Below are 57671 nucleotides of genomic sequence, written 5' to 3'. Positions count from 1 at the left end.
TTCCGGTTGGCGGTGGCCTCGCAGGCGCGACAGTACATCCCTTGCTGCGGGTGTCACTTCAATGCACACCATTGCCAGCTCCGATGCCCAGGGCTACCTCGATCTCGGAATGCTCCGGCGAGTCGACCAGTAGCTGCAGCAGCTTTCGGCGGCCTACGGCAGTGGATGTTCGGACGCGGGGCCATCTTCAGCGATGGTCGCCGGCCCGCTGATCTCCATCCGGCGACGGCATCTATGGCGTGGTGCTGGGCGCTCGTGCGGGGTGTCCTGAAAAGGGTCTGAAATCAGGGAAACGAAGAGGTACACCGCCGCTCTGACCGGAGGCAGCAATGCCGGATCTCTGCCTCGCGTCACAACCGCGGTTGAGGATGATCGCGTGAGTAGGCCTGCGATCTCTGCCGCCGCATTCGATTGCAGTCGTTGAAAGGGTACCTATGGCGTCTGGATCGGCCATGAGCGCGCCAAGCACCTTCACGCTCCGGTTGTTCAGCAGCAGTGGGAAGAGATGGAGCAGACGCACTACATGTGGACCAGCGGTGGTGATCGAACCGCTCGCAGCCGTCTCCGTCCGTCCCCCATTCTCCTGCCGCTCTCGGCAATGTCGGACGGGGGCTTATTGCCTCCCCACTGGCATCGACCAGGCGGCGCGCTGTGGAGACTGCTCGGAGCGGGACGCTGTACGAGGGATCATCCTCAGCCTGGGCATGGTGGCATGCGATACGTCGGCGGAGGACAAGTACCAGCGAGCTGCCGCCGGCCGGCTGCCAGGTTGCAGGATGGGTGTGTCGGTGTTCTGTTGAGAGGAGAACCCGCTGCAGCTGCCCTGACCCTGTTTCACGTGAAACGCGTTCTCGGACGGAGAGAGGCGGACGGCTCAGTATCGAGGCCGAGGAACAACAGTCAGGTCCTGCGAGACATCCAAGCCTCTGATCGAGGACATATTCCCCGCACCTCCCTTGTCGGACGTGGATTACACGGTACGTACCAATGAAAAGGGCCCGCCGCAGATGCGGCGGGCCCTCTTCTAAAACGCGATCAGTTGATGAAGGCTGCGAATTCCTGCTCGAGTACCTGCTTCGGCTTCGCGCCGATCGACGTCGCGGCCACTTCCCCGCCTTGGAACACGTACACGGCGGGAATCGAGGTGATGCCGTATTTCGCGGCGATGGCCGGGTTGTCATCCACGTTCACCTTCACCACGTCGACCTTCTCGGCATGCTCGGCAGCGATGTCGTCGAGGATGGGCGAGAGCATGCGGCAGGGGCCGCACCATTCAGCCCAGAAATCGACGATGACCGGCTTGCTGGCCTGCAGGACGTCGGCGTCGAATGACGCGTCGGTCACATCCTTTGCGTTGCTCATTGCGATACTCCTAGTGATTGATCGATCAGAGTGAAGCTGATTCGGAGACTGCTTCTGCCGGCGGGGTGGGTACCCGGGCGGCAGTCTGCGCCATGCTGACGGTATCCGCCAGGTAGTGCTCGACGTCGAGGGCAGCAACACAGCCGCTGCCGGATGCCGTGATGGCCTGGCGGTAGGTCGGGTCGATGACGTCACCCGCAGCGAAGACGCCCGGCAGCGAGGTCTTCGACGTCCGGCCCTGCACGGCGATGGTGCCCTCGCTGGTCAGTTCGAGCTGATCCTTCACGAGGTCCACCCGTGGATCGTTACCGATCGCGACGAAGATGCCGGTGACAGCGAGATCGCTCGTGGTGCCGTCGACCGTGCTGGCCACCTTGACGCCGGTCACCTTGTCGGCGCCGTGGATACCGACGACCTCGGAGTTCCAGAGGAAATCGATCTTCTCGTGCGCGAAAGCGCGGTCCTGCATGATCTTGGACGCGCGCAACGTGTCACGGCGGTGGATGACGGTGACGGAGCGGGCGAACTTCGTGAGGAAGAGAGCCTCCTCCATGGCGGAGTCGCCGCCGCCGACGACGGCGATGTCCTGGTCGCGGAAGAAGAACCCGTCGCAGGTCGCACACCAGCTGACGCCGTGCCCCGACAGGCGCTTCTCGTCGTCCAGCCCGATCTCGCGGTATTCGGAACCGGTCGAGATGATGACGGCACGCGCGAGGAATTCCTCACCCGTCGCGATGGTCAGCTTCTTGATGTCACCTGAGAGGTCTGCGGACACGACGTCCTCGAAGAGGATCTCGGTGCCGAACCTGCGTGCCTGCTTCTCGAACTGTTCCATCAGCTCCGGCCCCATGACGCCCTCCGGGAAGCCCGGGAAGTTCTCGACGTCGGTGGTGTTCATCAGCTCACCACCGGCCTTGACCGAACTCGCGATCATGACCGGCTTCAGGTTGGCGCGTGCGGTGTAGACCGCTGCGGTGTAGCCCGAAGGACCCGATCCGACGATGATGACGTCGTGGATCTTCGGCTCGCTGCCTGAGCTGTCTGCGGTGGGCGTGTCCAGCTGGACATCGGTTTGCGTTGTCACGTTCTCGAAAGACCTTTCTGTCTTCTCGTGCGCTGATCCGGCCGGACCGGCCTCATCTGCGGACACTTCCCTCAACGGAACCCTCCGGACGATTATTCCACCGCGGGAGCACGGTGTGGCACCGCCGACAGCGCCCTCCGGGCATTCGGGTCCGGCCCGAGTCAGCGGACGCTGATCTCCGCGATCCGCAGTCCGAAGGGGTACTGCGCCTGGATGTTGGAGAGCCTCGGCAGCCGGGTGAAGTTGATGATCGCGTAGCTCGCCGTCCGTGGTCCGTCCGCACCGTCCGGGATCGGAAGGGTCACGGTCGGCGCGGTGAAGCTGCCCTGGGCGATCTGCTCGGCACCATCCAGCGTCGGCTGGTCGTTCACGAGGACGGAGAAACTGCCACCCGCTCCGTTGAGCTGTGCGATGGACACCTCGGAGATGGTCGATTCCTGCTCGAGCTGCACCACCAGCGCGAGGCTCGTGGCGAGGCCACCGAAGGAGTCACTCGCGTACACCTGGTTGCCCCAGAAGGTCGCAGGATTATCGTCGATGATCAACGGCAGGGTGGCGTCGTTCGCCGCATCGAGTGCCTGGTTGTCCGGGACCACACGGGTGATGCCGGTGATGACGGGCGCGACGGCCTCCTGCGTGGGTTCGGCGGTGGCAGTCGGCGTCTCCACGGGATCGTCGGAGGCGGGGACGCTCGTCGCCTGGTCGGTCGGATCGTCCGCGACGTCGGTCCCGCCGGAGATCGATCCGAGCTGGGTGACCGCGAGGACGACAGCGACCACCAGGACGACCGCGAGGACCACCCCGACGAGGACGCGGGTGAACCTGCGTCCGCCCCCGTCGTTGTCGTCGTCATCGGTTCCGTCGCCGTCGGTCCCCTCGGGGCCGTCGATGTCGTCGTCGTCGAAGGCGGACAACGGGAAGCGCGACGCGGCCCGCCCGGACTGCGGGGACGCCGCAGCGGCGGCCGCCCCCGCTGCACCGACCCCTATGGCACCGGCCGCGGCACCGGCTGCAGCCCCCGCCCGCTGCGGGCCGGTGTTGTCGCGATCATCGCGCGGCTCGTCCCGGACCCCGGAGGGCGCTGCCGACGCACCCGTAGGACGCTGGGTGGGCGGCGGAGGGACGAGGTGGGAGGTGGCCTGCCGCTCAGGAGCAGGTTCGGCGGCGTCGGAAGGCTGGTCCGATGCGTCGTCGTACGACGCATCATCGGCGCCCTGCCGCCCGAAGCGCCGGGTCAGCCCCGAGAGGCGCGACTTCCGTTGCTGCCGGACGTCGTCGTAGTCCTCGTAGTGGTCGTCGTCGTCGTCGGTCTCCGGCTCGCTGGACCGCGGCCCGCCGAAGATCTCCGAACCGAGCGTGTCGGTGAAGAACGGCTCGACGTAGGGTGCTTCCTGCGCGGGAGCGTCCTGCTGCACGATCAGGTCCAGCATGTCGGGCGCCGAGGCGCGGTTCGTCACCAGATAGGTGCCGGACTCGGTGATGCCGAGGTCGAGCACCTGGATGTTGTCGTTCCTGTCGCCGGACGCCAGCTCACGGGCACTCGTGGCGACCTGGGACGCGTTGCCGGCCGACGCGACGAGGATGCTGACCGGTCGGTTGAGCACCTGGTCGACGCCGTCGAGCACGAGGTCCTTCTCGGCGGATGCCAGCACGTAGGCCGTCACCTTGTAGCGGCCGCCCAGCACTGAACCGACGTCGACTGCTTCTGGCACGTGTTCCTCCCGGCAAGACCCTGGCTGATTTCTCACCATGCTACCGGTCTGCCAGGCCATTCCCGGGCTGCCGCGTCAGGCGCCGCTCCGGCGGAACCGCGCCAGCAGCGGCCCCAGGATCTGGCTGAGTTCGGTGATCCGGAGCAGCCTGAGCATGGCCAGATAGACCACGGACAGGACGATCCCACCCATCGCGAGCACGACGACGGCGTTCAGTTTCGACTGCCAGACGAATCCGCCGGCGTCGTACCCGCCGAACGCCCAGGACACGGCCGTGCCCGCCAGCGCGGCGACGATCCCGGCGATCACGAGGCGCACGTGCACATCGAAGACATGTCCGGCGCCGTACGACCCGATCGCCCGGGTCAGGAAGACATGACTGACCACGACGGCCATCGCGTTGCCGAGCGAGTAGGCGACGGCGAGCATGGGCACGATGAGGCGGGGATCGAACATGCCCGCCGCCAGGGCGAGCACGACGCCGACGACGGACAGGATCAGCTGGATCTTGAGCGGCGTCCGAACGTCCTCGCTCGCGTAGAACACCCGGTTGAGGAAGAAGTTGGCGCTGAGGAACGGGGCCCCCACGGCGAGGAGCGCGATGATGACGCCGTTGGTGGCGGCGCTCTCCGCCGACTCGCTGAACAGCATCCCGAGGGGTCCTGCGAACGCGAGCAGTGCTGCGGCACCGAAGACGGTCGCGACGCCGATGATGCGCAGCCCCTGGGACAGGGTGGCGCGGACGGCGGCCAGGTTGTTGTCGGCATGCGCCGAGGACAGCTGGTTGAACATGACCGTCGCCAGGGACAGCGCGATGACGGAGTGCGGCAGCTGGTACACCATCGCGCCGAACTCGAGGTTGGTCAGGCCGGCGATCTGCACGGGTGGATCCTGTGCGAGGAGCCGCGGGCGTGCTTCGGAGGCGATGGTCGCGACGCGCTGGTTCACGAGGTAGAGCCCGTTCCCCACGAGCATCGTGATGATGGTGACCGACGCGAGCCTGCCCGTCCGGCCGAGACCCGTTCCGCGGATGCCGAACTTCGGGCGCAGGCCGAGCCGAAGGCGTTTCAGGGGCAGGAAGAGCACGAGGGCCTGGATGACGATGCCGAGCGTCGTCCCACCGGCGAGCAGCAGCGTCTGCGCCGAGGTCCACGTGTCGGGGCTGTGCCGTTCCGACTGCTCGCTCCCCATCAGCACGATGAAGACCGCGAGGAAGGCGATGGAGACCACATTGTTGACGACGGGCGCCCACATGTAGGGACCGAAGGACCCGTTGGCGTTGAGGATCTGCCCGGTCACCGCGTACATGCCGTAGAAGAAGATCTGCGGCAGGCACCAGTAGGCGAAGGCCGTGGTGAGGGCGAGATTGGCGCCCGTGACGCTCGTCGTCAGACCGACGATGACCGGTGCCGCGAGCGTGACGAGCACCGTGAGCACGAGCAGCGCTGCCGCGGCGAGGGTGAGCAGCCGGCTGACGTAGTCCGCGCCCCGATCCGGCTGCCTGCTGGCACGGATGATCTGCGGCACCAGGACGGCATTGAACACGCCGCCGGCGAGCATCAGGTAGATGAAGTTCGGCAGGTTGTTGGCCGAGGTGAAGAGGTCCGACACTTGGCCGGATGCACCGATCGCCGTGGCGAGGAGCGCAACGCGGACGAGGCCGAGGATCCGCGAGACGAGGGTCCCGGCAGCCATGATCGCGCTCGAGCGGGCCATGGAGCCGCTCCGGGGGGCCGAGGGGTCGTCGCGGGCGGGCTGCCCGGCGTCCTGCAGGGGGATCGAGGCTGTGTTCGTTTCAGACATCGTTCCCATCGTCTCACCGATGGGAGGACGACGGCGCGCGCCGCAGCGGAGAGCGGACGCTCAGAGGTGCTCGGGGAGTACCTCGCGGGCGAGGTCGGCGATGCGCCGCTCGTTCGGGAAGGAGAGGCGACGGCCGAGCTCCTGCAGGGGGACCCACGCGACGTCGACGGCCTCGTGGTCGGGGTCGTTCTCGATGGTCAGGTAGCCGCCCGTGGCGATCAGCAGGAAGTGGTGGACCGTCTTGTGCACGCGGTGCCCGCTGACCGTGAACCAGTAGTCGATGCTCCCGAGGGCGGAGACGATCCTGCCCTCGATGCCGGTCTCCTCCGCGATCTCCCGCACGGCGGCCTCTTCACTGTTCTCCAGGCCCTCCGGGTGGCCCTTCGGGAGGCACCACTCGAGCCGGCCTCCGCGGTTCAGCCGGGCGATGATGGCGACGTCGAGCGATTCCTTCGTGGTGTCGACGACGATCCCGCCGGCGGACACCTCCTCCACCGTCGGCAGCTGGTGCTGCACGGCAGGCATACCCGTGGTTCCCATTGACACAGTCAGCGGGGTGCGCTTGGGAGCACTTGGAACGGGTCGGTCCATGCAGACCACTCTAACGATCTTTAAGGAGCCTCGATGACGGCGCGACGCGTTGCGCGCCCGCCCGTACAGCATCGGTACGGGTCGGTGCGAGGTGTGGGAAACGGGGGCTGATCTGGCACCCTTAAGGGACTATGGCGCACCTGCTGGACACCTCGACCCTCACCGCACCCCTCCCTCCCGTGGTCCTCGAGGTCGGCGAACTCTTCGAGGCCGCGGGCCATGAACTCTCACTGGTCGGCGGCCCGGTGCGGGACCTGTTCCTCGGGAGGGCGTCGCCCGACCTCGACTTCACCACGAGCGCCGACCCCGACGAGACCCTCGCCGTGATCAAGCGGTGGGCCGACGCCTACTGGGAGATCGGCCGCGCCTTCGGCACGATCGGACTGCGCAGGGGCGGCTACCAGATCGAGATCACCACGTACCGCGCGGAGGCCTACGACCCCTCGTCCCGGAACCCGTCGGTGGCCTTCGGTACGAGCCTCGAGGACGACCTGCTGCGCCGCGACTTCACGATCAATGCTATGGCCCTGAGGCTGCCGTCCCTCGAACTCGTCGATCCGTTCGGCGGCGTCCGGGACCTGCACGCGGGCCTGCTGCGCACTCCCGGCACGCCGTCGTCGTCGTTCTCGGACGATCCCCTGCGCATGATGCGCGCCGCGCGCTTCGTCTCCCAGCTGGGCGTCAGCGTGGCCCCCGAGGTGTCCGAGGCGATGGGGTCCATGGCCGAACGGATCTCGATCATCTCCGCCGAGCGCGTGCGCGATGAACTGGTCAAGCTCATGCAGGGCAAGACGCCGGACGCCGGGATCGACCTGATGGTGGACTCGGGGCTTGCCGACCACGTGCTGCCGGAGGTCTCCGCGCTCCGCCTCGAGACGGACGAACACCACCGCCACAAGGACGTCTACCAGCACTCGCTGACGGTGCTGCGGCAGGCCTGCGCCCTCGAGACGGGCGACGACGGGCCCGTGCCGGCACCGGACGTCGTGCTGCGCTTCGCCGCGCTCCTCCACGACATCGGGAAGCCCGCGACGCGGAAGTTCGAACCCGGAGGGGCGGTGAGTTTCCGTCATCACGACGCCGTCGGCGCGAAGCTCGCCTCCAAGAGGCTCAGAGCACTGAGGTTCGACAACGACACGATCAAGGCCGTCGCCCGCCTGGTGGAGCTGCACATGCGCTTCTACGGCTACGGGGAAGCGGGCTGGAGCGACTCCGCTGTACGGCGGTACGTGAGCGATGCCGGCCCCCTCCTCGAGCGGTTGCACCGCCTGACCCGCTCCGACGTCACCACGCGGAACCGGCGCAAGGCCGAGCGGCTCGCGTTCGCCTACGACGATCTCGAGACCAGGATCGCCGCGCTCGCCGAGCAGGAGGAACTGGCGTCGATCAGGCCGGACCTCGACGGCGAACAGATCATGGCACTCCTGGGCATCCGCCCGGGGCCCGTCGTGGGCCGCGCCTACCGGTTCCTCCTCGAGGAGCGGATGGAGCACGGACCCCACGACCCGGCAGCAGCCGAAGCCAAGCTCCGCCAGTGGTGGAGCGAGCAGCCCGAATCCCAGGAGAGCGAAGTATGAAGCCCATGACAGGCGCGGCAGCACCGGACCTGACTCCGGCGGGAACCCCCCTCCCCAGGTTGTGGCTGCTGCGGCACGGCGAGACGGAGTGGTCCAGGGACGGCCGGTACACGGGCCTGACCGACCTCCCGCTGACGCCGCACGGCGAGGAACAGGCGCTCGCCGCGCGCGAACACCTCCAGGGCATCGACTTCGATCTCGTGGTGACGTCACCCCTGCAACGGGCCGTCCGGACGGCGGAGCTGGCCGGCTTCCCGGACGCGGAAGTCCTGCCCTTCGCCCACGAGTGGGACTACGGCGACAACGAGGGGCGGAACAGTGCGGTGGTCCGCGAGGAGAACCCCGGCTACCTGATCTGGAACGACGGCGTCCCCAACGGGGAGACGCTCGACCAGGTGTCCGAGCGGGCCGACAGCGTCATCGCCAGGGTCCAGGCAGGCTGCGGGACCCCGGCGGACAGGGAGCCCGCGGCGAAGCCCGTCGAGAACGCGCTGCTCGTGGCACACGGTCACTTCCTGCGGATCGTCGCGGCCCGATGGCTGCAGTTCGGCGGTATCGAGGGACGGCACTTCGTCCTGGGGACCGCCGCGGTCTGTGCGCTCGGCTGGGACAAGCGCACACCCGCGATCGTGCACTGGAATCTCTAGCCCCCAGCGACCCGCGGACGCCATCGGAACGCCCCTTCTCCCACCTTTTCGTGAATTGTCCGATCAATTCACGAAAAGGTCTATGCCGCAGTGCATTTCATGGGGTAACTTTACTCACGTGCCATTGGGCCTTCCCGACTCGATCGACGAGGGACGCCCGGGCCACACGACCGTCAATGCACTGGATGAAATGGAGGTGGAGATTGTGAACACCATGCTCAGCGGAGCCTTTGCCCGCAGCGCCAATCCCGCCTTCGTTCGCCGTACGCACTAGGAAGTCGGCGCACCGGCAGTAGCCGGCTGGTCCAGCATCATCCCCGCGCCCGTGCGCGGCTTCCTCGTGTCTTCTTTCCCGGCAGCGCCCTTTATCGGCAATTCCCTGCCCCTTTCACCTATCGAAGGTCCGTCATGCCCAATTCACCGCTACCCCCTGCCCATTCACCCGATACGAACGCAATACCCGGACCCGGAGCAACAATTCGTCCCGGCCGGGGCGAATTCATTCTGAGCGGATCACTGACGCCGCTGGCCTGTCCGGAGCTGCCGGGTACGACTGCCGATCCTGTGCCCGGCTTCCAGCGGAGGAAGGAGGTGCGACGCATGCTGAGGAGATGGCGGAACAGGACCTCGCTCTGGGGGCGGATCTGGCCGGACCGGTCGGGCGGAGCCTGGGACTCCTCCCACCGCCTCACGCTGCCCCAGCACACCATGTACATCAAGTGACCGGCGGTGGACAGCCGGTCGGAAGCGATGCCCTGCCGGCGGTCACCACAGCGATCCCGGCGTGCTGCCAGTGCTTCGGCCGTCCGAACCCGGCCGTCCGAACCCTGCCGTCCGAACCCTGCCGTCCGAACCCTGCCGTCCGAACCCTGCCGTCCCGAGGAGACAGGACCTTCGGAGTGTCTCTCCCGAGCGGAGGCGGAAGCCCGCACTGTCCAGCGTGGGCTTCCGCCTCCTCCATCCCGTATCCGCAGTGTGCCGGAGGGCGGCGCGAGCGGAATGGGGCGCGCTGACAGGGCGTTATAGGGTCGTGAGGGTCACTCGACCGGTCCTTCCCCACAACCGGTCGGAAAGGAGAGGGTGTGTCCGGCGTCCGGCGCGTGGCCATGCTGTCCCTGCACACCTCCCCGCTCGAGCAACCCGGCGCGGGCGACGCGGGCGGTATGAACGTCTATGTCCGCAGCACGGCGCTCGAACTCGCCAGGGTAGGCATCGAGGTCGAGATCTTCACGCGGGAAGCCGGTGAGGGGCGGCCGCGCCGCGAGATCCTCGGAGACGGCGTGGTGGTGCACCACCTCGATGCCGGTCCACGCCACCGCATCCCCAAGGAGGCACTGCCAGGGCTGAAGACCACGTTCGCCGATGCGATCACGGATGTCGCCGGGCTGCTCGCCGACGGCCACTTCGACGTCCTGCACTCCCACTACTGGGTCTCCGGAACCGTGGGACTCACGCTCAGCAGGGAGATGAACCTGCCGCTCGTGCACAGCATGCACACCATGGCCAAGGTCAAGAACCTGCACATGAAGGCGATCAGCTCACCGGAGCCGGCCGAGCGGATCGCCGGGGAACAGGACATCGTCACCGGCGCCGCCCGGCTCATCGCCAACACGAGGACCGAGGCCGCCGAACTGGTCTCCCTGTACGGCGCCACCCGCGACCGGGTCGACGTCGTCGCCCCCGGCGTCGATCTGTCGACCTTCCACCCTGGCGACCGGGACGCTGCGCGCACGGCCCTCGCCTTCCCGCCGGATCAGTTCCACGTGGTCTTCGCAGGGCGGATCCAGAAACTCAAGGGACCCCAGGTCCTGGTGGCGGCAGCCGCCGAACTCCGCCGTCGGCGGCCGGACATCCCCCTGGCGGTGAGCATCCTCGGCTCGGGCAGCGGCTCCGAAGCCCTCAAGCTCCAGCCCCTCATCGACGGCGCCGGCCTCACCGATGACATCCGCCTCTACCCGCCCGTGACGGCAGCCCACCTCGCCCAGTGGTTCCGGTCCGCGGATGCCGTGGTGATGCCGTCCTTCAGCGAGTCCTTCGGACTCGTGGCGCTCGAGGCCCAGGCGTGCGGTACCCCGGTGGTCGCCGCCAATGTCGGCGGCCTGCCCCAGGCCGTCAGCGACGGCCGGAGCGGCCTCCTCGTCGACGGGCACTCCGCGACCGCGTGGGCGGCCGCCCTGGAACGCCTGCACGACGACGCGGAGCTGCGCGCGACGCTCGGACGCGGAGCCGCCATGCACGCCCTCGCCTTCGGCTGGCAGCGCACGGCGCTGCTGACGGCACAGAGCTACCGCACCGCCGTCGAGCGTTTCCCCGCGGCCACCGCGCGCTGAAGCACGCCTCCCGCGGCGCCTAGGATGGACGGGTGAACCCCACCGAACTCGCCGAATACCTCGATTCCGTTCGTATCACCGGCAAGGTGGCCACTCCGCGGCAGGACAACCTGAAGCACATGCGCCTCTTCCTCGAGGGGAACGAGCACCTCGAGTTCGGCGTCACCCGCACGCGGCCCTGGTCGTTCGACGAGGTCTTCGACCTCATGCACGAGCGCGTCGGCACGAGCGGGGATCCAGCCCACACCGAAGGCCAGGACACCATCGATGCCGCCAGATGCGTCGCGGCGCTCGACCGGTTCGCGGACCGCCTCGGTTCCTCCGCGCACCGCGGCGAACGGATCCTCTTCGCCACCGGCCACCCCGCAGGCCTGCTGCCCGTCCACGCGGCCTTCGCCCGTTCCGCCGCGGCGGCCGGTGCCACGGTGGTCCGCGTACCGGAGGGGCGACGCTTCGGAGCCGGGGACATCCGCCAGGTCTTCGGCGTCCTCGTCTGGCATCAGCACGGCGGACTCATGCACACGCACTTCCCGGAACCCATGCGGCTGAGCCTCGATACGCTCGCCACGGAGGGGCTCGAGCCGCCGGACCTCGTGGTGGCCGATCACGGGTGGGCGGGACACGCCGCCAGTGCGGGGCTGCCGACCATCGGATTCGCCGACTGCAACGACCCCGCGCTCTTCGTCTCGGAAGCCCAGGGCCAGGTGGAGGTCGCCGTCCCGCTCGACGACAACGTATGGCCCGGGTTGTACGAACCACTCATCGCCTACGTCCTGGAACGTGCCGGGTTGCCCCCGGCCTGATCCGCAACCGCTGATAGGTTTTCCCCATGACCGATCTTGAGATCGCCCGGGCTGCCTCGATCCGGCCCATCGAGGACATCGCGGATGCCGCCGGGATCCCGCGGGAGGCGCTCGAATTCCACGGCCGCTACAAGGCCAAGATCGATCCGCGCCTGCTGCCGGACGACGGTCGTACACCCGGCAGGGTGGTCCTGGTCAGTGCCATGAGCCCCACGCCTGCCGGCGAGGGCAAATCCACCTGTACCGTGGGCCTCGCGGACTCCCTCGCCCGTGCCGGGCAGCGCGTGATGATCGCCCTGCGGGAGCCGTCCCTCGGTCCGGTGCTCGGCATGAAGGGCGGAGCCACGGGAGGCGGGTACTCCCAGGTGCTGCCGATGGACGAGATCAACCTGCACTTCACCGGCGACTTCCACGCGATCACCTCGGCGAACAACGCGCTCGCCGCGCTGATCGACAACCACATCCACCAGGGCAACGAACTCGGCATCGATCCCCGGCGCATCACCTTCAAGCGCGTCCTGGACGTCAACGACAGGGCGCTCCGGGAGGTGGTCATCGGCCTCGGCGGGCCCGCCCAGGGCACGCCGCGTCAGGACGGCTTCGACATCACGGTGGCCTCGGAGATCATGGCCGTCTTCTGCCTGGCCAGGGACCTCGAGGACCTGAAGGAGAGACTCGGCAACATCACCTTCGGCTACACCTACGACCGTATGCCGCTGACCGTCCGCGAGCTGCAAGTGGAGGGCGCGCTGGCGCTGCTGCTGAAGGACGCCATCAAGCCGAACCTCGTCCAGACCATCGCGGGAACGCCGGCATTCGTCCACGGCGGTCCGTTCGCGAACATAGCCCACGGCTGCAATTCCGTCATCGCCACGCGGACGGCCCGGCGCCTGGCGGACATCGTCGTGACGGAGGCCGGCTTCGGCGCCGATCTCGGCGCCGAGAAGTTCCTGGACATCAAGGCGCGTGCGGCCGACCTGGCCCCCGACGCCGTCGTGATCGTCGCGACGATCCGCGCGCTCAAGATGCACGGCGGGGTCGCGAAGGAGGACCTCGGGGAGCCGGACGTGGATGCCCTCCAGGCGGGCACCGCGAATCTCCTCCGGCACGTCCGCAACATCGAGAAGTTCGGCATCCCGCCCGTCGTGGCGGTCAACAGGTTCGCCACCGACGCCCAGGAGGAGCTCGACTGGCTGCTGGCATGGTGTGCGGGCGAGGGCATCGAGGCCGCCGTCGCGGACGTGTGGGGGCAGGGCGGCGGCGGGCCCGGCGGCGACGAGCTCGCGGCCAAGGTCCTCGATGCGCTCCGACGTCCCGTGAGCTTCTCGCACCTGTACCCCCTCGAACTCTCCGTCGAGGACAAGATCCGCACGATCGTGCAGGAGATCTACGGGGGCGACGGCGTCGACTTCTCGGTCCCGGCGCTACGGCGCCTCAAGGAGATCGAGGCCAACGGCTGGTCCGGTCTGCCGGTGTGCATGGCGAAGACCCAGTACTCGTTCTCCGACGACGTGAGCCTCCTCGGAGCACCGAAGGGCTTCACCGTGCATGTCCGGGATCTCATCCCCAAGACGGGAGCCGGCTTCATCGTCGCCCTGACGGGGTCCGTCATGACCATGCCCGGGCTGCCGAGGGAGCCGGCCGCGCTGCGGATGGACGTGGACGGCGAGGGGAACGCCGTCGGCCTGTTCTAGGACGGGACACGGACGCGCCCGACACGGAGCGCGGGGCGACGCCGTCGCGGCCTCACGGCGAGGTACAGGGCCGCCACGCTGCCGGCCACGAACGCGGCGACCAGCCACGCGGTCGACGGATCGCCGACCAGCAGGCGGGGGATCGCCCGGGACGGGACAGTGGCCGCGAAGACGAACGCGACGAGCAGGCCGAAGTAGCTGCCCACCATGTTCAGCAGGTGCCCCAGGATGTTGCCCCTCACCGCCGCGGCGATGCCCAGGCTGACCGTCACCGTGGTGAGGGCGGAGAGTCCGTGCAGCCAGCTGAAGTGCCCGTCGGACACGATCCCGAAGCTGCTGATGCCCGCCACCATCAAGTTCTACCTCCGGTCGGGGCTCCTCGAGGCAGGGGAGGCCATCAACCCCACGCGGGCCGACTACGGGGAGAGGCACGTCCGCCGGCTGCAGCTGATCCAGGGGCTGCGCTCCACGGTCGGGTTGGGGCTCGAGGACATCCGGCGGATCCTGGGCGCCGCAGCCGGGGCGGGCGCCTCGGACACGCAGCGCCTGGCGCTGCTCTCAACAGTGCAGTCGGTGGTCCTGGGCCTCGGCGGCCGGCGGGGCGAGCGATCACCGAAGGTCGACGCCCTCGTGCGCGCGATGGGCTGGCCGCACGAACAGAGCGACGCCCGTCTCGCCGTCGACGAGCACGTCGCCGCCATGGATGCCGTGGGTCTCGGCCCCGACGTCGACGCGCTGGCAGCGTACGGGCGTGCGGCGGATGGCATCGCCGATGCCCAGCTGTCGTTCACCGCGGCGCAGGACGACCTGGAGGGCATGATCCTGACGGCAGCCATCGGCATGCACATGCATCACCAGCTCATCCTGGAACTGGTCGCCCTGGCGCAGGCGAGCCATGCGATCCGGCGGTACCTGCCGCAGGAAGGGCCCGACAGGTAGGGCCGGATGAGCAGGGCCGGATGAGCAGGGCCGGGACGCCGACGGCGTCCCGGCCCTGCTCAGTGTCCTGCCTAGCGGTCGAGGTCGCCGCGGATGAAGGCTTCGACCTTCTCGTGGGCGATGTCGTCGGCGTACTGCTCCGGCGGCGACTTCATGAAGTAGCTGGACGCGGAGAGGATCGGACCTCCGATGCCGCGGTCCAGGGCGATCTTCGCAGCGCGGATGGCGTCGATGATGACACCGGCCGAGTTCGGGGAGTCCCAGACCTCGAGCTTGTACTCGAGGGACACAGGGGCATCGCCGAAGTTACGGCCTTCGAGGCGGACGAACGCCCACTTGCGGTCGTCGAGCCAGGCGACGTAGTCGGACGGGCCGATGTGGACGTCGTCCGCGTGCAGTTCGGCCTTGACGTTGGAGGTGACGGCCTGGGTCTTGGAGATCTTCTTGGACTCGAGGCGGTCGCGTTCGAGCATGTTCTTGAAGTCCATGTTGCCGCCGACGTTCAGCTGGTACGTGCGGTCCAGGGTGACGCCGCGGTCCTCGAAGAGCTTCGCCATGACACGGTGCGTGATCGTGGCGCCGATCTGGCTCTTGATGTCGTCGCCCACGATGGGGATCCCGGCATCGGTGAACTTGTCGGCCCATTCCTTGGTGCCGGCGATGAACACGGGCAGGGCGTTGACGAACGCGACGCCGGCGTCGATGGCACACTGCGCGTAGTACTTCGCGGCGTGCTCGGAGCCCACGGGCAGGTAGCAGACCAGGACATCGGCCTTCGAGGCCTTGAGCTGGGCGACGATGTCGACGGGTTCCTCGTCGGACTCGACGATCGTCTCGCGGTAGTACTTGCCCAGGCCGTCGAGGGTGTGACCGCGCTGGACGATCACGCCGGTGGGGGGTACGTCGGCGATCTTGATGGTGTTGTTCTCGCTGGCGCCGATGGCCTCGGCGAGGTCGTGGCCGACCTTCTTGCCGTCGACGTCGAACGCCGCCACGAACTGCACGTCCCCCACGTGGTACTTGCCGAACTCGACATGCATCAGGCCGGGAATCGTTCCCGCCGGATCCGCGTCGCGGTAGTAGTGCACTCCCTGCACCAGTGACGCGGCACAGTTGCCGACTCCAATGATTGCCACGCGAATGGGGTTCTGTCCCACAGTTCTCCTCGAAAGCCAGTTGAATATGCCCCGACCGTCATCGCTCCGGGCGCGGTCGGCAGGAAATGCCAGTCTACGTTCAGTATCCAACTCCGCCGCGTGCTCCTCCATTCCTTGCCTTCCCGGACGGGGCGCGTCAAGCTGCGTCCCGTCCGCACCGGGGTGCGCCGGCCTGCCGCTAGGCTCGGTGGATGACGTCGGGGACGGGGACACGCGGACCGTACCGCATCAGCGTCCCCACCCGTTCGGACCCCGTCCTCGGGCCACTGGTCGAGGGAGTCGGCGGGCCCCTGGGACGGCACGCCGATCCGGGCCGGATCGCTCCCCGATGGTTCACGGTCGAGCGGGTCCTCATCCTCCTCACGGTCGCCGCGGCCGTACTGGCCGTGGTGGTCAAGAATCCGTGTCGGCTCCAGGGGTGGTCCTCGCCCGACTACTTCTACCGGGCGTGCTACTCGGACTGGGCGGAGCTCTACCAGAGCCGCGGCCTCGGCGAGGGGATCCTGCCCTTCATCACACCGGGGGTGCTCTTCGAGTACCCGGTGCTGCTCGGCCTGCTGGCCTCGGGCACCGCCGTCCTCGTGGATCTCCTGGCGGGCGGCGCCGCGCCCGGTACGAAGTCGCTCCTCTACTTCGACCTGAACGCGGTGCTCCTCACCGGCATATGGATCCTGACGGTGCTCGCCACGCTCCGGCTGGCGAACCGAAGGCCGTGGGATGCCGTCGTCGTCGCGACCGCACCCGTCATCATCCTGTCCGGCACCATCAACTGGGACCTGTGGGCCGTGTTGCTCGCGACGGCCGGGATGCTGGCCTTCGCCCGAGACCGCCCGGTCCTCGCGGGCGCTCTCTGGGGCCTCGGCGCTGCCGTGAAGCTGTACCCCGTGCTGCTGCTCGGTGCCGTCCTGGTCCTCGCGCTCCGGTCGGGGCGGATCCGGCCGTTCCTCTCCGCCTCCCTGGGCGCGGTGGCGTCCTGGGCCGCGGTGAATGTGCCCTTCCTGCTCCGCGACCCGGAAGGGTGGGCGTACTTCCTGACGTTCTCGGAGTCGCGCGACGCCGGCTTCTCCTCGGGCTGGTACGTCTACAACGCCCTTGCCGATCGGGCCGGCGCGGCGACGCTGTCTCCCGCAGCCATCACGGCGGGCGCGATGATCCTCTTCGCCCTCGCCTGTGCCGGGATCGCAGTGCTGGCCCTGCGATCCGTACGGCGCCCGCGCCTGGCTCAGCTCGCCCTGCTGGTCGTTGGCGCGTTCATCCTCTGCAACAAGGTCTATTCACCCCAGTACGCGCTCTGGCTGGTGCCCCTGATCGCCCTCGCCGTACCCCGCTGGCGCGTGGTCCTCGCCTGGCAGCTCGTCGAAGTGCTCCACTGGATCGCCGTCTGGCTGTACCTCGGGGGTCGGACGAGCGGTGGCGCCCCCGAACACAACCTCGGGCTCGGTATGTACTCCTGGGCGGTCCTCGCTCATATTCTCGCTACTGCATACGTCCTGGCTGTCGTCGTCGGGGAGATCCTGGCACCCGAGCGGGACGTCGTGCGGCGTGTCGGCATCGACGACCCCCAGGGCGGCCCCTTCGACGGGGCCGTCGACCGCTTCGTCCTGCGGCCCGGCACGGTGTCGACCGGAGCCGCCGGGCGCGGGCGCGGGCGGGCGGTCCCGGCGGCTCCGGTCGGGACGGCACGGAGGAACTCCGCCCGCGCTGCTCCGATAGGCTGGCAGGACCGCGGGGAAGCCGTTCCCGTGCCGGCGGATCTCGGTCCCGGGCCGGCACTGGAGCGCACATCGGCCGCCCGCGCGCCATCATCAGGACCAGTGGAAGACCATCAGTGACTGCAGCACCCCTGAACTACAGCAAGCTCGACGGGACCGCCTTCGCCGCGATCGCCGACGCCCATCCGCACGTCGTCATCCCCATCGAGCAGACGCCCGACTGGGTCGAGTTCGAACGCGCGCTCGGGCGCTCGCCCCTGGGGATCTGGTCCTATCGGGACGAGGCCGGGACCCTGGTGGCGACCGCCAGCTACGTGCACATCGTGCGTCGCTTCAGGGAGTCGGTGGTGGTCGTCAACGGTCCGGTGTGGTTCGCCGAGCGGACCCCGGCCGCGGAACGGGTCCTGATGGAGACGGTGCGCCGGCAGTTCCGCGACTCCGCCGACGTCCATCCCCTGTACGTCCGCATGCAGGTGTCCACCCTGCAGGCGCCGGCCACGGGTCCCATCGAGCACGGCTGGTACGAGCGCGAGATCGTCGTGGACCTGACGCCGTCGGAAGCGGACCTGCTGAGAAGTTTCCGGCCGAATGCCCGCAACAGCATCCGTCGGGCCCAGCGCAACGGCGTCGAGGTGCGTTCCATTCCCCGAAAGGAATGGAAAGAGGTCTTCGCGGCGCAGCTGTTCCCGATCATGCAGGAGACCGCGGAGCGGGACGGGTTCCAGTCCTTCGACTCGGCCTACTACGAGACGCTGCTGACGGTCCTGGGGGACCATCTGCGGCTCCTGGTCGCCTACCGGGACGGTGCACCCCTGAGCTGGCTGATCACCACCGAGTACCGCGGATACTCCGTCTACTACTTCGCCGGAAGCACGCACGAGGCGCGCAGCACCTTCGCGCCGTACCTGCTGCTGTGGGAGGCGTTCAGGGTGCTCAGGGCCGCGGGCAACACGGCGTGTGGCCTGACGGGCATCGTGAGCGAGAACTACCCGGGCCTCGCGAACGTCACCACTTTCAAGCGGAACTTCTCCAAGAACGTCGTGGTGGTTCCCACGACCTACGACATCCCGCTGGACCCCAGAAGATATGCCGTCGTCGCGTCGCTGCTCGCCGCGCGCCGGACGGGCCCGAGTACCCTGCGGGGTGCCGTCCGGCGTGCCGCGGGCCTCGTGCGGCGGTTCCGGACGGGGCAGAATGCTCCCGGTACACCCACCGCGGAGACCTAGCGTCGGGCGGGGTGGTCCCGCACGGCAGGAGAGGAAGTGCCATGCCAGATGTCGAGGTTGTCGGTGCGGGCCCGAACGGTCTCGCGGCCGCGGTCGTCATGGCACGGGCGGGACTGTCCGTCCGGGTCCACGAAGCATCTGCGACGCTGGGGGGCGGTTCGCGTTCCATCGAGCTGATGCAGGAGGGGCACCTCCACGACTTCTGCTCGGCGGTCCATCCGATGGCACTCGCCTCCCCCTTCTTCCGCGACTTCGAGCTGAGCCGTCGCATCGGCTTCGCGGTCCCCGAGGTGTCGTTCGCCCATCCGCTCGACGGCGGCCGCGCGGGTATCGCGTACCGCAGCTTGGACAGGACGGTGGAGGGCCTCGGGGAGGACGGCGAAGCCTACCGCCGGTTGATGCAGCCCCTGAGCGAGCGCGAGCGGGCCATCCTCGCCTTCACGCTGAACCACGTGGTGCGCATCCCGAAGAGCCCCCTGGCCGCGCTGCGCTTCGGGCTCGCGACCCTCGAGCAGGGCCTGCCGTCCTGGAACCGCCGCTTCCGAACGGACGAGGCCAGGGCCCTGGTCACCGGCGTGATGGCGCATCCCGTGGGAACGCTGCCGTCGCTCGCCGGTGCGGGTGCCGGCCTGACGCTGAACCTCCTCGCCCACACGGTGGGCTGGCCGATCCCGGTCGGCGGCTCGCAGTCCATCGCGGACGCCCTCGCCCTCGATCTACGCCGCCACGGGGGTGAGGTCGTCACGGACAGCAGGATCGAGACGCTCGCCGAGGTGTCGGACGCGCGCGTGGTGCTCCTCGACGTCGCGCCGAAGACCTTCCGCGCGATGTCGCGCGGCCGGCTCCCGGCCGTGTACGAAGCCGCCCTCTCCGCCTTCACCTACGGCAACGCGGCCTGCAAGGTGGATTTCATCCTGTCCGCCCCCGTGCCGTGGACGCATCCCGAACTGCACCGCGCCGGCACCGCCCACCTCGGCGGGACCCGGGAGGAGATCGCCGCAGGGGAGAAGCAGGTCAACCAGGGCAGGCATCCCGAGCGTCCGTACGTCCTGCTGTCCCAGCCGTCGTCGTTCGATCCGACCAGGGCGCCGGAGGGCCGGCACACCCTCTGGACCTACTGCCACGTGCCACGGGGGTCCACGAGGGACATGGCGGAGGCGATCACCGCGCAGATCGAGCGGTTCGCCCCCGGGTTCCGTGACGTCGTGGTGCAGAGCCATACGACGACGGCGAGCGAGCTGGAGGTGTACAACGCCAACTACGTGGGCGGGGACTTCAGCAGCGGCGCGGTGAACCTGCGCCAGATCGTCGCCCGACCGGTACCGTCCCTCCAGCCCTGGGCGACGCCGCTCAAGGGGGTCTACCTCTGCTCGCAGTCGACCCCGCCGGGCCCGGGCGTGCACGGGATGGCCGGACTGAATGCGGCGAAGCTCGCGCTCCGGCGCGAGTTCGGGTTGCCGGTCCCCGCGTTGGGGCTGTGAGCCGGTAGCAGGCGCTCGACGGACCGGAGGTTAGGCTATGCTTACCTTGCCTCGCTGACAGGGGCTTCCCCTGCAAGAAAGCCGTTCCATGTTCGCCAACTACCTGATCGGCCTGCGTGAGGGCCTCGAAGCCGCGCTGGTCGTCGTCATCCTCGTGGCGTACCTCGTGAAGATCCAGCGCAGGGACCTGCTGCCCGGCATCTGGCTCGGGGTGGCGCTCGCGGCAGTGCTCTCGCTCGGTTTCGGGGCACTGCTCACCTACGGGACGCACGGACTCACCTTCGAGGCCCAGGAGGCGATCGGCGGCTCGCTGTCCATCGTCGCGGTCGGCCTCGTCACCTGGATGGTCTTCTGGATGGCACGGACGGCGAAGAACCTGCGCGGCGAGCTGCACGGGCAGGTGGACCGCCGTCTCGCCGCCGGGGGCACAGGCCTCGTGGTCGTCGCGTTCCTCGCCGTCGGCCGCGAAGGTCTCGAGACCGCCCTGTTCCTCTGGTCCGCCGTCCAGGCGACGGGCCAGACCACGCAACCCCTCCTCGGCGCCGCGCTGGGGCTCGCCTCCGCCGTCGTCCTCGGCTGGATGTTCTACCGCGGGATGCTGCGCATCGACCTCTCGAGGTTCTTCACCTGGACCGGCGGCATGCTGATCATCGTGGCGGCCGGGGTCCTCTCCTACGGCATGCACGACCTTCAGGAGGCGGGCATCCTGCCCGGCCTCAACACCCTGCTGTTCGACGTCAGCGCAGCCGTTCCGCCGTCGAGCTGGTACGGCACGCTGCTGAAGGGCACCGTGAACTTCTCGCCGGCCACCACCTGGCTCGAGGCGATCGCCTGGCTGGCGTACACCATCCCCACCATGACCCTGTTCATCCGGCGAAGCGCGCGGCGGATGCCCGCTCCCGCCGCGACGATCCCCGTTCCCCAAGGAGCCAAGTGACCACCGCCCGCCTTTCGAAGCCTGCCGCGGCCGTCGCCGCCTGCGGCGTCCTCCTCGCGACCGCCTGCACGCCGAACGCCTCCGCCGGGACAGCCGACGGCGCGTCGGGGGGGCTGAGCGTCACCAGCACCGCCGAGGACTGCTCGGTCTCGGCCGCCACCGCGGAGAGCGGTCCGCTGACCTTCAGCATCACCAATGCCGGGGACCAGGTGACCGAGTTCTACCTCCTCGCCGAGGACGGACTGCGCATCGTGTCCGAGGTCGAGAACATCGGACCGGGCATCAGCCGTGACCTGGTGGTGAACGCCAGGCCGGGCTCCTACTACACCGTCTGCAAGCCGGGCATGGTGGGCGACGGCGTGGGCCGCGCTTCGTTCACCGTGACCGACTCCGGGACCGCCGTCGAGCCGACGGGCGACGAGCGAACGCAGATCGACGCCGCCGTGGTCAACTACAAGGCCTACGTCAAGGACCAGGTGGACCAGCTCCTGACGGGCACCGAGGACTTCGTGGCCGCCTACGTCGCCGGTGACGACGACGCGGCCCGCCGCCTCTACCCGACCACCCGGATGCACTTCGAGCGGGTGGAGCCCGTGGCCGAGAGCTTCGGCGACCTCGACCCGAAGCTCGACAACCGCGAGGCGGACCTCGCCGAGGGGGAGGAGTGGACCGGCTGGCACCGCATCGAGAAGGACCTGTGGCCGCCGGCCGACGCCGCGTACACTCCGCTGACGCAGGCGGAGCGGGAGGCGGTGGCCGCGCGACTCGTCGAGGACACCACCACGCTGCACGCCGCCGTGCAGGAGATCGACCTGTCCCTCGACCAGCTGGCCAACGGGGCGATCGCCCTTCTCGACGAGGTGGCGAACGGGAAGGTCACGGGTGAGGAGGAGATCTGGTCCGGGACGGACCTCTGGGACTTCCAGGGCAATGTCGAGGGGGCGCGGGTCCTCGTCGACGGCCTGGAGGACCTCCTCGAGGACAAGGATCCCGAACTCGTCGCGACCCTCGAGTCGGACTTCATGGACCTCTCCGCCGAACTCGACAGGCACCGCACGAGCGCGCCTGGTGCCGCGCAGCGCGACATCGCCTACGTCTCCTACGGCGACCTGTCCCAGGCGGACGTGAAGGCGCTGTCCGATCGCGTCAACGCACTCGGGGAACCGCTCTCGCGGATCACCGCGGTGCTCCTGGGCTAGCGGCCATGGCACCGGGTACGTTCCGGATCTCACGGCGGCGGGCCCTGTCCCTCGCCGGGGCAAGCGCTGCCGCGGGTGTCGGTGCCGGCGTCGTCGCGGGCCGGGCCGTACCCGACGCCTCCGCAGGTGCCTCCGATCCCGGGTCGCTGGCGTACCCGTTCCACGGCGACCACCAGGCGGGTATCACGACGCCCGCCCAGGACCGGCTGCACTTCGCGGTGTTCGACGTCGGAGACGTCTCCCGCGAGGACCTCGTCGGCCTCCTGAAGGAGTGGACCACCGCTGCCGCGCGCATGAGCCAGGGTGGCAGTGCCGGGGAATTCGCGCCCGACGCCGGGCCGTACGAGGCGCCCCCCGAGGACACGGGCGAGGCGATGGACCTGGGCCCCGCCGGCCTCACCATCACGTTCGGATTCGGTCCCACCCTCTTCACCACGGCAGGGGGCGTCGATCGATTCGGTATCGCGGCGCTGAGGCCCCGCGCCCTGGCACCACTGCCCGCCTTCTCCGGCGACATGCTCGAGGAGCGCATCAGCGGAGGCGACCTCTGCATCCAGGCATGCGCCGACGATCCGCAGGTGGCCGTCCACGCCATCCGCAACCTGTCCCGGATCGCCTTCGGTCGGGCGTCGCTGCGCTACTCACAGCTGGGCTTCGGTCGTACCTCGAGCACCAGCACCACCCAGGTGACGCCCCGCAACCTCTTCGGGTTCAAGGACGGCACGGCCAACGTCAAGGCCGAGGACCGTGCAGCCGTGGACGAGCACGTATGGGTCGCGGAGGGCGACGACCAGGCGTGGATGGCGGGCGGCTCGTACCTGGTGTCACGCAAGGTGCGCATGAACGTCGAGCCGTGGGACCGTACGCGCCTCTCCGAGCAGGAGCGGTCGATCGGACGGACGAAGGGCAAGGGCGCGCCACTGTCCGGTGGTGACGAGTTCACGCCCCCCGACTTCTCCGCAGGGGGCAGCGGCGGGGAACCCCTGATCGCCGGACAGTCGCACATGCGGCTGGCGCATCCCGACACCAACGGCGGCGCCCGCATGCTGCGGCGCGGCTACAACTTCGTGGACGGCAACGACGAGCTCGGCCGCCTCGACGCGGGCCTGTTCTTCCTCTGCTTCCAGCGCGACCCCGAGCGGGCCTTCATCCCGGTGCAGACACGGCTCGCGGGGTCGGATCTGCTCAACGAGTACATCCGGCACGTGGGATCCGGCATCTTCGCGGTGCCGGGCGGGGCGTCCGAGGGCGGCTACGTGGGAGCGCGGCTCTTCGAATCGTGACCCGCCGCGCGGTCATCGCACGACGGCGGCTCCATCCTGCCGCTGCAGGACGCGGCGGGCCGCTTCGACCGCCGCGGCGCGGTGCGCGGAGAGCGGTGTTCCGGGTGCGTTCTCGTGGGCGATCAGCGGGGCCTGCACCCAGGCCTGCGCGATGCCGAAGAGGATCGGCAGGAGCTCCTCCGGCACCCAGGAGGGATCGACCTCACCGCTCTCCTGCGCCTCGCCGAGGGCCAGGAGCTTGCGGTCCGGTTCCGCGCCTCCCGGGAGGTCGTAGTCGACGCCCTCGAGCCGCGCCCAGGTCAGCATCCGGAGGATGTCCGGGTGCTCATGGGCATGGTCGAAGATCCTGCCGACGAAGGCCGGTACGTCCGCGGGGTCGAGGACCACGGCACGGTGGAATTCCGCGGCGTTCACGTCGAGGACCGCCTGGAACAGGGCTGCCTTGTCCGTGAAGTGCGCGTACAGGCGCTCCTTGCTGGCGCTGGCGGCCTTCGCGATCCGGTCGATGCGCGCTCCCGCCAGCCCGTATGCGGCGAACTCGCCCCGGGCGGCCAGGAGGATGCGTGAGCGGACGTCCGTCGTCGAGGGCATCCCACGAGTATACCCAAACGAACTAGTTCGTTTGACTCGGGTGATGCGACACCCCTACCCTCGGAACGACATCATTTCTGAGGAGAACCATGACCACCCACCCTTCGGGTCCTTCCGCCGCGCCCACCGGGGACGCTCCGGCGAAGCCCCCCGCGAACCGCTGGCTCGTGCTGGCGATCGTCGCACTCGCCCAACTGACCGTCGTGCTCGACGGGACCATCGTGAACATCGCCCTGCCACAGGCCCAGGCGGAACTCGGCATGTCCGACAGCGACCGCAGCTGGGTCGTCACGCTCTACGCCCTGACGTTCGGCGCGCTCCTCCTGCTGGGCGGACGCATCGCCGACTTCTGGGGCCGGAAGCGTTCGTTCCTCGTCGGCATGGGCGGCTTCGCACTCGCCTCGGCCATCGGGGGGATCGCGACCTCCGGCGAGATGCTCCTGCTGGCGCGCGGGCTGCAGGGTGTCTTCGCCGCGCTGCTGGCCCCGGCCGCGCTCGCCATCCTCTCCGTGACCTTCCCCGGCGGCAAGGACCGTGTGCGCGCCTTCGCCGTCTACGGAACGATCGCGGGCGGCGGCGCCGCCGTCGGACTCCTGCTCGGCGGCGTCCTGACCGAGTACTTCAGCTGGCACTGGTGCCTGCTCGTCAACGTGCCGATCGCCGTCGTCGCGATCGCCGTGGGCCTGCCCGTCCTGCGCGAGAGCCGCGCCGAGGGAAGCACGCGCTACGACGTCCCGGGTGCCGTGCTCGTGAGCCTCGGCCTCGCGTCCGTGGTCTACGGGTTCTCGCGCGCCGAGGCCGGCTGGGCCCGCGCCGACACCCTCGGGTTCCTCGCGCTCGGCGTCGTGCTGCTGGCCCTGTTCGTCCTCGTCGAGGCACGCTCGCAGCACCCCCTGCTGCCGCTGCGCATCATCACCGATCACGCACGGGCCGGCGCCTACCTGTCGTCCATCGCCGTCGGCGCCGCCCTGCTCGGCGCCCTGCTCTTCCTGACGCTGCACTTCCAGATCGTGCTCGGGATGAGCCCCCTGATGTCGGGGCTGGCATCCCTGCCCATGACCTTCGCCATCATCGTGTGCGCCGGTGTGGTCTCACGCCTCCTGCCCACGGTGGGCCCCCGCATCCTCATGACGGTCGGCCCCCTGATCGCCGCGGCGGGACTGCTGCTGCTCAGCCGGATCACGGTGGGCGGGTCCTACGTCCTCGAGGTGCTGCCCTCGCAGATCCTGCTGGGCATGGGGCTCGCGCTGATCTTCGTCCCGCTGCAGAACGTGGCACTGCTCGGTATCGCACCCCGCGATTCCGGAGTGGCCAGCGCGGCCGTCACGGCCACGCAGCAGATCGGTGGCTCCATCGGAACCGCGGTCTTCACGGCCCTGTACACGGTCGGTGCGGGAACCGGGACCGCGGAGGGTGCGGCCGGCGGCCTGCAGTCGCTCGTGGACGGATACTCCGTGGTGTTCCTTGCCGCGGCCGTCGCGCTCGCACTGGCCGCGCCGATCTCGTGGTTCATGATCCGGGTCGCGAGGAACGAGTTCACCACCTCCGGGGAGGCCGTGCACCTCGGGTAGGAGCCCCGGCGCCGGTCCTGCCACCCCGCCCCGCGACCACCGACGATGCGGAGCAGGGGGCGGCGGTCCGGACGGCCGGTCCCGCACCCGAAGCCAAGTATTTCGGCAGGGTATGGGTGCCCTCGGCAGAAGACGGCGGTCGGCGGTGTCCCGGCGTCCTATGCTTCTGGTTCCACGACCGAAGCGAAACGAGGGACTGAATGCGGCGCGATGATGCGCGCACGGCTGATCCGGACCGCACATCGCGCCTGCACCACAGGCACGTGCTGACCGCCGGGATGGTCCTGTTGCTGGTCGCCTACACCGCCGGCCTCCTCGTCGGGGATCCGGCGACGTTCGATCCGTTCCTCGATGGCTGGCTGTGCGTGGTCACCGAACTCGCCGCCGTCGCCCTGTGCGTCAGCGCGGCGGTACGGACGCGATGCGCGGAACCGCAGATCGTCCTGGGAGCCGGGGCGGTCATCGCCTATGCCGCGGGCGATGCCTACTACGCCGCATCCCTGGACGGGGAGACGGCGCTGAGCTACGCCTCCCTGGCCGATGTCGGCTACTTCGCCTTCTATCCGCTGATGCTCGGATCGCTGGCGGTCGTGGCGGTGCGGAAGCTGAAGGGGCTGCTCTGGCCGCTGCTGCTGGACAGCATCGTCGGGGCGCTGGGTGCGGCTTCCCTCATGGCACTGGTGCTCGCGCCCGTCCTGCGCAACGCGACGACGGGCGGCAGCACCTTCGAGGTGGTCGTCGCCGTCGCCTATCCCCTCCTCGACCTCCTGCTGATCACGGCGGTGGGCGGCGTACTCGCGTCCCGCGGGCTCGACATCGGTCCGCGCTGGCCGTTCCTCATCGCGGGGCTGATCGTCTTCTCCGCCGCCGACGTGGCCTACGCGTTCGGCATGCAGGAATACGCCGTCGGTTCGGTGATCGACTTCGGCTGGGTCGCCGGCCTCGCAGGGATCGCCACCTGGGTGGACGGCGCCGCCGACCGGACCACGCCACGCGACGGCAGGAGCCAGGGTGTCCCCGAGTTCGCCGCGCCCGTCGTGTCCGCGGCGTCCTCGCTCGCCGTCCTCGTGATCGGCTGCCAGTTGCGGATACCCCTGCTCTCGGTGGTCTTCGCCGCCTCGACGCTCGCCCTTGCCTCCGTTCCCCTCGCGTTCCGCAACCGCATGCTCGTCACCCTGGCCAGGACGGACGAGCTGACGGGGCTGCCCAATCGCCGGGCGCTGCTGACGGACGTCCCCGACCGGTTGGGCAGGGGGCGCACAGGAGCGCTGTTCCTGCTGGACCTCGACCGCTTCAAGCACGTGAACGATGCGCTCGGGCATGATGTCGGGGACGCGCTCCTGGTCCAGGTCGGTGAGCGTTTCAGCCGCCAGCTGCGGGCGGGAGACGTCCTCGCCCGCCTGGGCGGCGACGAGTTCGCCGTGTTCCTGGACGGCGTCGGTCCGGTCGAGGCCGTCGCAGCCGCGCAGCGACTGGAAGCGGCGCTGGCGGCCCCCGTGGAGGTGGGCACGGCCGACCTGCAGGTCAGCGCAAGCATCGGTATCGCCCTGATCCCGCAGCACGGGACGGACATGGGGCTGCTCATGCGCAAGGCGGACATCGCGATGTTCCGGGCGAAGTCGGAGCGCATCGGCCACCACGTGTACGACCTGACGGACGACGACGACGGCGAACTGCGGCTGCGGACCATCCAGGAACTCCGTACCGCCCTCGCCCGGGACGAGTTCGAACTGCACTACCAGCCGAAGCTCCGCCTCGCGGACCACCGCGTGACGGGTGTCGAAGCCCTCGTCCGGTGGAACCACCCCACCCGGGGCCGGCTCCAGCCGGCCGCCTTCCTGCCCCTCGCCGAGGAGGCCGGGCTGATGCCGGCACTGTCCTCGCTGGTGCTCCGGCGCGCAGTACGGAGGGCGGCCCGGTGGCGCGCCGACGGACTGGACATCGCCGTCGCCGTCAACCTGTCCGCTTCCTGCATCCTGCCGTGCCTTCCGCAGGAGATCGCCGTCCTGCTCGAGCAGTACCAGGTGCCGCCCTCGTGCATCATGCTCGAGATCACCGAGGACGTGCTCATGTCGACCCCGTCGGGAAGCGCCGGGATCCTCGCCCGCCTCCGCGCGGAGGGGATCCAGGTCTCGCTCGACGATTTCGGGACCGGGTACAGTTCGCTGGCCTACCTGCGCGATCTCCCCGTGGACGAGCTCAAGCTCGATCGCTCCTTCATCATCGCCATGCGGGACGACGAGCGCGCGAGCGCCCTCGTGGGTTCGATCATCGACCTCGCCCACAGCCTGGGCCTCAGGGTCGTCGCGGAAGGCGTCGGCGACGAGGAGACGAGGGAGGCGTTGCGGGAGCGCGGGTGCGATTTCGCGCAGGGATTCCACCTGGCCGCTCCGCTGGCGGCGGTCGAGGTCTCACCCTGGATCGCCGGTCGGACCGTGGGGGCACGGGCATGATGCGCGCCGCGCCGACCGGTCAGGCCAGAAAAACGGGAGCACCGGTCCGATGCGCTCGGTCGGAGTGCCAACGTCTGGCAGTGTGTAATCCATGACAACCGACCCCGATGCGCGCGTCGCGCTCATCATCGAAGACGACGCCGATGTGCGGCAACTGCTGGTCATGACGCTGGGCATGAACGGGTTCGTCACGATAGAGGCCGAGAACGGGCGCCAGGGCGTCGCCCTGGTGCGCGACCGCCAGCCGGACCTCGTGACCCTCGACCTCAATTTGCCGGACATCGACGGCGTGGAGGTGTGCCGGCAGATCCGGCCCATCACCGACGCCTACGTCATCATGATCACCGCGCGCCAGGACGAGATCGACCGCCTGATCGGCCTCGAGATCGGCGCGGACGACTTCGTCGTCAAGCCGTTCAGCCCGCGCGAGGTCGGCGCCCGCGTGAACGCCATGTTCCGACGTCCCAGGACCACCGTCCGCAGCGTGTCGCAGCCACTGCTCGCTCCCGGCGGGCACACGGCGGAGGTTTTGCAGCCTGTTGCAGCGCCGGCGGTCGCGGCCCCCGAACCCGTCGAAGGGCTCCTGACCCACGGTCCGATCAGTATCGACACCGAGGGTCGGATCGCGATGCTCGACGGCGTCGAACTCCCGCTGACGCGGATCGAGTTCGACCTCCTGGCCACGCTCGTGTCCGGGCCGCGCCGGGTATGGCAGCGGGAGACGCTGCTGTCGCGGATCTGGGGCGACGGCTGGGTCAACGACCAGCACCTCGTCGAGGTGCACATCCGGAACCTGCGGAAGAAGCTGGGGGAGGACACCAAGGCGCCCCGGTTCATCCGGACGGTGCGCGGCGTCGGCTACCGGATGATGCCGGCCAGCTCGGACTGAAATTCCGTGCCGAGGCCCTGGAGCCGCGCGAGGAGTGCGGGGTGGGTCGACGGCCGGTCGACGAGTTGGAGCCCTGCCGAGGACACGTCCTCGAGCCGGCGTGCTCCCACCATCGAGGCGCTCACCGTGAGGCTGAGGAGTGCGACGACGGCGGCGTCCGCGTCCCGCGCGGCGAACGCGGCCTGGACGGCCCCGATCCGCTGGGGGAGCATCCGACCGAATATCCCGGCGAACTGCAGCGCGCCCTCCTGGTTGGAGAGCTCCACGCCCAGGTTGTCGAGGATCCGCCGGTCGAGCACGGGAAGATGGGACACGTCGGTCCTGTCGGTCGCGGGGCGGGAGGTGCCGGGAGCGCCGGCGGAAGCAGGGTCGGCGCCGTCCGTGGCGTCGGCCCGCGTGCCCGCCGGGATGGCCGGGATGGCCGGGAGGTCGATCGTCGCCACGCCTGCTCCTCTTCCTGCCGCCGGTTCCTGCGCTCCCCCGGGTCGGTGCCCCGGGGGAAGCTACCCGCCGGCTCCGGTGGACGGCCCGGAACCGGCGGGAAGATCAGGGAGTGCTGCACTCCTGGTTCCCACTCTGGCCCGCGTCACTCAATGGCGGCGTGGCGGAAGGGCGAAAGAAAACCGAAGAAAAGGCGAAGGCTAGGGTCGCGTGTCGGCTCCGGACCCTGCCGGCCGGGTGCCGAGGAGCAGATTCGCACCCCAGCCGAGTGGGGTCAGCACGACGACGGCTGCCGCCATGACTCCGAAGTGGGCCGGTGTGTGGAGGATGCCGAGGCTCACGATCAGGGTGGTCGCCCCGGCCGGTGGATGGGGGAGCCCGACCCGGGTCAGGACGAGGGTCGTCAGGGCCACGGAGACCGCCCCCGCCGCCACGTGGTAGCCGGTCACGCCGCCCACGGGCGCCGGTGGAAAGGCTCCGATGTGGAACCCGTAGAAGCAGATGACCCCTGCGGCGAGGCCGACGCCGTGGCCCACGAGGGCGTTGACGGGCCGGGACGCGGGCTGCTCGGGTGACTCGAAGAACAGCATCACAGTCGGCCCGAGGCTCGGGAACAGCCACGGGAGGTGGGTGAGCAGGCCCAGCAGCCCGAGGACGGACAGCGTGACCAGGCTCAGGGCCGCGGCGTACAGGCCGGCTCCCAGATCACCGCGGGCCTTCCGCAGACGGGTGAGCACCGATGTCCTGCCGCTCACCGCGCCACCAGCAGGGCCTGCGGGGCTGACTGCTTCATCCGGGTCCGGAGCCAGCGGCTCTGGAGATCGGCGTCCTGTTCGCAGCGCTCCACGATGTCGAGCAGCTGCCTGTCCCGGCTGCCTGCCGCCGCCTGGCCCACCATGGTCCACATGATGTCCAGGTGGTGGACGAGGACGTACAGGTCCTGGAGGTCGAGCAGCAGTCCCAGGGGGCCGGCACGCACCTCGACGACGCCGTCGGCCGTCACCCGGTGCTCCTCCTCGCCCTCGACGTCGGAGCCGAAGCGTCCGATCACCGGTTGCAGCCGTTCGACGTGCCGGTCGCACTGCTCGGCGAGCGTCCGCACGATGAAGTGCACATCGGGTTCGTCCGAGTGGCCCTCCGCGACCACCCTGAACGAGCGGGCCAGGATCTGCTCGGCCTCCGCCAGGAGGCCGAGGTAGACGGGCAGCTTCACGGCTGCTCCTCCCGGGAGGCCACGGCCGGGGGTGCGACGTCGGGGAAGGTCTCCGTCGCCTCTCCCGACCGACCCCCCGCGGTCGGCGGGACGCCGCCGCGGGCCGGCCTGGACGCACCCGTGGTCGGTGCGGGCGCCGGACCGCTCGCGTTCCGGAGCTTCTCGACCCGTACGGCGGCGTTCTTGAAGACCGGCTGCTTGGACACGGGATCCCACTCGGTCATGGTGAGCTCGTTGGCCGCGTGGTGGCCTCCCGCCGACCGCCCCCCGCCGTCGTCGTCCCAGTAGCCGTAGTGGAAGGGGGCGAAGACCGTGCCCTCACGGAGGTCGCCGATCCGCACCGGGACCTCCAGGTGGCCGCGCCTCGATCGGACGGAGACGACATCGCCCTCGGCCAGGCCGAGCCGGCGCGCGTCGGGGACCGACACCTCCAGCCATGCCCCGGGCGCGGCGCGGTCCAGGGCGCGGCTGCGCCCGGTCTTGGTCCGGGTGTGGAACTGGTAGACCGTCCGCCCTGTGGTGTACCGCAGCGGGTACTCGTCATCGGGTTCCTCGTGCGGTGGGCGGTAGTCCTCGCTCTTGAGCCAGGCCTTCCCCGGTTCGACGGTCGCCCGGTACAGGACCGGGCCCGTGGCCGCGCCCGTGAGGAGATCGTGCCCGTAGGACTCGCAGTGGTCCGGGTCGGTCGGGAAGTCCCCGTCCGGATAGAGCCGGACCGTCCCGTCGGGGTGCTCGTCGTTGCAGGGCCACGGGATGCCGCTGCCCCCGCGCAACCGTCCGTAGCTGATGCCCGTGTAGTCGCAGGGCCTGCCACGGCTGCACTCCTGCCACGCCCGGAACCCGTCCTCCGGGCCCGCCCAGTCCAGCAGCGGCCTGCCGCTGCGGGTGCGGAAGTCCATCCGCCGCGAATAGTCGAGGAACACATCGAGATCGCTCTTCGCCTCGCCGGGCGGCTCCACGGCCTTGTCCGACAGGTGCACCGTGCGGTTCACGTTCGTGAAGGTGCCGGTCTTCTCCCCCCAGGCTGCGCAGGGGAGCACCACGTCGGCGTATCGTGCGGTTTCCGTGAGGTACAGGTCCTGCACCACGAGGAACAGTCCTTCGGAGCCGAGGATCCGGCGGATCCTCTCGAGCTGCGGCATGGACACGGCGGGATTGGTCGCGGAGATCCACAGGAACTCGATGGAGCCGGCCTCCGCGTAGCGGAAGATCTGCATTGCATGGGTCGGCGGGGCCCAGTGCGGGATGATGTCGGGGTCCACGTCCCACAGGCTGGCCAGCTCCTGGACGTGCTGCGGATTCTCCCAGTTCCGGAAGCCCGGGAGGTCGCCGTCGGCCCCGCACTCGCGGTTGTTCTGCGCCGTCGGTTGCCCGTTCATCTGCAGGATCCCGCTGCCCTCCTTCCCGAGCATGCCGCGCAGCAGGTGCAGGTTGTTGACCTGGCAGGACGCGGCGGTCGCCTGTGCCGACTGGTAGAACCCCTGCAGCACGGTGGAGAGCACGCGCTCGCTGGTGCCGAAGATCTCGGCCGCCCTCCGGACGTCCTCGGCGTCGACACCGCAGGTCTCGGCGACCGCCTCGGGCGTCCACCGCTCGACCGTGGAGCGCAACCGGTCGATGTTCAGGGTATGGTCGGCGATGTACCGCTCGTCGATCCAGCCGCGGTGGAGCAGTTCCCGCACCAGGCCGTTCATCAGGGCGAGGTTGGTGCCGGGCCGGACGGCGAGATGGACCTCGGCGACCCTGGCCACCTCCGTCCCACGGGGATCCACGCAGACGACGCGCGGCGGATTGGGCCCCGCGAGCCGGTCCAGCACCCGCATCCAGAGGACGGTCTGCGTCTCGGCCATGTTGTGCCCGAAGAGGAACATGGCGTCGCACTCGTCGATGTCGACGTAGCTGCCCGGTTGGCCGTCGGAGCCGAAGCTCTCCTTCATGGCCGTGGCCGCCGTCGCCGTGCACAGGCGCGTGTTGCCGTCCATGTGGGGCGTCCCGATACCGGCCTTGCCGATGATCCCGAGGGCGTAGTACTCCTCGAGGAACAGCTGCCCGGTGGTGTAGAAACCGTGGCTCAGAGGACCCCTGGTGGACAGCAGTTCCCTGCTCCGCCCCACGATGCGGTCCATGGCCGTGTCCCAGTCGGTCTCGACCAGTTCGCCGTCCACGCGGACGAGCGGGCGGGTGAGGCGGTCCCCGTTGTCGACGCCCTGCCAGCTTCCGAAGAGGCCCTTGGGGCCGAGCCGGCCGTGGTTGACGGTGTCCACGGCGCGGCCACGCACACCGACCATGCGCCCGTCCTTGACTGCGATGTCGCACCCGCAGCCGTTGCTGCACAGGACGCAGGCGGACTGGACCCAGCGGTCGACCTCGTCCTCCGCAACGCCCGGCGCGAGGGACTGGTCGACGCGCACGGGCCAGCGCTCGTCCCGGGCATAGGGGGTCCGGGTACCCCAGACGTCGGCAATACGATCGACCACGGCGGTTCCTCTCGACGGGGTGGGGCGCGCGGTGGCGCGTCCGCGTCACGCTACCGCCGCCCTCCCGCCGCCGCGAGGAGAAGTTCGTCCCGGCTGGTCCTTGCCTAGGCGAGCATCTCCCGGACCATGGGGATGACCTTGGTGCCGTAGAGCTCGATGCTGTGCATGAGCTTCTCGTGGGGCAGCGGGCCGGCGCTGTACTTCATGTCGAAGCGGTCGATCCCGAGCGTCTGCGCCGTCGTGGCGATCTTCCTCGCGACGGTCTCCGGCGAGCCGACGTAGAGCGAGCCGGAGTCCGCCTCCTGGTCGAACTCGGCGCGGGTCGTGGGGCCCCAGCCGCGCTCGCGGCCGATGCGGTCCCGCATGATCCGGTTGTCCGGCCACAGTTCCTCGCGGGCCTGCTCGTCGGAGTCGGCGATGTAGCCCGGGGAGTGGACGCCGATGGGCAGCGTGGGCTGCCCGAGCTGGGTGAGTGCCCGGTGGTACAGGTCCACGTAGGGGGCGAACCGGGCCGGGTCGCCGCCGATGATCGCGAGCATGAGCGGCATGCCGTACCGGGCCGCGCGCACCACCGATTCGGGGCTGCCGCCGACGCCGATCCAGGTCTTCAGGCGTCCGCCGTGCGTCTTCGGGTAGACCTCGTGGCCGGTGAGGCCGGGGCGGGTGCTTCCCGACCAGGTGACCGGGCCCTCCTTGATCAGCTCGGAGAACAGGTCGAGCTTCTCCTCGAAAAGGCGTTCGTAGTCGGAGAGCTCGTAACCGAACAGGGGGAAGGACTCCGTGAAGGACCCGCGGCCCAGGATGACCTCGGCGCGGCCGTCGGAGGCGGCGTCGAGCGTGGCGAACCGCTGGTAGACGCGCACGGGGTCGTCCGAGCTGAGGACCGTCACGGCCGAGCCGAGACGGATGCGCGTCGTCTGCCCGGCGATCGCTGCGAGCACCGTCTCGGGGGCGGAGACGGCGAAGTCGTCGCGGTGGTGCTCGCCGACGCCGATGAAGTCGACGCCGACCTCGTCGGCGAGGACCGCCTCCGCGATGACGTTCCGGATGACCTGCGGGTACGGGACGGGATTGCCGTCCTGTCCGCGCGTGACGTCCCCGAAGGTGTCGAGTCCGAGTTCCAGTTCGCGTGCCATCGTGTTGCTCCCGTGCTCTGCGTTCAGGCCCGCCCTGGGCCTGCCAGTAGAACCGGCCACCCACCCCTGTTATTCCATGCAAACGTATGGACATTGGTACAGGCGGATGGGAGATCGGGATTCAGTCCGCTCGATGGCCGTTCTGGCGGGCCTCCGCGGCGCGGTCGGCGCGTGCGATGCTCGCGGGGTCCGCGAGGTCCACGCCCGCGCGTGCGGCGGCGGCTCGCGCGGCAGGGCTCTTCAGGTCCGGCGCGACGAATTCCTTCGGTGTGATCCCGGCGTCCTGGGCGGCATGGTGGGCCTGCTGCCCGGCCAGGGCCGGAGCCGAGAGCTCCGCGGCCTGCACGGTCGCTGCCGTGACATCGACGCGGCTCCCGGTGAGGGCTGGACCGAGCAGGGGGACGTAGCCGGCCGCGTGGCCTGCCCGGTTGGGATGGTAGGAGTCCGACACGGGATTCGACAGGCCGTTGAGCCACTCGACGTCGTCGCACACGGCATGCCCCGTGAAGGCGGCGGTCGGGTTGCGGAAGGTGAAGCCCGCCGCTGCTGCCGCTGCCGCGGTCGTGCTGTTCAGCAGGTCCGCCGTCGCGTTCAGGCGGGCCTCCTCCTCCGGCGAGAACCAGGTCGCCGCGTTGCAGTCCTCGCCGTTGAAGATCCGCGGGTAGCCGGCGATCGTCACGGACGCCTGCGGTGCGCGCGCCCGGACCTGGCCGTACAGGGAGGCGAGGCTCGCGGGCAGCCGGTTCACGATGACGGCCCGGGCGCGGTCGATCGCCGCGTTGCAGTTGCTCATCCAGGCCGGCTTGGCGCACTCGGTCAGGACTGCCACGAACGAGGCGTCGTTGCCGCCGACGCTGAGCGAGACGTACGCCGTCGCCGGCGTCAGCGCGCTGAGCTGGGTGGTGACGACATCGGGGATGGTGGCGCCGGAACAGGCGCGGAAGTCCAGCGAGTAGCCCTTGGCGCTCGCGATCAGGGACGGATACGCGTAGACCGAGCGCTGGCAGGCGGAGCCGTCCGCCAGGTAGGCCCGCGTCCCCGTCCCCGAGGAGTAGGAGTCACCGAGGGCGACGTACGACGGGCCGGCGGCCATGGCCGGAGTCGCGCCGGGCACGACGGCGGCCAGCAGGATCAGGGCCATTGCCAGCGACCGCAAGCGGGGGATCGACATCGATGCTCCAGGTGCTCAGGGGTTCTCCGCCCACGCTAACCCCGCACGGCGACAGCTGGGGAGCCAGGACGACCGGATTCCGCCCGGGACTTCCGGTCCTCCTGGCGAGGGGGTAGGGTTCGGCCTCCGCCCCGGTCGTCTTTGCCTCCGGTCCGTGCAGCGCGGTAAGCTGTGGGACGGCTCACACGCCGAGAACCCCAACTGAATATGCCCTCGATCTGCAGCGGGAGAGTTCTGCCGTTGACTCAACACCGGCAGGCGCCGTAGGAGCAAATCCTCCCCAGGAATCTCTCAGGCCCAGTACCGCTGCGGGTAGGCAACTCTGGAAAGCAGCATCGGGCCGGCCCCGGCGCTCACCGACGGTGCAAGCAGGCACGGAGCCCTGCGGAAACTCTCAGGTCCCCTACAGAGCGGGGAGGAACCCGACCAGGCACGCGCGCGCCCGCGCCCCCTTTCTGACGTACGGAGTTCCCATGACCGCCTCACCCGACCAGGCTTCCGGCACAGCATCCACCTTCGCCGACCGGCACATCGGCCCTCGTTCCTCCGACGCCGGGCACATGCTGGAGGTCCTCGGCTACCCGAGCCTCGAGAAGCTCGTGGACATGGCCGTCCCCGCGAGCATCCGCCTGGACCGTGGGCTGAACCTGCCCGCGGCCCTCAGCGAGACCGAGGTGCTGGCACAGCTGCGACGCATCGCCGGCCGCAACCGGACCGCCGTCCAGATGATCGGCCAGGGGTACTTCGATACCGTGACGCCGCCGGTGATCCGCCGCAACGTCCTCGAGTCGCCCGCCTGGTACACGGCCTACACGCCCTACCAGCCGGAGATCTCCCAGGGCCGCCTCGAGGCCCTCCTGAACTTCCAGACGATGGTCCAGGACCTCACGGCCCTCGACATCGCCAATGCCTCGCTGCTCGACGAGGCCTCCGCCGTCGCCGAGGCCGTCCTCCTGATGCGCCGCTCGGGCAAGAACAAGGGCCGCACGGTCATCGACGCCGACGCCCTGCCGCAGACCGTCGCCGTCGTGCGTGGTCGTGCCGAGGCGCTCGGCTTCGACGTCGAGGTCGCCGATCTCTCCGCGGGCCTGCCCGACGGCGACATCAACGGAGTGGTCCTCCAGCAGCCCGGCGCCTCCGGCGCACTGCGCGACCACGCGGCCGTCGTCGCCGCGGCAAAGGAACGCGGCGCACTCGTCACGGTCGCCGCCGACCTCCTGGCCCTGACGCTCATCACCGCTCCGGGTGAGCAGGGCGCGGACATCGCCGTCGGGTCCGCCCAGCGCTTCGGTGTCCCCCTCTTCTTCGGCGGCCCCCACGCCGCCTACATGGCCGTCCGCAAGGGCCTCGAGCGCATGCTGCCCGGACGCCTGGTCGGCGTCTCCAAGGACGCCGACGGCGCACCCGCCTACCGTCTCGCCCTGCAGACGCGTGAGCAGCACATCCGTCGCGAGAAGGCCACGAGCAACATCTGCACCGCCCAGGCGCTGCTGGCGATCGTGGCATCGATGTACGCCGTCTACCACGGCCCCGAGGGGCTCACGGCGATCGCGCGGACCACCCACCAGCGTGCCGTCGAGCTCGCCGATGCCCTCGCGGGGTCCGACGCCGCCGTCGTGCACGACGCGTTCTTCGACACCCTTCTGGTGCACGTGCCCGGAAAGGCCGCGGAGTACGCGGACAAGGCCGAGGCGCAGGGCTACAACCTCCGCCGCGTCGACGCCGACCACCTCGGCATCTCCTGCGACGAGACGACGACCCCCGAGCACGTCGCCGCCGTCGCCGCCGTCTTCGGCGGCTCCCACACGGGGTCTGCGTCCGCAGCGCGGATCCCCGCCGACCTGCACCGGACGTCGGACTTCATGACGCACCCCGTCTTCTCGCTGCACCGCTCCGAGACCGCGATGCTCCGGTACCTCCGCCGGCTCTCCGACAAGGACCTCGCGCTGGACCGCACCATGATCCCGCTGGGCTCCTGCACCATGAAGCTCAACGCGACGGTCGAGATGGAATCGATCTCCTGGCCGGAGTTCGCCTCGATCCACCCCTTCGCACCCGAGAGCCAGACCGAGGGCTGGCGCGAGCTGATCACCGACCTCGAGGAGCGCCTCGCCGAGATCACCGGGTACGACCGCGTCTCGCTGCAGCCCAACGCCGGGTCGCAGGGCGAGCTCGCCGGCCTCCTCGCCATCCGCGGCTACCACCGCTCGCGCGGCGACGAGAACCGCACCGTCTGCCTCATCCCGTCCTCCGCGCACGGCACCAACGCGGCATCCGCCGTCCTGGCCGGCATGAAGGTCGTGGTGGTCGGCACCGCGGCCAACGGCAACATCGACCACGACGACCTCCTCGCCAAGATCGAGCAGCACGCCGAGAACCTCTCGGCCATCATGATCACCTACCCCTCCACGCACGGCGTGTTCGAGGAGGACGTGCGGTGGGTCTGCGAGAAGGTGCACGGCGCGGGCGGCCAGGTGTACATCGACGGCGCCAACCTCAACGCGCTGGTGGGCCTCGCCCAGCCGGGGGAGTTCGGCGGCGACGTCTCCCACCTGAACCTGCACAAGACCTTCTGCATCCCGCACGGCGGTGGCGGACCGGGCGTCGGGCCCGTCGCCGTGGCATCGCACCTCGCGCCGTTCCTGCCCGGGGACGCGAACCGCGACATCGCGACCGACGGTGGCCCGGCGGCCGAGGGCGGCACCCCGGTATCGGGTTCGATGTACGGCTCGGCCGGCGTCCTGCCCATCTCCTGGGCCTACGTGGCCCTGATGGGTTCCGAGGGACTGACCAGCGCGACGGCGCATGCCCTGCTCGCGGCCAACTACGTCGCCGCCCGCCTGACGGAGCACTTCCCCGTGCTCTACACGGGCGTGCAGGGCCTCGTGGCGCACGAGTGCATCCTGGACCTCCGCCCGCTGACCGCCGCGACCGGCGTCACCGCGGAGGACGTCGCCAAGCGGCTCATCGACTACGGGTTCCACGCGCCGACGCTGTCGTTCCCCGTCGCGGGGACGCTCATGGTGGAGCCGACGGAGTCCGAGGACCTCGCCGAACTGGACCGCTTCATCTCCGCCATGATCGCCATCAAGGGCGAGATCGACCGTGTGGCGGCCGGCGAATTCAGCATCGAGGAGAGCCCCCTGCGGCAGGCCCCGCACACCGCCCAGGTGCTCATCGGTGACGAGTGGACGCAGGCCTACCCGCGTGAGCTCGCGGCCTATCCGCTCCGCTCCCTGCGGCACGACAAGTATTTCCCGCCGGTGCGAAGGATCGACGGCGCCCACGGCGACCGCAACCTCGTCTGCTCCTGCCCGCCCATCGAATCCTTCGAAGACTAGGAACCCGCTGTCCATGAGCGAGCAGAGCAAGCACACAGCCCTGTACACCCAGCACGAGGCGCACGGAGCCTCGTTCACCGACTTCGGCGGGTGGCAGATGCCCCTGAAGTACCGGAGCGAACTGGAGGAGCACCACACGGTCCGCAAGGCCGCGGGCCTCTTCGACCTGTCCCACATGGGGGAGGTGCTCGTCAGCGGGCCGCAGGCCGCGGAGTTCCTCAACTACGCCCTGGTCAGCAACCTCGCGGTCCTCGCCGTGGGCAAGGCGAAGTACTCGCTGATCTGCAACGAGGCGGGCGGGGTGATCGACGACCTCATCACCTACCGGCTGACCGGGGACTCCTTCCTCGTGGTGCCGAACGCCTCCAACGCGCCCGTGGTGGCCGAGGAGCTGCGGCTGCGCGCCAAGGGGTTCGACGTCGCTGTGGAGGACCAGTCGGACACCACGGCCCTCGTCGCGGTACAGGGCCCCACGGCAGAAGCGGTCCTCCTCGATCTCGCGCGCCCCGAGGACGCCGCCGCCATCCGGGACCTGAAGTACTACGCCGTGGTGGAGCTCGAGCTGGCTGGACTCCCCGTGCTCCTGGCCCGCACGGGCTACACGGGAGAGGACGGCTTCGAGATCTTCCTCGGCGGCAACGTCGCGGTGCGGCTCTGGAACGCAGCGCTGGAGGCGGGCGGGAAGCACGGACTGCTGCCCTGTGGCCTCGCGGCCCGTGACTCGCTGCGGCTGGAGGCCGGCATGCCGCTCTACGGTCACGAACTCGGGCTCGACACCACTCCGTTCGAGGCGGGCCTCGGACCCGTGGTCAGCACGAAGAAGCCTGACGACTTCGTGGGCCGTTCGGTGCTCGAACCGCTGAAGGCGGTCGAGCCGGCACGCCGTCTCGTCGGACTCCGGGCGGTCGGCCGCCGGTCGGCACGGGCCGGGTACGACGTCGTCGTGGACGGCGCGGCCGTCGGCACGGTGACATCGGGGCTGCCGAGTCCCACGCTCGGCTACCCCGTGGCGCTCGCCTACGTGGACGCGGCGTACGCCGCCGTCGGCACCGAGGTGCAGGTGGACCTCCGGGGGCGGCCCGAACCCTTCACCGTGATCCCCACGCCGTTCTACAAGCGGCGACCCGCCGGATCGCCGCAGTGACGATCAGCGCGTTCGACCTCTTCAAGATCGGTATCGGGCCGTCGAGTTCCCACACGGGCGGACCGATGACCGCGGCCTACCTCTTCACCGAGGTGCTGCGTGCCGGCGGCCTCCTGGCCGGCGTGCAGCGGGTCCGTGTGGAACTCTTCGGGTCGCTGGGCGTCACCGGCCATGGCCACGGGACGGTCAAGGCCGTACTGCTGGGACTCGAGGGGGACCAGCCCCATCTCGTGGACCCGACCTCGGCCGATGCCCGCGTGGCCTACATCGGCGAGTGCCGGTCGCTGAACCTCGCAGCCGAACAGCGCATCGAGTTCGATCCGGAGACGGACGTGGTGCTGCACCGCCGCCAGCGTCTCGACTACCACACCAACGGTATGCGGTTTACGGCATATACAGCGGCGGACGAAGTGATACGTACAAGGGAATACTTCTCGGTGGGCGGCGGTTTCGTGCTCGACGAGGACGAGATCGGCTCCGAGACCGTTGCCCTCAAGCCGGTTCCGGTGGCCCATCCCTTCGGTACCGCCGACCAGCTGCTGGGCATCTGCCGGGTGACCGGCTGGTCCTTCTCCGACGTGGTGCTCGCCAACGAGCTGTCCTGGCGCCCGGAGCGCGAGGTGCGGGCCGGGCTGCTGGAGATCTGGTCGGTCATGCAGGACACCATCCGGCGGGGGACCACCACGGGCGGCATCCTGCCCGGCGGGTTGAGCGTGCGACGCCGCGCCGAGCGCCAGCGCCAACTGCTCGAGAAGGCGGACGACCCGAACGACCGCCTCGGGACGATGGAGTGGGTGACGCTCTTCGCCCTGGCCGTCAACGAGGAGAACGCCGCAGGCGGGCGGGTGGTGACGGCGCCGACCAACGGTGCCGCCGGCATCATCCCCGCCGTCCTGAAGTACTACGTCGACTTCGTGCCGGGAGCCGACGACGACGGCGTCGTCCGCTTCCTGCTGGCAGCAACGGCGATCGGCTCGCTGTTCAAGAAGAACGCCTCGATCTCCGGCGCCGAGGTGGGGTGCCAGGGCGAGGTCGGTTCCGCCTGCGCCATGGCGGCAGGTGCGTTGGCGGAAGTGCTCGGCGGCACGCCCGAGCAGGTCGAGAACGCGGCCGAGATCGGCATCGAGCACAACCTCGGGCTGACGTGCGACCCCGTGGGCGGCCTGGTCCAGATCCCGTGCATCGAGCGGAACGCGGTCGGAGCCATGAAGGCCATCACGGCCGCTCGGATGGCTGTGCGGGGAGACGGCCGACACCACGTCTCGCTCGACGTCGCCATCAAGACCATGCGCGACACCGGCGCGGACATGATGGACAAGTACAAGGAGACCGCGCGCGGCGGACTCGCCCTCAACGTGGTGGAGTGCTGACCGTCGATGACTGACCTGCCGGTCCGCGTGGAGGTCATCCCGTCGGAAGGCATTGCCGACCGTCTCCGCGAGCACCTGCCCGCCCCCGCCGCCCTGACCGTCACGTGCCTGCCGCACCACGGCCCGCGGGAGGCCGTGGGCCTGGCGGTGGACCTCGCGCGGGCCGGCTACACCGCCATCCCGCACCTGGCCGCGCGGTCCGTGACCGGCCGGACGGAGCTGGCCGGGTACGTCGAGCGGTGCGCCGACGCGGGCATCGGTGACGTCTTCGTGATCGGCGGGGATGCCACTGCGGCCGCCGGGCCCTACGCCTGGAGCGGGGCGCTCATGGAGGACATCGCGGATCTCTCGGGCGGGGTGCTGCGGATGGGGATGGCCGTGTATCCCGAAGGGCACCCGGGCGCCACAGGCGAGGAACTGGTCAGGACGATGCTCGCCAAACAGCCGTTCGCGTCCTGGTGCGTCACCCAGCTCTGCTTCTCACCGGACACGCTGCGGGGTTACCCGTCGCGGTTGCGGCTCCAAGGAGTGGGCCTGCCGGTGTGGGCGGGAGTGCCGGGCCCGGTGCGCATGGCACGGCTGGTGCGGCTTGCAGGCAGGATCGGGGTGGGGCAGTCCCTCGGCTTCCTCAAACGCTCCGCGGGCGCCTCGAACTCCGGGTCCGCCGTCAGGCAGTTGCTCTCGTCGGCGTCCTACGACCCGGGTCCGCTGGTGGGGGCGGTGCGTGCCTCCGGGTACGCAGGCCTGCACCTGTACAGCTTCAACGACCTCGCCGGACTCGCGCAGTCGGGGCCGGCTTCCGCCGCCGGGTGAACTCCCCGACGGCGAACTCCTCGCCGGAGGACTCCTCCCGGTCGGTACGGAGCCGGTGGAAGCCTTCCGGACCGTGCTCGCCCCGGACTCCTGCCCGCGGGTGATCGCGGAGAGCGACCGCCCTGTCAGTCCGAGAAGTGCGTACGCGCCGGCTCGGCGGACACTCCGCCGACGATCCTGTGCGCGATCTCGCGGATCTTCAGGTTCTGGGCATTCGAGGCGCGTGTCAGGACCGCGTAGGCCTCCGCCTGGGTGCAGCGGTTCTGGCCCATGATGATCCCGATGGCGATGTCGATGGTGGTCCTCGACTCCATCGCCGCCCTGAGGCCCGAGGACGTGTCGGCCTGCCGGGAGACCCGGAGGACCATCTGCAGCGCCTTCGCGGACTGGAGGGCGAATCCCTCCGCCAGCGCCTGGGTGGTGCTGGTGAAGGTCCCCGGCTCGGCCGCGTAGAAATTCAGCGCCGCCCCGCCCTGGCCGTCGAGGACCAGGGGAACGCCCATCATGGCGAAGTACCGGTGATCGGCCACCGCCGCGAAGTAGTCGGGCCAGCGTCCGTCCGTACGGGCGTCGTCGACGATCACGGTCCTGCCCGTGCTGATGGCGTGCAGGCAGGGACCGTCGCCGAAACCGTACTGGATCTCGTCGAGCGTCCGTGCCTCCTCGCTGCTGGAGGCCACCGTCGTGGCCAGGTCCTGGTGCCGGTACGTCACTCCGCACTGCACCTCGACGGAGCGGCCGAGGATCCTCGAGGAGAGACCGGCGAGATCCTCCAGGAACTGGTCGACGGTCTCGTTGGTCAGCATGAGGTCCTGGAGTTCGGCTGCGGCCGCCTGTCGATGCTCGTCGTTCACCCGCTCATCGTACGACGGATGCTTAGATTGTCTAGGAAACCCTCCCTGAGCCCTTCTCCGGCGACCTGACGCCCCTGCCGGACGCGGCGGCGACCGCCTCCGGGTGCTACTCCTTCACCACGCGGATGGTCCCGAGGGACGCGTCCCCGGGATCGGGGAGGACCATGCCGGCGTCGACACCGCTGCGCAGGTATTTGACGGACGCCTCGTTGATGCGCTCCCCCGGCAGGAAGACGGGGACCCCCGGAGGGTAGGGCGTGGCGAGCTCGGCGACGATCCGACCCACGGATTCCTCGATCGGGATGTCCTCCACGGGGCCGAAGAAGGCATCGCGCGGCAGCATGACGGTCTCCAGGTCCAGTTCGCCCTCGTCCGGGATCAGCACGGGAGGCGATGGCGGGAAGTCCGGGGCCGCGTCGATCAGCAGGCGCAGTCCGTCCATCAGCCGCTGGACGGTCGATTCGTCGTCCGCGATGGACATGGTGATCTCGAGGCGACGGTGGTCGGTGGTCCCGAAGTCGAGCCTGCAGTTCTCGCGCAGCCAGTCGTGGGCCTGGTACCCGGTGATGCCCAGACCCGAGACGTCGACGAGCACATGCTGGATGTCGAGGTCGTGGGAAGCCTCGTGGGAGGTGAGTTCCTCCTCCAGCACGTGCAGGCCGGGCAGTTCCTCGATCTGCTCGCGGACCCGCCGCGTGAGGGCCAGCGCGCGGTCGATCAGGTCATGTCCGCTCTGGACCATCTGGCGCCGCCACCCGTCCATCGCTGCGTACAGCATCACGTTCGCGCTGGTGGTGGAGAGGATGTCCGCACAGTGCTCGAGCCGGACGGGGTCCACGAGGTCCCCCTGGAGGTGGAACACGGAGCCCTGCTCGAAGCCGATGCCCATCTTGTGCACGCTGACCACGCAGAGGTCCGCCCCGGCGGACATGGCCCAGGTGGGGGTGTCGGGATGGAACGGCAGCTGCGCACCCCACGCCTCGTCGACGATCAGGGGCTTTCCGCGGTCGTGGCAGATCCTCGCGATGGCTCCGAGGTCGGCGCAGCTCCCGTAGGGCGTGGGGCTGACGACGAGGGCGGCGGCGGCGTCGGGGTACTTCTCCCACGTCGCCTCCACCTCCTGCGGCGTGGGCGGGTGGGAGAGCTTGAGGTCGTTGTCCCAGCTCGGGCGGATCCACCGCGGCTGCAGTCCGCCCAGGACCAGGGCGGACACCACGGACTTGTGTGCGTCACGGCTCAGCAGGATCTCGCCCTCGCCGTGCGTGACGGCGAGGATAGCGGCCTTCACCGACAGGGAACTGCCGCAGGTGGAGAAGAACGTCCGGTCCGCCCCGACCGCTTCCGCCATCAGGTCCTGCGCCTGCTGCAGGTAGCCGTTGGAGGTTTTCCGGTCGTCGAGCCCGGAGCTGGCCAGCACATCGGACCGGAAGCTCTGCTCGCCGAGGACCTCCAGGACCCGGGGGTCGACGCCGCGGCCCTGGCGGTGCGCGGGCGGGGTGAAGCCGTAGCGGTCGAGCTGCTGGTGATCGGCCAGCGCTGTGAGCACGGGGGTCTGGCTCTGGTCCATCGGTTCTCCCTCCGGTACGTACTCAGCATGCTTACCGATCCAGCCTTCCAAGCGCGGCCGATGCGGGTCAAGGGCCGATCCGCCGCACCGATTCCTCCGGTCTGTGCCCTGGTGCACCCGGAGACGACAGAACGGCCGCCCCGAGGGACGACCGTTCTCCTGAACGATGCTGCGGCGCAGGCCTCAGACGACGGCTGCTGCCGGCTTCTGCCGCTGGGGAGCGAGTTCCCCGACGATGCCGCGCAGCAGGCTGCGCAGCTCGAAGGACTCCAGTCCTTCGCCGACCATCAGTGTGCGCTCGATGTCCTCGGCCTTGGCGAGGGCCTCGACGCCCTCCGGCGTGATCGTGATGCGCTGGCTGCGGCGGTCGATGCTGTCGCGGATACGGGAGATGAACCCCTGGCGCTCGAGCTTCTCGATCGTCTTGCCGATCGTCTGGGCCTGGACGTGCACCGCGAGGGCGAGCTTCGCCCCCGTCATGGTGCCCTCGCGGGCCAGGACGCCGAGGGTGGTGTAGCCGGCATGGGTGATCCCGATGTCCAGCAGCCTCTCGTTCCACGCGTGGTCGACGAGACGTGCGGCGGTCGTGAGCAGGCGGCTGGTCGACCACTCTTGCAGATCAGGCATGCGATCTTCCTTCCGGTGCTTGGAACACCCGGCCGACGCTGTCGATCAGCGTAGGCCGGGTGCCGTGTCTTTGCAGCTGATCGATGGAACGACGGACGGGACCAGCTGCAATACGTCTACTATGCGCTTCGATCTTCAAGTTTTCCCGATGGCCGGTCCGAAGCTTGGAACAAGAAAGCCGGATCGGCGGCGGCCGGCACGCTCCGGAAGGCGATGATCTCCGCTGCGACGGCCGGTGCCGCCGAATGCTGGACGACATGCGGCTGGCCGTCGATCTCCACGAGGAGACCATACCGGGCGCGTGCCGCGAGTTCCCTGCACCAGCGCCGCCGGGCGACGGGATCACGCCCGCCCCGGAGTACCAGGACCGGACACCGGACCCGCTCGACCGCGCGCTCCAGCGGGTACTCCATCATGGGCTGCAGTTGGCGCAGGTACCAGCGCACGCCCGTGCGGAGGTAATCCGTGTACACCGTCCAGTTCGCGGACGGGCTCTCCCGGAACGTGTCCCGTCCGAGCGAGACGGCCTGCTGGATCACCGTGCGGCGGTCGCGGTCGACCACCGGCCCGATCAGGACGATCCGTTCCGCGAGGTCGGGCGCCTGGAGGGCTACCTCTGTGACGAACTGCACTCCCATGGAATGCCCGATCAGGATGCACGACCGGACGTCGATGGCCGCCAGCGCCTCGATGATCAGGGCGGCGTGGTCCTCCACCCCGAGCCGGCCGCCCGGCTGCGGATCCGGTCCGTAGCCGGGGAGATCCACGGAGTGCACGACGGCGTCGGACGCCAGTTCGGCGCGGAGCCGGTCGAGGTACCGGTGGGTCATGCCCAGTCCATGGACGAGGACGTACGGGGAACGGGACGTGGCGGACGCGTCGGTCCCCGGCGTCGTCCGGATCCGGAGAGTGAGGCCGTTCACCTGCACGGTGCTGAGGGTGGTCGGCTGCATCCCGGCAGTCTACGGGGGCGGACCGGCCGATCCTCAAGATCAGTTCAAGCCAAGTGTCCGTTCCGTGCCCTCCGGGCTCCCGATGTATGGAACTCTTGTTCCATGTCCGTTTCTCCGCCGCAGCGCACTGCGTTGGTCGTCGAGGACGATCCGGATATCCGCGAACTGCTCTCCACGACCCTGCGCATGAACGGGTTCGCGATCGTGGAGGCCGCGTCCGGGCTGGACGCCGTGGCGGCAGTGAAGGAGCACCGGCCCGACCTGATCACCCTCGACCTCAATCTGCCGGACCTCGACGGGGTGGAGGTGTGCCGCCAGTGCCGTGCCGTCAGTGACGCCTACATCGTGATGGTCACGGCCCGCCAGGACGAGATCGACCGCCTGATCGGCCTCGAGATCGGCGCCGACGACTTCATCGGCAAGCCCTTCAGCCCCCGCGAACTCTCGGCGCGGGTGTCCGCGATGTTCCGTCGTCCCCGCACGGGTACCGGGGCCGTCCCGGAACCGCCGGTGGAGGGCAGCGAACTGCTCCGACACGGCGACCTGACGATGGATGCCGAGGGGCGCGTCGTCACCCTCGCCGGCCGGGAACTCGCGCTCACACGGATCGAATTCGACCTGCTCGAGACGCTCCTCACCGGATCCCAGCGGGTCTGGACACGCGAAGCGCTGCTGAACCGGGTGTGGGGTGACGGCTGGAGCCAGGATCACCACCTCGTCGAGGTGCACATCCGCAACCTCCGGAAGAAGCTCGGCGAGGACACGAGCAATCCCCGGTTCATCCGGACCGTGCGGGGCGTGGGATACCGGATGATCCCGGGCGACCAGCGGGGCTGAGCCGACGGGTGCCCGCCCGGTCCGTGAAACACTGGAGACGTGGCTCATCTCGACGTTTCCGGCATCGACTACTTCCTCTCCGACGGCAGGCAACTGCTCAACGGAGTGGCCTTCAAGGTCGGTGACGGCCACAAGACGGCCCTGATCGGACCGAACGGGACCGGGAAGACCACCCTGCTGCGCATCATCTCCGGTGATCTCGCACCCGACGAGGGATCGGTGAGCCGCTCGGGGGCCATGGGGATCATGCGGCAGTTCGTCGGGCAGGTGCGTGACGACACGACGGTCCGTGATCTGCTCGTCTCCGCCGCGCCGCCGGTGCTGGCCGCGGCAGCCGCGCGGATCGACGCGGCGGAACTCGCCATGATGGAGGCCGACGACGAGCCCACGCAGATGAAGTACGCGCAGGCCATCGCGGACTGGGGCGACGCCGGTGGATACGAGCTGGAGACCACGTGGGACGAGGTCACCATGGCCGCCCTCGGCGTCCCCTTCGACCGTGCGCAGTACCGCGCGGCGTCGTCGCTCTCCGGTGGCGAGCAGAAACGGCTGGTCCTCGAGGCGCTCTTCTCGGGCCCCGACGACCTCCTGCTCCTCGACGAGCCCGACAACTACCTCGACGTGCCGGGCAAGCGCTGGCTCGAGGCGAAGCTGCGCGAGTCGAAGAAATCCGTGCTGTTCGTCAGCCACGACCGTGAGCTGCTGGCCAACGCCGCGACACGTATCGTGACGCTCGAGCCCGGGGCCCTGGGCGCGTCGTCCTGGACCCATGGCGGTGGTTTCGAGACCTACCTGAAGGCGCGCGAGGACCGGAACGCGCGGTTCGAGGAGCTGCGCAAGCGCTGGGACGAGGAGCACCTCAAGCTCAAGGAACTCGTCAACATGTACAAGAACAAGGCGGCATTCCGCTCCGACATGGCCAACCGCTACCACGCGGCGCAGACCCGCCTCGCGAAGTTCCTCGAGGCCGGGCCGCCGGAGGCCATCCCCCTCGAGCAGAACGTCTCCATGCGCCTGCAGGGCGGCCGCACGGCCAAGCGGGCCGTCGTGGCCCAGAAGCTCGAGCTGACGGGACTGATGAAGCCCTTCAGCACGGAGATCTGGTTCGGGGACCGGGTGGGTGTGCTGGGCTCCAACGGTTCCGGCAAGTCACACTTCCTGAGGCTGCTCGCCGCCGGCGGCACCGACCCGGACAAGGAGCACCTGCCGGTGTCCGACGTCGACATCGCTTCGGTTCCCCACGAGGGCTCCGTGAAGCTCGGCGCGCGCATCCGGCCCGGCTTCTTCGCACAGACGCACTCGCGCCCCGACCTCCTCGGACGCACGCTCATCGACATCCTGCACCGCGGCGACGAGCACCGGTCCGGCCTGGGCCGCGAGGCGGCGTCCGCCGTGCTCGACCGCTACGGTCTGGCGGCCCAGGCGGAACAACCCTACGATTCCCTGTCCGGCGGTCAGCAGGCGCGCCTGCAGATCCTGCTGCTGGAGCTGTCCGGCGCCACGCTGCTGCTGCTCGACGAGCCGACGGACAACCTCGACCTCCATTCGGCGGAGGCCCTCGAGCGGGCCATCGACGCGTTCGAGGGGACCGTGATGGCCGTGACGCACGACCGCTGGTTCGCCCGCAGCTTCGACCGGTTCCTCGTCTTCGGCTCGGACGGCAAGGTGTACGAGACCAAGGAACCTGTCTGGGACGAGAGCAGGGTCGTCCGGGCGCGCTGATCCCACCTCTCCTCCACAGCTATTCCACAGGTTTGTCCACAGGCGGTGGATGAGTCCGGACAGCTCCGACCACGCGCTGTCCTTCGCGGGCGGCGGGTGCCATCCTCGGTAGGGTGGACGACGGCGGAGGGACGCCGGACGGTCCATACACGGGGAGAGCATGGCGAACGGGACAGGCACGGATACCGAGGCGGAGTCGATGGATCCGGTCGGGACGCAGGACGACGGCGGGGCGCCACCTCCGCAGGGCTCCCGGCAGCGCCCTGCGGGCCGGCACACCCGTGCCGCTCCGCCGGACCCGGGCACCAGGAGGATCGGTACGCCGCGGCACGCCGCCGGCATCCCCTCCGGGAGCACTGCCACCGCCGCGGAGGACACTCCACGTCCTCTCCCGAAGAGCCGTCGGGCCACGAGGACCGTCGTGGCCGGCGCCGCCGTCGCGACCGCACTCGTCGCGGGGGTGGTCACGGTCCACCTGGTCAACCAGTCGGTCTTCGGACCTGACAAACCGGTCGAGGCCTACCTCGACACCCTCGTCGCAGGGGATGCGGGGGCCTCCCGCGGGCTCCTCGGGACCGGCGTCCCCGGTGGACAGGACGCCCTGCTGTCCGATGCCGTCTACGGAGCGGCAGCCGGTCGACCCGACGCCTACGAGGTGCTCGACGTCGCGATCACCGACGGCAGTGCGACGGTGACCACCGAGGTGATGCAGGAGGGAATCAGCAGCACCATCGACTTCACCCTGACCCGGACCGGATCCACGGGTGTCCTCTTCGACCTGTGGCGGCTGGACGGTCCGATGCCGGTCACGGAGGTCGGCATCGTGGTCCCGGAGGACCTGCAGTCGGTCACCGTCAACGGTGCCGAGGTGACCCTGCCGGCCGGGGACACCGACAGGTATGCGGGCCTGCGGTCGGTCTCCCTCCCGGCACTGCCCGGGCAGTACGTCGTCTCCCCGCCGTCGCCCACCACCTACCTGTCCTACGGCGCGGAGCAGACCGTCACGGTCACGGCGGATCCTGCATCGGCGCCCGGCGGGGTGCTCTTCGAGCCGGAGCCCACCCCCGCGGTGCAGGCCGAAGCCGCCGCCGCGGCCACGGCCGCACTGGACCGATGCATCGCCTCCACCGAGGCCTCGCCGAGCAACTGCCCGAACGCGTCCTTCCTGTTCGGTGATCCGCAGGACGTCCGTGATCCGCGCTGGACGCTGGACAAGGAGCCCACCTTCACCCTCCAGGAGTCCTATGAACCGGGCGTGTACCGGCTCCTGTCCGACGACGCCCAGGCGACGTTCTCCTACGAGCGCAACGCCGAGTTCGACCCCCGGAAGCCGGCACGCTGGGAACGCGAGGAGGACCCGCAGCGGCTCCACATCAGCGCGACCGTGACCGTGACGGGCGAGACCCTCGCGGTGGACCTGGACTAGTGCAGCGGGGTCGCGGGAGCCGCGATTGTGGCTTCCGCCGCCGCCCGCCTACGGTTGCAGGGTGAACCCCGTCGTCCGCTCAGCCATGTTCGCCTCCTATGCCATCTTCGGACTCAACGGTCTCGTCTTCGCCAGCTGGGCCGCCCGCATCCCCTCGGCCTCGGGCACGCTCGGCCTCGGTTCGGGCCAGATGGGCACCCTCCTCCTCGTGGGCGCCATCGGGTCGGTGCTGTCGCTTCCCCTGGCAGGAATCGTCGCCGCCCGCTTCGGCACGGCCAACACCGTCCGCCTGGGCGGAACCGCCGCGGCACTGGGCGCCGTCGGCGTCGCCCTCGGCCTCGCCGCGGTGTCCGTGCCCGTCGTCGCCGTCGGGCTGTTCCTCTTCGGCAGCGGAGTGGCCCTGTGGGACGTGGGGCAGAACATCGAGGGAGCCGACGTCGAGCGCCGGGTCGGGAGGACCATCATGCCGCGCTTCCATGCCGCCTTCAGCGGGGGAGCGTTCGTGGGGGCACTGGTCGGGGCAGGGCTCTCGGCGCTGGACGTGGACCTGTCGGCGCACCTCGTCGCCGTCGCCGTCCTCAGCCTCGCCGTCTCGCTCTGGATGCCGCGCCGCTTCCTGCCGGAGACCCCCGCGCAGCCGGTCGATGGGGCGGACGAGGCGACGGATGGTCGGGGCAAGGGCCTCGGAGCGTGGGGCGAGGCACGCACCCTGCTGATCGGACTCGTCGTGCTGGGTGCCGCCCTGACCGAGGGAGCTGCGAACGACTGGGTGGCGAAGGCCAGTGTCGACGGGCTGGGAACCACGGAGAGCACCGGCGCCATCATGTTCGCGGTCTTCGTCGCCGCGATGACGGCGCTGCGTTTCGTGGGCGGCGGCCTCATCGACCGCTTCGGCCGGGTACGGGTGCTGCAGGCCAGCCTCGGTTCCTCCCTCGTCGGGCTCGTGCTTTTCGTCGTCGCGCCGAACGTGCCGCTCGCCGCCGTCGGAGCGGTCCTCTGGGGCGCGGGAGCCGCGCTCGGATTCCCGATGGGCATGTCCGCGGCAGCGGACGAACCCGAGCGCGCGGCCGCCCGTGTCGCGGTCGTGTCGACCATCGGGTACACGGCCTTCCTCGCCGGTCCGCCCCTTCTCGGTTTCCTCGGCGACGTCGTGGGCATCCGCACCGCGCTCCTGGCCGTCGGGATCGCGGTCCTCGCCTCCTTCATCGTCGCGCCCACCGCCCGGGAACGTCCGGTGGAGACGAAGGAACCCTTGCGGACAGGTTCTGACCGAAGCCCCTAGGAGAGTCACGCCGCCGGCTCTACCCTTTCCTGCATGGCGATCATCGAAGCAGACGGTCTGAAGAAGACCTATTCGTCGAAGAGCGGGCCCGTCCACGCGCTCGACGGCATGAATCTCTCCGTTCCCCAGGGAACAGTCAAGGCCCTGCTGGGCCCCAACGGTGCAGGCAAGACGACGGTGGTCAAGATCCTGACCACTCTCATCCAACCCACAGCCGGCACGGCCCACATCGACGGCATCGACGTCATGCAGGATCCGAAGGCGGCCCGCCGCATCATCGGCGTCTCCGGCCAGTACTCGGCCGTCGACGAGAACCTGACCGGCTTCGAGAACCTCGAGATGGTGGGCAGGCTCTACCACCTCGGCGCGGTGACGGCCAGGCGCCGGGCGCAGGAACTCATCGACCAGTTCGAATTGACGGAGGCCGGCAACCGCCCGGTCAAGGGGTTCTCCGGCGGCATGAGGCGCCGGATCGATCTCGCCGGGGCGCTGGTCATCAATCCGAAGATCCTGTTCCTGGACGAGCCCACCACCGGGCTGGACCCGAGGAGCCGCCTGTCGCTCTGGGGCATCATCAAGGACCTCGTGAAGGACGGCACCACGCTGCTGCTCACCACGCAGTACCTCGAAGAGGCGGACCAGCTGTCGGACGACATCGCGGTGATCGACGGCGGCAAGGCCATCGCCGAGGGCACGGCGGACCAGTTGAAGGCACAGATCGGAGGACACCGCGTGGTCGTCTCGCTGGTCGACGCCGCCCACGCGGGTGCGGCGAGGGAGATCCTCGGGCGCCACGGCTCCGGCCACCCCGCCATCGGTGATGACGGCCGCAGCATCGAGGTGGCCGTCGACGAGGGACCCCGTGCCCTCCAGTACATCCTGTCCGAGCTCGGCGAGGCCGGGATCGAACTGCACGACGCCGGCATGCGGCGTCCCAGCCTCGACGATGTCTTCCTGAAGCTCACGGGCCGACGGGCCGAGGACAACGACGAAGCAGCAGCACAGAAGGAGCCGGCAGCATGAGTGTCCTAGCACCCGAGGGCCGCCAGCCCGAGAACCAACGCTCGCGCGTCCCGGGAGGGTCCGTTCCGGACCAGCCCTCCGAACTGGCGATGTGGTTCTCCGACGGGTGGACCGTGACCAAGCGCAACCTGACCAAACTGAAGCGCTCGCCGGACATGCTGATCTTCGCCGTCCTGCAGCCCATCATGTTCGTGCTGCTGTTCAGCCAGATCTACGGCGGGTCCATCCAGGTGGAGGGCAGCGACTACACGCAGTACCTCATGGCAGGGATCTTCGCGCAGACGGTCATCTTCGGTTCCACCTTCTCCGGCTCGGCCATGGCACAGGACCTCAAGGACGGGATCATCGACCGTTTCCGGACCCTTCCCATGAGCACCTCGGCCGTCCTCATCGGGCGGACCAACAGCGACCTCGTGCTCAACACGCTCTCCGTGGTGATCATGATGGGCACGGGCTTCCTGGTGGGGTGGCGGGTCAACACGTCCCCGTCCGAGGCGCTGGCCGGCGTGGGCCTGCTCCTGCTGTTCTCCTATGCCTTCAGCTGGGTCATGGCGCTCCTCGGGATGTCGGTGAAATCCCCGGAGGTGATCAACAATGCCTCGTTCATGATCCTGTTCCCGCTCACGTTCATCTCGAACGCGTTCGTCCAGTCGCAGACCCTGCCCAGCGCGCTCGAGACCTTCGCGAACTGGAATCCCGTGTCCGCGCTCGTGCAGGCGGTGCGTGAACTGTTCGGCAACACCGGGACCGTCCCCGTTCCGGATGCCTGGCCCATGCAGAACGCCGTGCTGACCGTGCTGATCGGCACCATCGTGATGCTGGTGGTCTTCGTGCCGCTGTGCATCCGCAAATTCGCGTCGATCAGTAGCCGGTAGGCGGCGGGGGTCGTCCGAAAGGGGTACGGCGCCCCGCTCCGTGATCATCCCTGGGGCCGGTGAATCCGCACCGGTCCCAGGCCTACTGTTGGTGGTACCGGCCCGGAGTAGCGGGACGGCCCCGAACCACCTCCAGCCAAAGGACGCCCCATGATCGAGGCCCAGGCCCTCTCGAAGCGGTACGGCGCGAAGACCGCCGTCGACGCCGTCTCCTTCACCGTGCAGCCCGGCAAGGTGACGGGCTTCCTCGGCCCGAACGGCGCCGGCAAGTCGACCACCATGCGCATGATCGTGGGCCTCGACAACCCGAGCGCCGGCCGCGTGACCGTCAACGGGCAGCCCTACGCGCAGCACCGCGCCCCGCTCCGCGAAGTGGGTGCGCTGCTCGACGCGAAGGCCGTCCACACCAAGCGCTCCGCCTACAACCACCTCCGCGCCATGGCCGCGACGCACGGCATCCCGAACAGCCGGGTCAAGGAGGTCATCGAGCTCACGGGACTCGGTCCCGTGGCCAGGAAGCGGGTGGGCGGCTTCTCCCTCGGTATGGGGCAGCGCCTCGGGATCGCGGCGGCGCTCCTCGGCGACCCCCACACGGTGATCCTCGACGAGCCCGTCAACGGACTCGACCCCGAGGGGGTCCAGTGGGTGCGCCACCTCGCGCGGGGACTAGCCTCCGAAGGCCGCACCGTCTTCCTCTCCTCACATCTCATGTCGGAGATGGCACTGACCGCCGACCACCTCATCGTCATCGGCCGTGGCCGCATCATCGCCGACGCTCCCATCCAGTCGATCATCGACGGCCAGGGCAAGGTGCGCGTGCGGGTCCGGGCCGACCGGCCGCAGGACCTGCTCGGGAGCCTCGCCGGCGAGGGAGTGTCCTCGCAGGTCCTCGAGCCGGAACTGGTCGAGATCACCGGCGTCGAACCGCGCCGCATCGCCGAGATCGCCCTCCGGGAGCGTGTCCTGGTCTACGAACTCACCCCGCTCCAGGTGTCCCTCGAGGACGCCTACATGGAGCTCACCCAGACCGAGGTCGAGTACCACTCGCACGACCTCCCGACCGCCGCCCAGGCTGCCGCACCAGTGGAAGGACGCTGACCATGGCAACGTCGACCTCACCCGCCCCCACCCAGCAGCGGCCGCGGCCGACGCGTGATGCCGGTTCGGGCGTGAACTTCGGCCGGGTCCTGAAGTCCGAATGGATCAAGGTCACCACCGTCCCCTCGACCGTCATCCTCATCGTCTCGACCGTCGTCGTGATGGTGGGGCTCGCCGCGCTCTTCGCCTGGTCCCTGTCGGTCATGGCTCAGTCCGTCGGCGATCCGAGCGTGCCGGCGGAGTTCCAGGCACCCACGGAAGGCCCGGGAAGTGCGGCGTTCGAAGCCCTGACGACACCGTCGTCGGGCCTGGTGTTCGGGCAACTGCTCATCGCGTCGCTCGCGGTGGTCCTCATCGCCTCGGAATGGACCACGGGCATGATCCGCTCGACGATGGTCGCCGTACCGAAACGCACCCCTGCCCTCCTGGCGAAGACCGCCATCGTCGCAGCCGTCGCCTTCGTCGTAGGTTTCGGCAGCGCGCTGATGTCCTACCTCGTCGCCCAGCCCATCCTCGGGGGAGAGGATCTCGACTTCGCCCTCACGGAGGACGGCGTCTTCGCCAGCGTCATCAACACCGGGACCTTCCTCGCTCTCGTGGCCGTGATCTCGATGTCGATCGGCATCCTGCTGCGCAACACGGCCGGAGGCGTGGTGACGGCGGTCGGCATCTTCTTCGTCCTGCCGATCATCGTGCAGCTCATCTCAGGGCTCGCCGACTGGATCCCGGATGCAGCGCGGTTCCTCCCCGGAGACGCGGGCACGCAGATGGTCGCCGTGACGACGGCGGAGGATGCGCTGACCCAGTGGGAGGGTGGCCTCGTCATGGGCGCCTGGGCCCTGGTGCTGCTTGTCCTGGCCCTCGTCGTCGCCAAGAAGCGGGATGTCTAGCACCCCTCATGAGCCGGCGCCATGAATGACAGGCTCTCGGTGAAGGAGACCGCGGAACGAACGGCCGCGGTCTCCTTCACCGAGCTCAACGCCCGTCGGCTCGGCCCCCTCCGGCGGTTCTTCCGCAAGCATCCGCGGGCCATGGACGCCGTCGTCGTCGTGGTGTTCCTCTTCCTCTCGTTCCCCACGGCACTGTTGCTGATCTTCGGCGACGGCAACTGGCTCGCCCTCCCCGGCGTGGTCCTCGCCGCGGGCGCGCTCGCTTTCCGCCGCGACCGTCCGATCCTCGTCCTCGCGTTCGTCTCGGTACTCGATGTGCCCGTCAGCATGCTCACCGAAGGCCAGGGCAGCAGCGGGATCGCGACGATGTTCGCGCTCTACACCGTCGCGGCGACGTATCCGCTCCGGAAGGCGCTGGTGGCGGCGTGCTCCGCGACGGTCTTCTCGGTCGGTGCCCTGTTCCTCATCCCCGTGTCGACCTTCGCCGAGGCTCCCGGCATCATCTGGCTGCTCAGCGGATTCGTGGTGATGTTCCTGGCGATCGCCGTCGGGGTGGGCATCACGGTCCGGCGCGACCGCGAGCACGAGAGCGAATTGCGCGAGTGGGCCACCCGCAACGCCGAACTGGCCTCCGCGGGCGAGCGGAACAGGATCGCGCGGGAGATGCACGACGTCGTCGCCCACTCCCTCACCGTGATGGTGGCGCTGTCGGACGGCGCCGCCGTCGTCATGAAGCGCGACCCGGACCGCGCCGTCTCCGTGCTCCGTGAACTGTCGGGCACCGGACGGACCGCCATCGCCGACATGCGGCGCGTCCTCGGGGTGCTCCGTGCCGAGGCCGCGAGCGGATCGCTCGAGCCGCTTCCCGCGTCGAGCTCCCTGGCGCAGCTGCTCGACGGGTTCCGTGCGGCGGGGCTGCCCCTCCGGGTGACCACCAGCGGTCCCCGGCTGCCCGATGATCCCGCGTTCCAGCTGACGGTGTACCGGATCCTGCAGGAGTCCCTGACCAACGTCCTGCGCTACGGCAAGGGCGTTACGCTGGTGGACATCTCGATCGCGAGGACGGGAGATGCGGTCCACCTGCGCGTAGCCGACGACGGCCGCGGTGCCATGGGGCCTGTCGTCTCCCTCGGGTCCGGGCAGGGCATCGCCGGCATGCGGGAGCGTGCCGCGATCTATGCCGGCTCGGTCGAATACGGCAGCCGCCCGTCGGGTGGCTGGATCGTCGAAGCACGACTGACAGTCCCCCACGCCGACGGCGGAGCGGGGAACCACCGGGGGAAAGAGAAAGATGACCACGCAGCACAGCACGCCGGGCACGCCCATCAGGGTTCTGCTCGCTGACGACCAGCCACTGCTGAGGATGGGTTTCCGGCTGATCCTCGAAGGCGAGCCGGACCTCGAGATCGTGGGGGAGGCGTCCACGGGCACGGAGGCGGTCCGCCTCGCCGCGGAGCTGATGCCGGACGTCGTGCTGATGGATGTGCGGATGCCCCAGGGTGACGGCATCGAGGCCACCCGGCAGATCACGGCGTCGGGGTCCCGTTCGCGCATCATCATCCTGACCACGTTCGACCTGGACGAGTACGCATTCGCGGGCCTGCAGGCCGGAGCCTCGGCGTTCCTGCTGAAGGACGTGGCCCCCGAGGACCTGGTGCACGCCGTGCGGGTGGTCGCCAGCGGTGACGCCGTCGTCGCCCCCCGCGTCACGCAACGGCTGCTGGAGACCTACGTCCGGTCACTGCCGCCGGCACAGACGGCCACCAGGGTGCCGGACCGGCGGTTGACCGAGCTGACGCCACGGGAGCGCGAGGTGCTCGAGGCGATTGCCGGGGGGCTGTCCAACGCCGAGCTCGCGGCCCGGTTCTTCCTGTCCGAGGCCACCATCAAGACGCATGTGCGGCGGATCCTGACCAAGCTGGACCTGCGGGACCGCGTCCAGGCCGTGGTGTACGCGTACGAGAACGGGATCGTGGTGCCGGGACCGGCGCACTGACACCCACCGGGCCCTGCGGCCGGGCCAGGGAAGGCGTCGGGGCTCCTCGGCCAATATCGTGCAGGAGGTCGTGGGTGCCTGGTCCGAGCTGAGCATCGCAGGCAGAGAGCGAAGCGCCCCAGGAGAATCGTCTCCTGGGGCGCTTCGGGTGTAGCGGTCGATCAGGCGAGGCACCCGCCCAGAGTGATCGTCCTGTCGATGCCGGCGATCCGGTCGAGGACCGCGGCGTACTGGGCCTGCAGGCCGGCCACGACGACCTTCTGGGCGGCGACCGCCTCGCGGTTGACCTTCTTGGCGCTCTCGAGCGTCCGCAGGGTCGCGGACTGGGCGACGATCTGCGCGTCGACCTTCGACAGGTCCGCCTTGGCGGTGGT

Annotated in this window: 50 protein-coding genes and 2 riboswitches (1 of these 52 cut by a window edge); of the genes, 31 read left to right on the top strand and 19 right to left on the bottom strand. The window is 69.6% G+C overall.

Annotated elements, in window-relative coordinates:
* Positions 1-1035: 1035 nt before the first annotated feature.
* From trxA to AC0Z9V_RS14770, 5 genes are all read right to left on the bottom strand, one after another.
* Positions 1036-1362: a thioredoxin gene (gene trxA, locus AC0Z9V_RS14790; protein WP_133080005.1), complete on the bottom strand. Its 327-nt coding sequence runs from the start codon at positions 1360-1362 to the stop codon at positions 1036-1038.
* Between the two features lie 25 nt (positions 1363-1387).
* Positions 1388-2380: a thioredoxin-disulfide reductase gene (trxB, locus tag AC0Z9V_RS14785; RefSeq protein WP_459269427.1), complete on the bottom strand. Its 993-nt coding sequence runs from the start codon at positions 2378-2380 to the stop codon at positions 1388-1390.
* Positions 2381-2607: 227 nt separating this feature from the next.
* Positions 2608-4158 (bottom strand): ABC transporter substrate-binding protein, encoded by a 1551-nt coding sequence (locus AC0Z9V_RS14780; RefSeq protein WP_485141972.1) that lies wholly within the window; start codon positions 4156-4158, stop codon positions 2608-2610.
* Between the two features lie 75 nt (positions 4159-4233).
* Entirely contained in the window at positions 4234-5961 is a 1728-nt protein-coding gene (gene murJ, locus AC0Z9V_RS14775; RefSeq protein WP_485141971.1) for a murein biosynthesis integral membrane protein MurJ, read from the bottom strand.
* Between the two features lie 60 nt (positions 5962-6021).
* Positions 6022-6501 (bottom strand): NUDIX hydrolase, encoded by a 480-nt coding sequence (locus AC0Z9V_RS14770; RefSeq protein WP_244186091.1) that lies wholly within the window; start codon positions 6499-6501, stop codon positions 6022-6024.
* A gap of 182 nt (positions 6502-6683) precedes the next feature.
* On the opposite strand from AC0Z9V_RS14770, the gene AC0Z9V_RS14765 reads away from it, so the two are divergent.
* From AC0Z9V_RS14765 to AC0Z9V_RS14735, 7 genes are all read left to right on the top strand, one after another.
* Positions 6684-8129, top strand: a complete 1446-nt coding sequence (locus AC0Z9V_RS14765; RefSeq protein ID WP_485141970.1) for a CCA tRNA nucleotidyltransferase — start codon at positions 6684-6686, stop codon at positions 8127-8129.
* Complete coding sequence (locus AC0Z9V_RS14760) at positions 8126-8776, top strand: histidine phosphatase family protein (RefSeq protein ID WP_244185830.1); 651 nt, start codon at positions 8126-8128, stop codon at positions 8774-8776. The genes AC0Z9V_RS14765 and AC0Z9V_RS14760 overlap by 4 nt, the downstream gene beginning before the upstream one ends.
* Positions 8777-8894: 118 nt before the next feature.
* A complete protein-coding gene (locus tag AC0Z9V_RS14755) occupies positions 8895-9050 on the top strand; it encodes a hypothetical protein (RefSeq protein ID WP_485141969.1) in 156 nt (51 codons plus the stop codon).
* A 326-nt stretch (positions 9051-9376) separates the two neighbouring features.
* Complete coding sequence (locus tag AC0Z9V_RS14750) at positions 9377-9499, top strand: hypothetical protein (protein ID WP_279628568.1); 123 nt, start codon at positions 9377-9379, stop codon at positions 9497-9499.
* 359 nt (positions 9500-9858) lie between these two features.
* Positions 9859-11106 carry a D-inositol-3-phosphate glycosyltransferase gene (gene mshA, locus AC0Z9V_RS14745; protein ID WP_133080000.1) on the top strand — a complete coding sequence of 416 codons (1248 nt, stop codon included), beginning with the start codon at positions 9859-9861 and terminating at the stop codon, positions 11104-11106.
* A 32-nt stretch (positions 11107-11138) separates the two neighbouring features.
* A complete protein-coding gene (locus AC0Z9V_RS14740; RefSeq protein WP_485141968.1) occupies positions 11139-11909 on the top strand; it encodes a phosphatase in 771 nt (256 codons plus the stop codon).
* 26 nt (positions 11910-11935) lie between these two features.
* A complete protein-coding gene (locus tag AC0Z9V_RS14735) occupies positions 11936-13603 on the top strand; it encodes a formate--tetrahydrofolate ligase (protein WP_485141967.1) in 1668 nt (555 codons plus the stop codon).
* On the opposite strand, the gene AC0Z9V_RS14730 is transcribed toward AC0Z9V_RS14735, so the two are convergent.
* Positions 13600-13953 carry a DUF2306 domain-containing protein gene (locus AC0Z9V_RS14730; RefSeq protein ID WP_485141966.1) on the bottom strand — a complete coding sequence of 118 codons (354 nt, stop codon included), beginning with the start codon at positions 13951-13953 and terminating at the stop codon, positions 13600-13602. The two genes, AC0Z9V_RS14735 and AC0Z9V_RS14730, sit on opposite strands and share 4 nt — an antisense overlap.
* On the opposite strand from AC0Z9V_RS14730, the gene AC0Z9V_RS14725 reads away from it, so the two are divergent.
* Entirely contained in the window at positions 13943-14542 is a 600-nt protein-coding gene (locus AC0Z9V_RS14725; RefSeq protein ID WP_485141965.1) for a MerR family transcriptional regulator, read from the top strand. The two genes, AC0Z9V_RS14730 and AC0Z9V_RS14725, sit on opposite strands and share 11 nt — an antisense overlap.
* Before the next feature lie 71 nt (positions 14543-14613).
* Here the strand turns inward: AC0Z9V_RS14725 and AC0Z9V_RS14720 are convergent, their stop codons facing one another.
* Entirely contained in the window at positions 14614-15699 is a 1086-nt protein-coding gene (locus tag AC0Z9V_RS14720; RefSeq protein ID WP_133079995.1) for an inositol-3-phosphate synthase, read from the bottom strand.
* Between the two features lie 191 nt (positions 15700-15890).
* Here AC0Z9V_RS14720 and AC0Z9V_RS14715 point away from each other — a divergent pair, with 191 nt between their 5' ends.
* From AC0Z9V_RS14715 to efeB, 6 genes are all read left to right on the top strand, one after another.
* On the top strand, positions 15891-17531 hold the full coding sequence (locus AC0Z9V_RS14715) for a glycosyltransferase family 87 protein (RefSeq protein WP_485141964.1): 1641 nt from the start codon (positions 15891-15893) through the stop codon (positions 17529-17531).
* Entirely contained in the window at positions 17528-18637 is a 1110-nt protein-coding gene (locus tag AC0Z9V_RS14710; RefSeq protein WP_485141963.1) for a lipid II:glycine glycyltransferase FemX, read from the top strand. The genes AC0Z9V_RS14715 and AC0Z9V_RS14710 overlap by 4 nt, the downstream gene beginning before the upstream one ends.
* Before the next feature lie 41 nt (positions 18638-18678).
* Positions 18679-20118, top strand: a complete 1440-nt coding sequence (locus tag AC0Z9V_RS14705; RefSeq protein WP_133079992.1) for a phytoene desaturase family protein — start codon at positions 18679-18681, stop codon at positions 20116-20118.
* A gap of 88 nt (positions 20119-20206) precedes the next feature.
* Positions 20207-21055: an iron uptake transporter permease EfeU gene (efeU, locus tag AC0Z9V_RS14700; protein ID WP_485141962.1), complete on the top strand. Its 849-nt coding sequence runs from the start codon at positions 20207-20209 to the stop codon at positions 21053-21055.
* The gene (efeO, locus tag AC0Z9V_RS14695; RefSeq protein ID WP_485141961.1) at positions 21052-22254 is read left to right on the top strand and encodes an iron uptake system protein EfeO; all 1203 of its coding nucleotides are present in this window, start codon (positions 21052-21054) and stop codon (positions 22252-22254) included. The genes efeU and efeO overlap by 4 nt, the downstream gene beginning before the upstream one ends.
* Positions 22255-22259: 5 nt before the next feature.
* Positions 22260-23537, top strand: coding sequence for an iron uptake transporter deferrochelatase/peroxidase subunit (efeB, locus tag AC0Z9V_RS14690; RefSeq protein ID WP_485141960.1), 1278 nt, complete (start codon positions 22260-22262; stop codon positions 23535-23537).
* Positions 23538-23549: 12 nt separating this feature from the next.
* On the opposite strand, the gene AC0Z9V_RS14685 is transcribed toward efeB, so the two are convergent.
* Entirely contained in the window at positions 23550-24128 is a 579-nt protein-coding gene (locus AC0Z9V_RS14685; protein ID WP_485141959.1) for a TetR/AcrR family transcriptional regulator, read from the bottom strand.
* A gap of 89 nt (positions 24129-24217) precedes the next feature.
* Here AC0Z9V_RS14685 and AC0Z9V_RS14680 point away from each other — a divergent pair, with 89 nt between their 5' ends.
* From AC0Z9V_RS14680 to AC0Z9V_RS14670, 3 genes are all read left to right on the top strand, one after another.
* A complete protein-coding gene (locus AC0Z9V_RS14680) occupies positions 24218-25699 on the top strand; it encodes an MFS transporter (RefSeq protein WP_208739650.1) in 1482 nt (493 codons plus the stop codon).
* 200 nt (positions 25700-25899) lie between these two features.
* Positions 25900-28152 carry a putative bifunctional diguanylate cyclase/phosphodiesterase gene (locus AC0Z9V_RS14675; RefSeq protein WP_485141958.1) on the top strand — a complete coding sequence of 751 codons (2253 nt, stop codon included), beginning with the start codon at positions 25900-25902 and terminating at the stop codon, positions 28150-28152.
* Positions 28153-28243: 91 nt separating this feature from the next.
* A complete protein-coding gene (locus tag AC0Z9V_RS14670) occupies positions 28244-29041 on the top strand; it encodes a response regulator transcription factor (protein ID WP_485141957.1) in 798 nt (265 codons plus the stop codon).
* On the opposite strand, the gene AC0Z9V_RS14665 is transcribed toward AC0Z9V_RS14670, so the two are convergent.
* From AC0Z9V_RS14665 to AC0Z9V_RS14640, 6 genes are all read right to left on the bottom strand, one after another.
* Positions 29011-29484 (bottom strand): hypothetical protein, encoded by a 474-nt coding sequence (locus AC0Z9V_RS14665; RefSeq protein WP_485141956.1) that lies wholly within the window; start codon positions 29482-29484, stop codon positions 29011-29013. The two genes, AC0Z9V_RS14670 and AC0Z9V_RS14665, sit on opposite strands and share 31 nt — an antisense overlap.
* Positions 29485-29682: 198 nt before the next feature.
* The gene (locus AC0Z9V_RS14660; protein ID WP_485141955.1) at positions 29683-30237 is read right to left on the bottom strand and encodes an HPP family protein; all 555 of its coding nucleotides are present in this window, start codon (positions 30235-30237) and stop codon (positions 29683-29685) included.
* Positions 30234-30695, bottom strand: a complete 462-nt coding sequence (locus AC0Z9V_RS14655; protein WP_133079982.1) for a hypothetical protein — start codon at positions 30693-30695, stop codon at positions 30234-30236. Before AC0Z9V_RS14655 ends, AC0Z9V_RS14660 begins: the two co-directional genes overlap by 4 nt.
* Complete coding sequence (locus AC0Z9V_RS14650) at positions 30692-33172, bottom strand: molybdopterin oxidoreductase family protein (protein WP_485141954.1); 2481 nt, start codon at positions 33170-33172, stop codon at positions 30692-30694. Before AC0Z9V_RS14650 ends, AC0Z9V_RS14655 begins: the two co-directional genes overlap by 4 nt.
* Positions 33173-33276: 104 nt before the next feature.
* Positions 33277-34308, bottom strand: coding sequence for an LLM class flavin-dependent oxidoreductase (locus AC0Z9V_RS14645; protein ID WP_459269136.1), 1032 nt, complete (start codon positions 34306-34308; stop codon positions 33277-33279).
* Positions 34309-34429: 121 nt separating this feature from the next.
* Positions 34430-35479: an SGNH/GDSL hydrolase family protein gene (locus tag AC0Z9V_RS14640; protein ID WP_485141953.1), complete on the bottom strand. Its 1050-nt coding sequence runs from the start codon at positions 35477-35479 to the stop codon at positions 34430-34432.
* 214 nt (positions 35480-35693) lie between these two features.
* Positions 35694-35795: riboswitch (glycine riboswitch) on the top strand.
* Positions 35796-35898, top strand: a riboswitch (glycine riboswitch). It abuts the riboswitch before it with no gap.
* A 54-nt stretch (positions 35899-35952) separates the two neighbouring features.
* On the opposite strand from AC0Z9V_RS14640, the gene gcvP reads away from it, so the two are divergent.
* The 4 genes from gcvP to AC0Z9V_RS14620 are packed head-to-tail and all read left to right on the top strand — an operon-like array spanning position 35953 to position 42147.
* Positions 35953-38820, top strand: a complete 2868-nt coding sequence (gene gcvP, locus AC0Z9V_RS14635) for an aminomethyl-transferring glycine dehydrogenase (protein ID WP_485141952.1) — start codon at positions 35953-35955, stop codon at positions 38818-38820.
* Positions 38821-38833: 13 nt separating this feature from the next.
* On the top strand, positions 38834-39964 hold the full coding sequence (gene gcvT / locus AC0Z9V_RS14630; RefSeq protein WP_208740442.1) for a glycine cleavage system aminomethyltransferase GcvT: 1131 nt from the start codon (positions 38834-38836) through the stop codon (positions 39962-39964).
* The gene (locus AC0Z9V_RS14625; protein ID WP_485141951.1) at positions 39961-41334 is read left to right on the top strand and encodes an L-serine ammonia-lyase; all 1374 of its coding nucleotides are present in this window, start codon (positions 39961-39963) and stop codon (positions 41332-41334) included. The genes gcvT and AC0Z9V_RS14625 overlap by 4 nt, the downstream gene beginning before the upstream one ends.
* 6 nt (positions 41335-41340) lie before the next feature.
* Positions 41341-42147: a methylenetetrahydrofolate reductase gene (locus tag AC0Z9V_RS14620; protein ID WP_485141950.1), complete on the top strand. Its 807-nt coding sequence runs from the start codon at positions 41341-41343 to the stop codon at positions 42145-42147.
* Between the two features lie 125 nt (positions 42148-42272).
* Here AC0Z9V_RS14620 and AC0Z9V_RS14615 read toward each other — a convergent pair whose 3' ends face one another.
* From AC0Z9V_RS14615 to AC0Z9V_RS14600, 4 genes are all read right to left on the bottom strand, one after another.
* Entirely contained in the window at positions 42273-43001 is a 729-nt protein-coding gene (locus AC0Z9V_RS14615; RefSeq protein ID WP_485141949.1) for a GAF and ANTAR domain-containing protein, read from the bottom strand.
* Positions 43002-43107: 106 nt separating this feature from the next.
* Positions 43108-44568 (bottom strand): aminotransferase class I/II-fold pyridoxal phosphate-dependent enzyme, encoded by a 1461-nt coding sequence (locus AC0Z9V_RS14610; RefSeq protein ID WP_485141948.1) that lies wholly within the window; start codon positions 44566-44568, stop codon positions 43108-43110.
* Between the two features lie 183 nt (positions 44569-44751).
* Positions 44752-45195, bottom strand: a complete 444-nt coding sequence (locus AC0Z9V_RS14605; RefSeq protein WP_133079972.1) for a MarR family winged helix-turn-helix transcriptional regulator — start codon at positions 45193-45195, stop codon at positions 44752-44754.
* Positions 45196-45314: 119 nt separating this feature from the next.
* Positions 45315-46148 (bottom strand): alpha/beta fold hydrolase, encoded by an 834-nt coding sequence (locus AC0Z9V_RS14600; RefSeq protein ID WP_485141947.1) that lies wholly within the window; start codon positions 46146-46148, stop codon positions 45315-45317.
* Between the two features lie 102 nt (positions 46149-46250).
* Here AC0Z9V_RS14600 and AC0Z9V_RS14595 point away from each other — a divergent pair, with 102 nt between their 5' ends.
* From AC0Z9V_RS14595 to AC0Z9V_RS14550, 10 genes are all read left to right on the top strand, one after another.
* Positions 46251-46985 carry a response regulator gene (locus tag AC0Z9V_RS14595; RefSeq protein WP_485141946.1) on the top strand — a complete coding sequence of 245 codons (735 nt, stop codon included), beginning with the start codon at positions 46251-46253 and terminating at the stop codon, positions 46983-46985.
* A gap of 39 nt (positions 46986-47024) precedes the next feature.
* Entirely contained in the window at positions 47025-48707 is a 1683-nt protein-coding gene (locus AC0Z9V_RS14590; RefSeq protein ID WP_133079969.1) for an ABC-F family ATP-binding cassette domain-containing protein, read from the top strand.
* A gap of 160 nt (positions 48708-48867) precedes the next feature.
* Positions 48868-50133: a hypothetical protein gene (locus AC0Z9V_RS14585; RefSeq protein WP_208739390.1), complete on the top strand. Its 1266-nt coding sequence runs from the start codon at positions 48868-48870 to the stop codon at positions 50131-50133.
* A gap of 85 nt (positions 50134-50218) precedes the next feature.
* Positions 50219-51415, top strand: coding sequence for an MFS transporter (locus tag AC0Z9V_RS14580; protein WP_208741798.1), 1197 nt, complete (start codon positions 50219-50221; stop codon positions 51413-51415).
* A gap of 33 nt (positions 51416-51448) precedes the next feature.
* Complete coding sequence (locus AC0Z9V_RS14575) at positions 51449-52438, top strand: ATP-binding cassette domain-containing protein (protein WP_208739389.1); 990 nt, start codon at positions 51449-51451, stop codon at positions 52436-52438.
* Positions 52439-52527: 89 nt separating this feature from the next.
* A complete protein-coding gene (locus AC0Z9V_RS14570) occupies positions 52528-53313 on the top strand; it encodes an ABC transporter permease (protein ID WP_133080447.1) in 786 nt (261 codons plus the stop codon).
* Between the two features lie 150 nt (positions 53314-53463).
* Complete coding sequence (locus AC0Z9V_RS14565; protein ID WP_133079966.1) at positions 53464-54411, top strand: ABC transporter ATP-binding protein; 948 nt, start codon at positions 53464-53466, stop codon at positions 54409-54411.
* A 2-nt stretch (positions 54412-54413) separates the two neighbouring features.
* Positions 54414-55301, top strand: coding sequence for an ABC transporter permease (locus tag AC0Z9V_RS14560; RefSeq protein WP_133079965.1), 888 nt, complete (start codon positions 54414-54416; stop codon positions 55299-55301).
* Between the two features lie 21 nt (positions 55302-55322).
* A complete protein-coding gene (locus tag AC0Z9V_RS14555; protein WP_133079964.1) occupies positions 55323-56645 on the top strand; it encodes a sensor histidine kinase in 1323 nt (440 codons plus the stop codon).
* Positions 56593-57297: a response regulator gene (locus AC0Z9V_RS14550; RefSeq protein ID WP_133079963.1), complete on the top strand. Its 705-nt coding sequence runs from the start codon at positions 56593-56595 to the stop codon at positions 57295-57297. Before AC0Z9V_RS14555 ends, AC0Z9V_RS14550 begins: the two co-directional genes overlap by 53 nt.
* Positions 57298-57458: 161 nt before the next feature.
* On the opposite strand, the gene AC0Z9V_RS14545 is transcribed toward AC0Z9V_RS14550, so the two are convergent.
* Positions 57459-57671, bottom strand: partial view of a coiled-coil domain-containing protein gene (locus tag AC0Z9V_RS14545; RefSeq protein ID WP_485141945.1) — the end only. It continues 1779 nt past the right edge of the window; the window shows 213 of its 1992 coding nt (coding positions 1780-1992); the start codon falls outside the window, past its right edge; its stop codon occupies positions 57459-57461.

It is taken from the genome of Arthrobacter sp. UYP4, from assembly GCF_057291175.1.
The sequence above is the reverse complement of the archived record's forward strand: the minus strand, read 5'-3'. Positions and strand labels throughout refer to the sequence as shown.

Coding starts and splice junctions, on each gene's coding strand:
- trxA (WP_133080005.1), bottom strand. CDS start 1,362: ATGAGCAACGCAAAGGATGTGACCGACGCGTCATTCGACGCCGACGTC.
- murJ (WP_485141971.1), bottom strand. CDS start 5,961: ATGTCTGAAACGAACACAGCCTCGATCCCCCTGCAGGACGCCGGGCAG.
- AC0Z9V_RS14770 (WP_244186091.1), bottom strand. CDS start 6,501: ATGGGAACCACGGGTATGCCTGCCGTGCAGCACCAGCTGCCGACGGTG.
- AC0Z9V_RS14765 (WP_485141970.1), top strand. CDS start 6,684: ATGGCGCACCTGCTGGACACCTCGACCCTCACCGCACCCCTCCCTCCC.
- AC0Z9V_RS14760 (WP_244185830.1), top strand. CDS start 8,126: ATGAAGCCCATGACAGGCGCGGCAGCACCGGACCTGACTCCGGCGGGA.
- AC0Z9V_RS14750 (WP_279628568.1), top strand. CDS start 9,377: ATGCTGAGGAGATGGCGGAACAGGACCTCGCTCTGGGGGCGGATCTGG.
- AC0Z9V_RS14735 (WP_485141967.1), top strand. CDS start 11,936: ATGACCGATCTTGAGATCGCCCGGGCTGCCTCGATCCGGCCCATCGAG.
- AC0Z9V_RS14725 (WP_485141965.1), top strand. CDS start 13,943: ATGCCCGCCACCATCAAGTTCTACCTCCGGTCGGGGCTCCTCGAGGCA.
- AC0Z9V_RS14715 (WP_485141964.1), top strand. CDS start 15,891: ATGACGTCGGGGACGGGGACACGCGGACCGTACCGCATCAGCGTCCCC.
- AC0Z9V_RS14705 (WP_133079992.1), top strand. CDS start 18,679: ATGCCAGATGTCGAGGTTGTCGGTGCGGGCCCGAACGGTCTCGCGGCC.
- efeU (WP_485141962.1), top strand. CDS start 20,207: ATGTTCGCCAACTACCTGATCGGCCTGCGTGAGGGCCTCGAAGCCGCG.
- efeB (WP_485141960.1), top strand. CDS start 22,260: ATGGCACCGGGTACGTTCCGGATCTCACGGCGGCGGGCCCTGTCCCTC.
- AC0Z9V_RS14685 (WP_485141959.1), bottom strand. CDS start 24,128: ATGCCCTCGACGACGGACGTCCGCTCACGCATCCTCCTGGCCGCCCGG.
- AC0Z9V_RS14680 (WP_208739650.1), top strand. CDS start 24,218: ATGACCACCCACCCTTCGGGTCCTTCCGCCGCGCCCACCGGGGACGCT.
- AC0Z9V_RS14675 (WP_485141958.1), top strand. CDS start 25,900: ATGCGGCGCGATGATGCGCGCACGGCTGATCCGGACCGCACATCGCGC.
- AC0Z9V_RS14670 (WP_485141957.1), top strand. CDS start 28,244: ATGACAACCGACCCCGATGCGCGCGTCGCGCTCATCATCGAAGACGAC.
- AC0Z9V_RS14645 (WP_459269136.1), bottom strand. CDS start 34,308: ATGGCACGCGAACTGGAACTCGGACTCGACACCTTCGGGGACGTCACG.
- AC0Z9V_RS14640 (WP_485141953.1), bottom strand. CDS start 35,479: ATGTCGATCCCCCGCTTGCGGTCGCTGGCAATGGCCCTGATCCTGCTG.
- gcvP (WP_485141952.1), top strand. CDS start 35,953: ATGACCGCCTCACCCGACCAGGCTTCCGGCACAGCATCCACCTTCGCC.
- gcvT (WP_208740442.1), top strand. CDS start 38,834: ATGAGCGAGCAGAGCAAGCACACAGCCCTGTACACCCAGCACGAGGCG.
- AC0Z9V_RS14620 (WP_485141950.1), top strand. CDS start 41,341: ATGACTGACCTGCCGGTCCGCGTGGAGGTCATCCCGTCGGAAGGCATT.
- AC0Z9V_RS14610 (WP_485141948.1), bottom strand. CDS start 44,568: ATGGACCAGAGCCAGACCCCCGTGCTCACAGCGCTGGCCGATCACCAG.
- AC0Z9V_RS14605 (WP_133079972.1), bottom strand. CDS start 45,195: ATGCCTGATCTGCAAGAGTGGTCGACCAGCCGCCTGCTCACGACCGCC.
- AC0Z9V_RS14600 (WP_485141947.1), bottom strand. CDS start 46,148: ATGCAGCCGACCACCCTCAGCACCGTGCAGGTGAACGGCCTCACTCTC.
- AC0Z9V_RS14595 (WP_485141946.1), top strand. CDS start 46,251: ATGTCCGTTTCTCCGCCGCAGCGCACTGCGTTGGTCGTCGAGGACGAT.
- AC0Z9V_RS14585 (WP_208739390.1), top strand. CDS start 48,868: ATGGCGAACGGGACAGGCACGGATACCGAGGCGGAGTCGATGGATCCG.
- AC0Z9V_RS14580 (WP_208741798.1), top strand. CDS start 50,219: ATGTTCGCCTCCTATGCCATCTTCGGACTCAACGGTCTCGTCTTCGCC.
- AC0Z9V_RS14575 (WP_208739389.1), top strand. CDS start 51,449: ATGGCGATCATCGAAGCAGACGGTCTGAAGAAGACCTATTCGTCGAAG.
- AC0Z9V_RS14570 (WP_133080447.1), top strand. CDS start 52,528: ATGTGGTTCTCCGACGGGTGGACCGTGACCAAGCGCAACCTGACCAAA.
- AC0Z9V_RS14565 (WP_133079966.1), top strand. CDS start 53,464: ATGATCGAGGCCCAGGCCCTCTCGAAGCGGTACGGCGCGAAGACCGCC.
- AC0Z9V_RS14560 (WP_133079965.1), top strand. CDS start 54,414: ATGGCAACGTCGACCTCACCCGCCCCCACCCAGCAGCGGCCGCGGCCG.
- AC0Z9V_RS14555 (WP_133079964.1), top strand. CDS start 55,323: ATGAATGACAGGCTCTCGGTGAAGGAGACCGCGGAACGAACGGCCGCG.
- AC0Z9V_RS14550 (WP_133079963.1), top strand. CDS start 56,593: ATGACCACGCAGCACAGCACGCCGGGCACGCCCATCAGGGTTCTGCTC.